Source organism: Gelidibacter salicanalis (assembly GCF_007997285.1).
Classification (GTDB): domain Bacteria; phylum Bacteroidota; class Bacteroidia; order Flavobacteriales; family Flavobacteriaceae; genus Gelidibacter; species Gelidibacter salicanalis.
Map to the genome: position 1 here is coordinate 1 of NZ_VORX01000004.1, position 57,671 is coordinate 57,671.

Sequence of the window (57,671 nt, forward strand, 5' to 3'; positions counted from 1 at the left end):
TAAAGCTTAAGGTGGTTATAGCGACGGGGCTCACCTCTTACCATTCCGAACAGAGAAGTTAAGCCCGTTTGCGCCGATGGTACTGCACCTCGTGGGAGAGTAGGACATCGCCTTTTTTAGAGAATCCCTAACATTTATTTGTTGGGGATTTTTTTGTTTATATAACTCAAAATATTCGATTTATATAGAAAAAATCTTCTAGATTCATTTTTCCTGAAATTGTTGAACTTTAATAGTATACACTCAACCAATATTAAAACCCTATTGGTCTGATGCATTTTTGTATGTTAGGGCGTTCTTTCATTAAGATACAAGAGCTAATAACGCTCATCTACTTATAATATACTATTCGATACAAGTCAGGTCAATCCAGATATAAGCCGAAATTCACATATGTCGTTTTATATGAATTAGTATTTCGCACCACACCTAGCAACTTAATTGATGGGAATCGAGGGAAGTGACGATATGTTACCTAGAGTAATCACGTATACTGCTACAGATAAGAATATCTAGAGCGTATTATAAAATATGACCATTATGAATGGGTCAGGGGAAGGGTTTTTCTCCTAATCATTAAATAAACTCTTCATGATGATGTAGATGCCTCTAAAGAGAAAGAAAATAGCGCCTAAAGAGAGCAGGATACCAATACTTAAGACTAAAATATATGTTGCTTTGTCTTGATTGCTGAAAGCCAGATAAAGTATGGTAGGGCCCACGAACATCAAAAACAGGCAAATGCCCATATTCTGAACACCTTTATACAATAAGTTTCTATTTGTTTTCTTAGGTTCCATCAGGAAGTGTTTAGTAATTACGTTTTCAAAAATAAGACAAGTTCTCACAAATCGTTACAGATATTAGACTTATTTGAGCGGCCGGATGACGCAAGATATAAATCATTATCAAAAGTTTATTATTTTGTTTTTTAGGTGAAGACGTCTGAACCTTCTTAAGAATCCATATGGAAGTAGCATCAGGTTCAAATCGATCGTTACATTACTTATTGCAGCATCATTATAATGATTAATTAGCCTATTGTACAGTATATACTACTTCTGAAACTTCAGAAAGTCTAAAATAGCCCAATGGAAAATTTTCAGGATTAGTTTCATTCACACAATTTCCTCTAACAATAGCTGGCTGGGTCTCAAAAGGGCCACCGCCAGAGTCGCTATTTTGTTGCAAAAGAATATACATATAATTATAGAACCGTTCTGAGATGCCGTAGTTTTTAATGATTACGATATCTCCAGAACTTAAATTTTCCTCGCTGTAAAATCCGAAATTTTCGTTGCCATTATTAAATTTGTCCTCATAAATTGATAAAGAAGGGATAGCAGGGATATGGCTTAAAAATTCGAAAAAATAGAAGTTTTTTTCATCAGCGAGATCGCTATAAAAAGCTTTTAACTCTATATCTTCTCCTGAGAAACCTCCTTCATTATTTTGATCCACACGATTGATAGAGGCCACTGATTGAAATATTTCCTGACCACGGTACTGTTCATCTTTATAGGTAATTAGCAATTCGTAATTTCTATTTATTACCGGTTTAAAAGTGTTGTTTTTGTAAATCCCCGTTGCACCGTCTTCAATAAACTGATATACCGTATTAGTTGCGCTGATAATTTGCACTTGAGCCCCAGTTGCAGGAGGAATTTCAGAATCGAAATAGGGTGCTGTTAAAGAAAGTTTCACCATTTGTTCATTTCCTGATGTTCCTTTTGTCCAATTAATGGAGGCTTCAATTACTAATTTTGGATCTACCGTATTTAAATCTACCTCTATGACATCTTCACATGAAAACTGAAAGAAGCAAATCCAGACTATAAATATAATTTTTTTCATGTTTAAAATTTGAAATTGTAGGAAATTGAGGGAATAATACCGAAGAGTGCCAATCTATTGGCTTCGTTAACTCCAGTGTCTCTATTTTCACTGAATCTGATAGACGCGGCATTCTTACGATTATATAGATTATATACACCAAATACCCATTCGCCTTGCCACTTTTTTGTCCCATCTGGATTCGGATTGTAAATTGCGGAGACATCCAAACGGTGATAATTGGTTAATCGACTCGAATTCCTAGCTTCGTAATTGGGAATGCTTATCCCATTGTATTCATATTGACCATTTGGGAATGTGGTGGGTTGCCCAGTCTGAAAAACCAACGTACCACTGAAACTCCAATTGTCGCTAGATTTATAATTGGATGTAATTGAAATGTCGTGGGTTTTGTCATAAGGGGTGTTGTACCATTTTCCATCATTTATTCCAGTTTCCGTTGGTGTTCTTCCTGGAGTTTTTTGTTCTGATTTTGAAAGTGTATAAGCTACCCATCCCGTTAATTTGCCTTCATTTTTTCGGAATAAAACTTCTAAACCATAGGCTCTCGCTTTCCCATTTAAGATAACTTGTTCAATGGCATCATTAGCAATTAAATTGGCACCATCAATATAATCGATGCGGTTTTTAATATCCTTGTAAAAGGTCTCGACTTCTAAAGCATAATGGTTGTTACTAAACGTCCTGAAATATCCCAATGCTACCTGGTCCAATACCTGAGGTTGGATGTAAGGACCGCTAGGTGCCCAAATATCTAGTGGGGTTGGAGAGCTGGTGTTTGAAAGTAAATGCAAATACTGACTCATTCTGTTATAACTCGCTTTGATGGACGAGTTGTCGTTTAATTGATAAGCTAGGGCCAATCGTGGTTCTAAATTCATAAACGATGCTATAACTGCTGATCGCTCATACGTGTTAACTCCAATAGGCTCAGCTTTCTCATAGATTTGAAGCGCTTCATTAAAACTTACCGCTTGGTCATTATCATAGCTGTTGAGTTCGGCTTGGCCTAAGCGATGGAATGAACTTAATCTTAAACCATAAGATACTGCCAACTTCGAGTTGAGTTGATGCTCAGCGTCCACATAAATAGCATTTTCTATAGCATATTTTTTTATAAGGTTATACGGATTGATACCTGATGTTTCAGAGGTAGGAGTGATTTCACCTGGATTAAAAGTCAGGTATAAACTATTCAACCCATAATCAAGTTTGAAATTGGAATTGATATAATGCTTAAAATCATATTTCAGATTAAAATTTCTAATTCCTGAAGACCAATCAAATTCCACGAAATTTAAAGCGAGTCCGTAATAGTAGTCCGAGTAAATTAAGGACAGATTAGAAAACAATTTAGCGGAGTAGAGATGGTCCCATCTAAAATTAATGACCGCATTTCCATATGTGTTTTCAAAGCTGTCAGAGATATTGAATACATCACGTCCAAAATATCCGGAAAGATATATATTGTTATTCTGATTAATTCTATAACTCAATTTTGTATTGATATCATAAAAATAAGCTTTACTATCCAAATCAAATAAGGGCAAAAACAGATGAGCGTAACTGGAGCGTCCTCCTAATAAAAAGGAGCCTTTTTCTTTCTTTAAAGGACCTTCAGCCAATAACCGACTTGCCACGATTCCTACACCACCGCTCATATGAAACGCATTGCTATTACCTTCTTTTTGATATATGTCTAAAACCGAAGATACGCGTCCACCGTATTTGGCAGGAATCCCACCTTTATACAGCTTAAGGTCTTTAATGGCATCTGGATTAAATACTGAAAACAACCCAAATAGATGGGAGGAGTTGAAAATTGTGGCCTCGTCCAAAAGAATCAAATTCTGATCTGCAGCACCTCCTCTAACATTGAAGCCGGAAGACCCTTCGCCAGCATTAGTTACTCCAGGCAATAAGGTGATGGATTTTATCACATCTACTTCTCCCAAAACGACGGGCATTTGTTTAATAGTATTTACGGAAAGTGAATTGACACTCATTTGAGGTTTCCGGATATTTAAGCGTTCTACATTTTCAGTAATGACGATTTCTTGTAAGCTTTCTGTGGATTCACTAAGTTGAAAATTTAATGTTTTGTTGTCATCAATTGCTATGCTTTCAGAAATACTATTAAAGCCTAGATAACTGATTTGAAATTTGTAGGTGCCTTTGGGCAAAGTGATACTATAGAATCCATACTCATTGGTGATGGTTCCCATTTGTAGTTCAGGAAAGATAATATTGACTCCAATTAAGGTTTCATTACTGCTTTGATCGGTTATTTTACCACTTATGGTAAATTTTTCTTGTGCATTAAGGTAGAGTGGCAAGCACAAGATAAGCCAAAGCGAAACCTTCAATTTAGAAATCATTGGTAATTTTTTATCAAAAATAGAAAAAGCCCCTTTATAAAAGGAGCTTTTTGAGTTAATTTTGTTTAATTATTTTAAAATATTACTAAACAAATTAGATGTTTGTAATTAATTATTTATTCTCTAAAATAGAGTTGAAGGTGTGACTTGGCCTCATTGCTTCAGTTACCAAATCTTCATTAGGTTCATAATATCCACCAATTGACACTGGTTTACCTTGTACGCTATTTAACTCCTCAACAATAACCTGTTCATTGATTTTTAAAACTTCATAAAGCACTTTGAACTCTTCTTGCAATTGTGCATCTAACTTTTGGTTCGCCAGAGCTTCAGCCCAATACAGCGCTAAATAAAAATGGCTACCTCTATTGTCCAATTCTCCGGCTTTACGGGAAGGTGACTTACCGTTATCTAAGAGTTTCCCAGTTGCTTCATCTAAAGTATCTGCTAAAATCTGCGCTTTAGGATTTTCATTCTTTTCTGCTAAATGTTCCAAAGAAACTGCAATTGCTAAAAATTCCCCTAGAGAATCCCAACGCAAATGGTTTTCTTCAACAAATTGCTCCACGTGTTTCGGGGCAGAACCCCCGGCACCCGTTTCAAACAATCCACCACCATTCATTAATGGAACAATAGAAAGCATTTTTGCACTTGTTCCCAATTCTAAAATAGGAAAGAGGTCAGTCAAATAATCACGTAAGACATTTCCTGTCACAGAGATGGTGTCTTTACCATCCTTAAGGCGCTCCAAAGTAAAGGTTGTGGCTTGCACTGAAGATAGAATTTGAATATCTAAGCCTTGCGTGTCGTGATCACCAAGGTATTGTTTTACTTTCTTGATCAATTCGGCATCATGTGCTCTATTTTCATCCAACCAAAAAACAGCTGGGGTAGCAGACGCTTTTGCTCTAGTTACGGCCAATTTTACCCAATCCTGAATTGGCGCATCTTTAACTTGGCACATTCTCCAAATATCACCTGTTTCAACATCATGTTCTACCAAAGTCTTGCCTTCCGAATTAACCACCACAACTTTACCGATGCTGGTAATTTCAAAAGTTTTATCATGAGATCCATATTCTTCTGCCTTTTGAGCCATCAAACCAACATTAGGTACTGTTCCCATAGTTGTTGGATCGAAAGCGCCGTGTTTTTTACAGAAATCGATGGTGGCTTCATATAATCCCGCATAGCTGCTATCAGGAATTACGGCCAGGGTATCTTGAGCTTTGCCTTGCACGTTCCACATTTTACCGGAAGTTCTAATCATTGCTGGCATAGAAGCATCAATAATTACATCACTAGGTACATGGAGATTGGTGATTCCTTTATCAGAATTTACCATGGCCAAATCCGGGCCGTTCGCAATCTCTTTTTCAATTGCGGCTTCAATTTCCTTACGCTTAGCATCAGGAAGTTCTTTTAATTCGTCATATAAATTCGCCAAACCATTACTTGGGCTGAAACCAATTTGTTTAAACTCTGCTTGATATTTTTGAAATACATCTTTAAAGAACACCTCTACAGCATGACCAAAAATAATTGGATCAGAGACTTTCATCATGGTGGCTTTTAGGTGTAATGAATAAAGTACACCTTTATCTTGAGCTTCCTTAACCGTATCTTTTAAAAATGATAAGAGTGCTCTTTTACTCATTATTGAGGCATCAATAATTTCGCCTTTAAGCAATTTTAAGTTGTCTTTTAGAACTTCTTCTTTACCATCGTTTCCAACAAATTTTATACTTACGGTATCTGCATTTTCAAGCGTCAAGGATTTTTCAGTGTGGAAGAAATCACCTTTGGTCATGGTGGCAACCTCCGTTTTGGATTCAGAAGACCATTCGCCCATAGAATGAGGATTTTTTCGAGCGTAGTTTTTTACGGCTTTAGGTGCACGTCTATCAGAATTTCCTTCACGGAGAACAGGATTAACAGCGCTACCTTTAACTTTATCATAACGTGAGCGGATGTCCTTATCCTCATCAGTTTTAACTTCATCAGGAAAATTTGGGATGTTAAACCCTTGCGATTTCAATTCGGCTATTACTTCCTTTAATTGTGGAACTGAAGCACTGATATTTGGCAATTTAATTATGTTTGCCTCAGGTTTTGTAGCAAGTTCACCTAATTCCGCCAATGCATTTGGAACTTTTTGATCTTCGTTTAAAAAATCAGGAAACATCGCTAAGATACGTGCAGCTAGAGAAATGTCTTTAGTTACAATAGAGATCCCTGATGATGCGGTGAAAGATTTTATGATTGGTAATAGGGAACGGGTTGCTAATGCTGGAGCTTCGTCCGTTTTTGTATAAATAATGGTGGAAGTTTTTGCCATAAGAATTATGAAATTTAAATGTTTAAGATTGGCCCCAAATTAGGCTGTGCAAATATACAAAATTGCGCTTAGCTTAGAAAACCGAACTTTGATGTATTATACAATTTTAATTTGATAGCGCTGCAACAGACCCAAGACATTTTCTTTTGAAAATTTTGCTTGTTTTATCCCGTTGTTTTCAGGATTGATGTTGAAGTTCTCAGAAGAACTCAAGTCGGCATTTTTTAAATTTGTTTGATCGAAAATAGCATGCTTAAAATCGCAGTTATCAAATAAAGCATTGCTAAAATCGGCTTCCACAAGATTTGCATCATTAAGGTTGCAGTTGTTGAAGGCAGTTCCGTTTAGTTTTAACTTGTAAAAAGATGAGAATTGCAACTGACAATTGGAAAAGCTAAAGGACAACAAAAACGGATTACAATCTTGAAACTGAAGTCCAGTAAGTTTACAATCTATAAATTCTCCATCTCTGATAATTGTATGTTTGATATTGGCATTACTAAAATTGCAAGTATCAAACACGCAATCAATGAAAGTGATGGAAGATAAATCTGAACCTGTAAAATTACAGTTTTGGAAATTGCAGTTATCATATTCCGCTTTTTCAAGTGGTTGTTCAGTATAATCTTTTGAATTATATTCTGCTGAATCAATAAAGGTTGGTGTCATTGAAATTAAAAAATTGGGTGAGGGATGCAAATTTAAGCCGAAAGTGTGTAAAAACAAAAGCCATATCATTGTAGCTAAACTACCTTGACATGGCTTTCTTTGAAATAGTAACGTGATCTAATTAACATTGCTGCTAAATCAGCCGACTAAAACTCTCGTTTTACAATCGTCTTTTTCAATTCAAGTTGAACTATTTCAATAAAATATGCTCTAACTTTCAAAATGTATTGACCTGTTAGGAACATATTTCAATGTGTTGTTTTTCTTGATGTATTGTATGTTGTTGATCGTTTACACAAACAACAATTTTAAATACATTGCTTCCTACCTTGGTGTACACTTTCGTTGCGACCACCTTTGGAAACTTTCAACTTTACGAGTTACACCCTACAGTTGTATGGTGCACTTACTAAAGCCTCATGATTTTGTTCGGATGCACTTGCGTGCAGAGCCTAAAAATCTCAAAAAACAAACGAGTAAAGAATAGACTTTACCAAATTCAATTTAAGATCAATTTTTTAAATTGATACCAGCACAAGGCTGTAATTGAACCGTTATACTAAGATACAAAAAACAACCACAGAAACCTATTAAATCAAGCGTTTAGTTTTCAACGAGTTATGAACTTCGGATATTAACAATTGTTCATAAAAAAAGCCTTGAAATAGTTCAAGGCTTTTATATGCTATACGCTTAAGGAGTCTATCCTCTTCTTTCTTTAATTCTAGCTTTCTTACCAGTAAGACCTCTAAAGTAGAAGATACGTGCGCGTCTCACTTTACCTTTCTTGTTCACTTCAATTTTTTGAAGTGCTGGAAGATTCACCGGGAAAATACGCTCTACACCTATAGTTCCAGACATTTTACGGATGGTAAACGTTTCTGAACTACCAGTACCTTTACGTTGTAATACAACACCTTTAAAGAACTGTGTACGTTTCTTTTCACCCTCTCTAATTTCGTAATACACTGTGATAGTATCACCAGCGCCGAATTTAGGATATTCTTTTTTTTCTACAAATTCGTCTTGTACAAATTTTACTAAAGAATTCATCTCTCTTAATTTTTAAATTTTAATCCATACCAACATTCACGGAGATCGCCAGAGGTTAATATGAAATTGGATGCAAAAGTAATCAATAAAAAATAATTGACAATAGTAATGCCTTAAAATTTTAGTAAATTTTATTGTCAGAAACACTATGGTGCTACTCGACTATAAACTCCGAAAATCTGAATCTCCAAATCATAATCTCATTGTTCCCTAAATTATAGCATCAATAAAAAACCAACTGCAAGCTGAACACTGCTTATTGAATACTGTCAACTGACTATCGCCAACCGAATACTGCCAACTGAATACTGATTACTGAATACTGATTACTGAATACTGCCAATTGAGTACTGAATACTGCCAACTGAATACTGATTACTGAATGCCTACTGATACCAAATCAATCCTCCAACAAATCAGGACGTCTTTCCTTGGTGTGCTCGTAGGCCATATCCTCGCGCCACTTTTCTATCTTTGCAAAATGGCCACTGAATAAAATTTCAGGAACTTTCATACCCTTATACTCCCTAGGTTTTGTGTAGATGGGCGGTGCCAATAAATTGTCTTGAAAGGAATCTGTCAGTGCCGAGGTTTCATTACCCAAAACACCCGGAATCAATCGTATTACCGCGTCACAAAGTACCGCCGCTCCAAGTTCGCCCCCAGAAAGCACATAGTCTCCTATGGAGATCTCCTTGGTAATGAGTAAGTCCCGTACCCGTTGATCAACGCCCTTATAGTGTCCGCAGAGTATGATAATATTCTTTTTTAGAGAAAGGGTATTAGCGATGCCTTGATTTAATGTTTTTCCGTCCGGGGTCATATAGATGACTTCATCATAGTCGCGCTCCTCTTTTAATTTAGAGATGCATTTGTCTATAGGCTCAATCATCATTACCATCCCCGCGCCACCACCAAATTGGGTGTCATCTATAGATTTGTAATTGTCCGTAGTGTACTCTCTTAAATTATGGAAATGGACCTCTACCAAACCTGCTGTAATGGCACGTTTCAAAATAGAAGCTTCAAAAGGGCTTTTTAGTAATTCGGGTAATACCGTTATAATATCTATGCGCATGGTAATATATCTTCGATGCAAATATGCGAAAAAACTAGGCAGTGTTCAGTGATAGGTGTAGAGAAAAAAATCTGCAAGTTGCCTTACAGATTTTCGTCATTTACTTGATGCTTTTTTGCTTATTGATTTCGTCTTGAAGTTGGCGTCTGACTTTTTGCTCACGCTCCAAAGCTGTGCGTCTGTGTTCTTCAAACTCTTCCTCAGTTTCCACTAAGGATTTTTGGGCTAATTTGGTAACAGAATTACTGTTTTTGTATTTATAAATGAACAATAGTAACAATGCGAGAAGACCTCCAATGATACTCCACATTAATACATTGTAATTACCCTTGCTCATTTGTAAACCGAACAATGCCATGTTATCCTTTTCTTCATTGGTCTCCGCTAAGGTGGTTTTGGTTTCAGAGAGGTTGCTTTTTAAGCTCGTAATTTCCTGAGCTAAACTGTCAACCGTATTTTGAGTTTTAGTTAAATTATTTTGAAACGCTTTTAAAGAGTCTAGCGTATGTGCTTTTAACTGGTACAACCAGGTTTTTTTGACATTCTTGTAGTCTTGCCAGTTATTCGATTTTTGAATCACATATTCAAATTGGTTGTCAATACTTCCTTCAGTTAAAGATAATTTGTCTTCTTCTTTAGTTGTCGGTTCTTGAGCATTGCCCACTACAAAAAATAGACTGGCGAGAAGTGTAAAAGTTAATGTTTTTAATGAATGCATTCGTTTAGATTTACTGATGATGTTAAAATTTGAACAAGATAAAAAATAAAATAGATGTCAACTCGTATTTAAAACAAATAGCCTCTCATTTAGGAGGCTATTGTTATATACGGTAATAATTATCTTTTAGATGTTGGGCCTACTAATAATATGTATAACGTCTTACTTTAGATATATATTTTGCCAAGCGCATCACTTGATGACTGTATCCATATTCATTGTCGTACCAAATGTATAGAACCACATTCTTTCCATCAGATCTCATAATGGTTGCCTTACTGTCATAAATTGCTGGAGCGGAACATCCTATGATGTCACTGGATACCAATTCATCACTCATTTCATATTTAATTTGCTCTACGAGATGTCCCTCTAAAGCATATTTTTTCATGGTAGTATTTATTCCTTCCAAAGAAGTTGGGGTATCCAATTCTAGATTTAAAATGGCTAAAGATCCATTAGGGACGGGAACACGGATGGCGTTTGAGGTTAATTTTCCTTCCAAAGATGGTAAGGCTTTGGCCACAGCGCTTCCTGCACCCGTTTCAGTGATGACCATATTTAAACCTGCAGCGCGACCACGACGGTATTTATCGTGAAAATTATCTACCAAATTTTGATCATTGGTATACGCGTGAATGGTTTCTAAGTGGCCATGTTTTACGCCAAAAGTATCTTCTATTGCTTTCAAAACTGGCGTGATGGCATTCGTTGTACAGGATGCCGCTGAAAAAATATCAACCGTATCTGGATTATGGTCTAAATGGTTAACCCCGTGTACAATGTTGGGAATTCCTTTTCCAGGAGCCGTTAATAAAACTTTACTCACTCCTTTAGACTGTAAATGTCTACTTAGCGCCTCTTTGTCTCTAAAGGCACCCGTATTATCAATCACCAAAGCGTCATTGATACCATATTTAGTGTAATCAATATCTTCAGGCGCATCGGCTGAAATGATATTTACGGTGGTACCATTGATTATTAGAGCACTGTTTTCCAAATCTGCGATCACCGTTCCTGAGAATTCACCGTGAACGGAATCATTGCGGAGTAAAGATGCTCTTTTTTCTAAAACTGTTTGATCGATTTTCCCTCTGGTGACGATGGCTCTCAAACGCATTTGACTACCTTTACCAGTTTTCGTCATCAGTTCACGAGCAAGCAATCTGCCGATGCGACCAAAACCATAGAGTACAACGTCTTTTGGTTTATTCATTTCATTTCTACTCGCGCCTTTCAGCCTGTCTGCGACAAAAGCTGTAGCGTTTGAGTACTTCTGATCTTCTAAATGGTATTCAAACGTCAGTTTTCCGATATCCAGTTTTGCTGGTGGAACATCCAAGGTTTTGATGGCTTGAGCAATTTCAACAGAATCGAAAATAGAAATTGGTTTCTGAACAAACGCACCTGCATATTCATGCAAATTTAAAATTTCACTGACATTTCTGTCAATCAATTGATTTCTAAATAGTACCAGTTCAATAGATCTATCATACCACAGATCACTGACTATTTTGATAAATTCAACCGTTGCTTTTCTTCGGTCTGCTTGAAAAGCTAATTCGTTCTCATAAATTCCATTCAAACCCATTGTTTCAAAGTTTAGAGTGTCTGCCTTTTAGGCAGAACATTGTTGTGTTTATGCCGACTATTCGGAAATGCAAAAGTAATATATTTCAAACGTTTTCGTAAGCTTTTATTCACTAAAAAACCCTTTGAAAACGAATTGTTTCAAAGGGTTAAAATTTGGTTTTAGTGCTTAACTTATCTAAAGATAAAACTCTCTTTTTGACCTGAACTTGTGATGACCGATAATTTTTTGATATTCTTTTCTAAATCATCACCATACTTAAGTTTGAGTTTCATGATGTCATCCACATTTTTAATGACTTCGCCGTTAATTTCAGTAATCACGTAACCAGTGTTGATGCCTAGGTTTTTATATAGTGCATAGTTTTCGTTTTTAATGACCGCAACGCCATAGGTAATGTTGCTGCTTTTTTTAACCTCATTAGGGATATTTCGCAATTGCATGTCCAAAAATTCAATGGTCATAATTTCACTCTTAGATAAAGTAACCGGAATTTTCTTTTCTGAACCATTTCTGATAATATACAAATCAACCACATCATTGGGGCGTTTAGTACTCAAATACCCACTCAAATCTGAAAATTTAGAAATGCTAATATTGTCGATCTTCTTAATAATGTCTCCTTTTTTAATGCCCGCTTTATCGGCACCAGAGCGCTCTTCAACATCACTCACGTAAAAGCCTTGGGTTGCACTGACCTCAAAAGATTCGGCAGATTTACTGTTAAGTTCGCCGCCTCTTACCCCTAAAATACCGTTTTGGACATTTCCAAATTCCATAATATCCTCCACAACTTTTCGGGCAATATTACTCGGTACGGCAAAAGAATAGCCAATATAGGAGCCGGTTTGGGAGGTGATGGCCGTGTTTATGCCAATGAGTTCTCCTCGGGTGTTGACTAATGCTCCACCAGAGTTTCCAGGATTGACAGCGGCATCTGTTTGCAAGAATGATTGTGAATTAATACCTGACAAATCTCTAGATTTAGCGCTAATAATTCCGGCCGTCACCGTAGAGGTCAAATTAAACGGGTTGCCCACCGCCAAAACCCATTCACCAACTTTTACCTGGTCTGAATTTCCAAAGGTTGCAAAAGGCAATGCTTCTCCCGCATCAATTTTTAAGAGGGCGATATCTGTTTTTTCATCAGTTCCAATCAACTCAGCCTCGTAAATTTTGTTGTCATTAAGGGTAATAGAAAGTTGTTGTGAGCCATTAATGACGTGATTATTGGTTATAATATAACCGTCCGGTGATATGATCACCCCACTACCTGTGCCTACTTGGGCACGTTCAGAACTTCTACCCATAAAAAGATCTTGCATGGTCATCGGCGCTCTGCTGATAGTGGTGTTCTTTACGTGAACCACAGCATGCACGGCGTTTTCTGCGGCTTCCGTAAAATCGGGCGCATATAATGTCCCGTAGGAGCTGACCGCTGTGTTACTCGTTGGGAAATAAGATAGACTAGAATCGGATTTGGCCAAAGTAGCGCCAATGTCATCCTCTTCTAAGAAATATTTATAGGCAGAAAGTGTCATGATTCCACCTAATGCTGATACTAAAATTAGGGTTAAAATCTTCTTCATTTTAATTAGAGTTTAATAATAATTAATAAGAGTAATATAATAAGAGTAATACTGTAAATAGATATGTGATTAACGTTTAAAATTAATTTTTTATTTGATGGTCGTAGCTTCATTTAACGATATTTAACGCAAAAGTTAGCCGCGTTAAAACCATCCATATTTCCTATATTTGCCAAACCTATGAAACAGACTTTTTATAAATATCAAGGAACAGGTAATGATTTTGTGATGATTGACAATCGTCTCTTAACCTTTGACAAAAATGATACCAAATACGTTAGAACCTTATGTAACAGACGTTTTGGCATTGGAGCTGACGGATTGATCCTTCTCGAACCTCATAACGAGTATGATTTTAAGATGGTATACTTCAATGCTGATGGCAATGAAAGTTCTATGTGTGGGAATGGCGGGCGTTGTATTGTTGCATTTGCGAAATTTCTCGGAATAATTGAAAATGCGACCACTTTTGAAGCGATAGATGGCCTGCACCGTGCCAAAATTGAATCGCATAGTGTTCAGTTGCAAATGCAGGATGTGCCTCGACTGGAACAGTTTGAATCTCATGTCTTTTTAAATACCGGATCGCCGCATCACGTTCAATTACAGGAAAACTTAGCGGAACTTCAGGTCAAGGAAACTGGAAGTAGAATTAGATACGGCGCTCCCTACCATGAAAGTGGTTCAAATGTGAATTTTGTCTCTAAAATCTCTGATGCCATTTTTTCAGTTAGGACCTATGAACGTGGTGTTGAGGATGAAACATTGTCTTGTGGTACAGGTGTCACCGCAGTTGCACTGGCTATGAATTTTATTGGAGAAACAACTAGAAATCACATTACTTTAAATACGCAAGGGGGAACATTGGAGGTTGCTTTTAAAAATAAAGATGAAGGCTACACTGATATATGGTTAATAGGTCCTGCCGTACAGGTTTTTAAAGGCGAATTTTAATGGAGACCTTAAAGGGAGAACATATTTATTTACGTGCTTTAGAGCCTGAAGATTTAAACTATATTCACGCCATTGAAAACGATGAGCATCTTTGGGAGCTGAGTAATACTCAAACCCCATACTCTCGATATATCCTTGAACAGTATCTTGAAAACTCCCACAGAGATATTTACGAAGTGAAACAATTGCGATTGGTGATTTCCACTTACCAGCATCAAGCTATCGGACTGATCGATTTATTCGATTTTGATTTTAAAAACAATCATGCTGGCGTGGGAATCTTAATCCAGGAAACCCAAAACAGACAGCAGGGTTATGGCAAGGAAGCACTGCAGTTATTAATCAACTATAGCTTTAATCAGCTTAATTTGCATCAATTGTATTGCAATATTACCGAAGACAATCAGGCCAGCCTCAACCTATTCAAAAATCAAGGTTTTGAGATAGTGGGGGTTAAAAAGGATTGGCTTTTTAGCAACAACAAGTATAAAAACGAATATTTTTTACAACTTATCAATAACTAAATGTATTTCAAAAAAATCTTTATCGCCATTGCGCTCATCGGTTTGGTAATAGCCGGCATCATCGCTTACAACATTTATCAAACCATGTTCATCTCCAATACCGCCTTTACTAATGAGGAGGCATACGTATATATTCCAACCAATGCAACCTATCAGGATGTGAGAGCTCAATTGCAACCACTTTTAAAGGATATGGACAAATTTGAGGCGCTTGCTGAACGTAAAAAATATCCAGCCAATATAAAAGCGGGAAAATTTGCCATCAAAAAAGGGATGAATAATAATGACATTGTCAATTCCATACGCAGCAATAATATTCCTGTCAAACTTTCATTTAATAATCAGGAATCATTAGAACGATTAGCGGGACGCATCTCTACCCAAATTGAAGCGGATAGTTTAGAATTATACACCGTGATGTCATCTCCCGAGTTTTTAAAAGCCAATGATTTTTCAGAACAAACGGCCTTGGGCATGTATATTCCCAACAGCTACGAGTTTTTTTGGAACACATCCGCAGAACAGTTTAGAGAACGGATGCTGAAAGAGTACCACCGGTTCTGGAACGAGACCCGTATGGCGAAGGCTAAAACGATTGGACTTACCCCAGAAAAGGTAATGACCATGGCCTCGATTGTGCAAAAGGAAACCGCAAAAGTTGATGAACGAAAGCGTGTGGCCGGGGTGTACATGAATCGCTTAAAGATTGGTATGCCGCTTCAGGCTGACCCAACGGTGATTTATGCCATAAAGCACACTTCGGGCGATTTTGATCAGGTTATCAAACGTGTACTTTACAAGGATTTAGTTTTGGACTCGCCTTATAATACCTATAAATATGCAGGATTGCCTCCAGGTTTAATTACCATGCCTGACATTACTTCCATTGATGCGGTTTTGAATTTCGAAAAGCACGATTACTTATACTTTGTAGCTGATGTGACTAATTTTGGATATCATAAATTTGCTAAAACACTAGCACAACACAATGTGAACAGACAAGAATACGTACGCTGGATTAATCAGCAGGGTGTAAATAGGTAAGCTATGGTGCGGTATATCTTTTGTCTATTTGTTTTTATAATAGCTACCGCAAATTCTTTTTCACAATCTCAAATTGAACGTTTTCTTAAACCGAGTGATACCTTAAATCCGTCGCGACGGACAGCAGTGTATATCTCTGAGGCGGCTATTGGTGGACTCACCTTAATAGGACTGCACCAGTTATGGTATGCGGACTATGAGCAATCGCGATTCCATACCATAAATGATAACAATGAGTGGTTGCAAATGGATAAAGTGGGCCATGTGTATGCATCCTATCAGTTAGGACGACTTGGTGCTAGCGCACTGCAATGGAGTGGGGCGAGCAGAAATGAGCAACTGCTTTATGGTGCCAAACTGGGCTTTACATTTTTAACCGCCGTTGAGGTTTTAGATGGTTTTAGTAAGGAATGGGGGTTTTCTTGGGGAGATATGGCTGCCAATGTTGCAGGTAGTGGAATCTATATTGGTCAAGAGTTACTATGGGAAGAACAACGCATCACCCTTAAATACTCGTTTCATCAAACCAGATATGCGCAATTACAGCCTACAAAGTTAGGAAATGGTCTAACCGAAGAGTTTTTAAAGGATTACAACGGCCAAACCTATTGGTTAAGTTTTAACCTGCAATCGTTTTTTAAAACTGAACACATCCCAAAATGGTTGAATGTCGCTTTAGGATATGGTGCCGACGGTATGTTATTTGATAATCCTGAGTCTCATAGTAGTTTGGATGCGAGTAAGAATAGGATGCGGCAATACTATTTAAGTTTAGATGTTGATTTAACGCGGATTGAAACCAAATCACCTCTTTTAAGATCTGTTTTTGAGGTTTTGAACCTAATTAAAGTGCCTTTGCCAACTGTGGAGTTTAACGGTAAAAAGGGTCTAAAGCTCCATGGTGTCTATTTTTAGAGAGCTTAATCGATTAATTTTGAGGCTTTAATAAAAAGGCGTATCTTTGCACGCTGAAATTTAAGTCTGCTTAAAATCATAAAGGCTTTACGAATATTAGGAAAAATGTTAAAAAAAATCACTAATTATTTTGTTATCCCTTTTGCAATCTGTGTCATATTAATGACGGCACTTTTTCCAAAAACGACTGTGGATATGACTAATTTTTCTACGGAAGGACTAGAATTAAATTACACAGTTTCTGAAGACATCGCTATGTTGTCTCCAGCAGAAGGAACGCACCCCACAATGACCTACGATAAGTACTTTCCTTATTTAGGGAAATCGTATTTAGGATTTAAGGAAGCTTTGGCATTTAAAGAATCTCGCGGTAATTATTTTACGGTAAATGATTTTGGGTATTTAGGAAAGTATCAATTTGGTGCTGAAACTTTAAAACTTTTGGGGGTTTACAATCCTCAATTCTTTTTGTACACTCCTGAGTTACAAGAAAAGGCGTTTTTGGCCAATTCTGAGCGTAACAAATGGATTTTAAGACAGGATATTGCACGATTTGTAGGTAAAGAAATTCACGGCGTTACCATCACGGAGTCTGGCATTCTCGCTGCCGCGCATTTGGCGGGACCGGGGAGTGTAAAGAAATTTCTCAGAAGTTTTGGAGGTTATAATTTCTCAGATGCTTACGGATCTTCCATTTCCCACTATATGAAACGCTTTTCCGGCTACGATACTTCTTTTATCAAACCAAACCGAAAGGCTAAAGCGATTTTATAATCAGTCTTTGTGAATGATAAAAATGGCCGGGCGTTTGTGCAAGTCTACTTTGGTATGTTTCCAATCTTGCGCAGGGAACGTTTTAATATATTCTGTAGGTAGCGTGAGGTCGCAGGCCACACAAACTCTAGTTTGAGGATGCAATGTGCTCCATAAATCTTCCAACATTTTGTTGTTGCGATATGGGGTTTCAATAAACAATTGACTTTGGTTTTGCTCTTGCGATACGCGTTCTAAGCGTTTGAGTTCTGCTTTGCGTTCTTGCTTGTCAATAGGTAAGTAGCCATTAAATGCAAAACTTTGTCCATTCATTCCAGATCCCATCAGTGCCATAATGATGGAAGATGGTCCTACCAAGGGAACCACTTGAATGTTGTTTTCGTGGGCCAATTTTACAATATCTGATCCAGGATCAGCTACCGCAGGACATCCTGCTTCAGAAAGTAAACCCATAGGTTTTCCTGCTTTACAGGCTTCTAAAAATGTTGATTTTTCAGCCTCTTCCGTGTATTTATTTAATACATGGAAGTTTAAGGACGGTTGCAATTTTTCAGGAAGGGTCTCTTTTATGAATCTACGTGCTGTTTTTTCATTTTCAACAATATAATCGTCCGTAAATGCTAGGATTTTTTGTATGGATTGGGGTAAAACATCCCAAACTGGTTGATCACCTAAACCTGTAGGAATTAAGTATAGTTTGCCAAAGTGTTCTGCCATGTGTTAGTGTTTCAAAATGTGAGAGCGCTAATGTAGTGGATTTGAAAGTTCTAAATTCCACTAAAGTTCAATTGGAATTAAGATCTGATAAAATTTACTCCAATAATTTCGCCGCAATTTTATCGCAAGCATTGTCCAAAAGTGTGTAGACTTTATCAAAATCTTTCGCATCTCCCCAATACGGGTCCGGAACTTCTAAATTTTCATCAAAACCAGCATCTTCCAATATTAATTTTACCTTGGCACTATCGTCAGCATCTCTAGCCAACGTAATCACATTCTCGTAGTTGGAATGATCCATGACGTAAATAATGTCATAAGTGTCAAAATCAGATACTGAAAATTGTCTACAACGTTGGTTAGAAATATCAATATCATTCTGTTTTGCAGTGGCAATAGAACGGTGGTCTGGTAATTTACCGATGTGATAATCGCCTGTTCCGGCAGAATCTATTTCAAAACGATCACCCGGAAGTTTAGCTTCCAATATGCCATGCGCTAATGGCGATCGGCAAATGTTACCTAAGCAAACCATCAGAATTTTTGTCATGATAAGGTATTGTGTTTATAGAAGCAACGTTTTAAAGCGCTAACTTTTTAGAAATATCTTCAACGTACTTTCTAAATTGTTTATCCGTAGAGGAGAGGTTGTCAACCGTTTTGCAGGCATGTAATACTGTCGCATGATCACGTTTCCCAATTTGAGACCCAATACTCGCCAAAGATGCTTTGGTGAATTTCTTAGCGAAAAACATGGCCAACTGTCGTGCTTGTACAATATGCCTCTTACGGGTTTTAGATTGTAAGGTACTCACATCCATTTGGAAATAATCTGAAACTACTTTTTGGATGTAGTCAATAGATACTTCGCGTTTGGTGTTTTTGACAAACTTTTCAACAATTTCTTTTGCCAGGCTAATGGTAATCTCCTTTTTGTTAAAAGACGACTGTGCAATTAAAGAGATGATTGCACCTTCCAATTCCCTAACATTTATTTTGATATGTTTCGCAACATACTCAATAATATCATCCGGCATTTCAACACCATCACGATACAGTTTGTTTTTCAGAATGGACACGCGAGTTTCAAAATCCGGACTCTGCAATTCTGCAGATAATCCCCATTTGAAACGCGATAAGAGACGTTGTTCTATATCCTGCATGTCAACAGGAGCCTTATCACTAGTTAAGATGACTTGTTTTCCGTTTTGATGTAAGTGGTTAAAGATGTGAAAGAATACATCTTGAGTTCCTGATTTCCCAGATAAGAATTGAACGTCGTCAATGATTAAGACATCAATAATTTGGTAGAAATGGATGAAATCATTACGGTTATTTTTCTTTACCGAATCGATATATTGTTGGGTGAATTTTTCCGCCGAAATATAAAGTACAGTTTTTTCTGGATATTTATCCTTAATGTCGATGCCAATTGCGTGCGCTAAATGCGTTTTGCCCAATCCGACACCTCCAAATATTAATAGTGGATTAAAGGACGTCCCGCCTGGCTTGTTTGCCACCGCTAATCCTGCATTTCTAGCCAATCGGTTTGAGTCGCCTTCCAAGAAGTTGTCAAAACTATAATTAGGATTAAGTTGTGATTCAATCTTAACATTTCTAATTCCTGGAATAACGAACGGATTCTTTAATTCAGGATTTTTATTTTTTAGTGGGATGTCAACATTTTGAGATTTTACCGCCCCTCTGTTTGAACTTGGTATTCTTTCAGTAAACGGTTGTTTATTGCCATAAGTGTTTTCCATCTTAATGACATAAACCAATTTTGCGCGTTCTCCAAGCTCCTTATTAAGGGCCACTTTAAGAATTTTGACATAGTGCTCTTCAAGCCATTCGTAAAAAAATTTACTGGGTACCTGGATACTCAAAGCATTGTCAGTAAGTTTGACTGCTGTAATAGGTTCAAACCAAGTTTTATATGCTTGGGGTTGGATATTGTCCTTTATAAAAGACAGACAATTATTCCAAACCGATTGCGCAGTTACCTCCATTTTAAAAGTTAATTTTTTGTTTGTTAGTCAGATTAGCAAAATGAAGAGAAATTCGTGTTTTCTCTAGAATATTTTGTGAGACAAATATGTGAACAAAATTCTGAAAAAAAAAATCAATTGCTATTGAATTTGCAGTATTTTTTCCCCATGTTTAAATCCTGATCAAATTACAAAAAATAAACCAAAGAAACATGTCAAATCCTTTATTTAATGATGAAATTGAACTAAGAGTGCGTTATGGCGAAACAGATCAGATGGGGATTGTCTATTACGGAAATTATGCCCAATATTTTGAGGTTGGACGTGTCGAATGGCTAAGAAAATTAGGGGTTTCTTATAAAAAAATGGAGCAAGATGGGTTGATGCTTCCTGTGCGAAAATTGACGGTAGAATTCAAAAGGCCAGCGCTTTATGACGACTTAATTAAAGTGAAAACCCAATTGGTAAAATTGCCTTCCGCAAGCATTGAATTTGACTATGAAATTACCAATCAGAAGGGTGAAATTTTGACCTCGGGAAACACTGTATTGGTGTTTATGGATGTTCAAAAAAATCGACCTACAAGATGTCCAAAATACCTTTTGGACAAATTACAGAATTAGTTTTTCAACACGTTCACTTTGACGTTGAAAATGGTTTTAAAAGCATCCAAAACCGCTTTTGATTTTTTAAGTCGTACTGAAATGATGATGGTACAATCGAGCTCTAAAGTTTGGGATTTTATTTTTAAATTCTTTTCCTTGATGACCCGCATCACTTTATTCATATCTTTATACTCAAATTTGAGCTGAATGTCTTGATTAATGGTTCGGGTCACAATCTTAGATGCTTCCAAAGCCATTTGTGCGGCAGTTTTATAAGCTGATATGAGTCCGCCCACACCCAATTTAACTCCCCCAAAGTACCGGACGACGACAATCAATACGTTGGTAACATCAAAAGATTGTAGTTGTCCGTAGATGGGCATGCCCGCGCTGTTGTTGGGTTCGCCATCATCATTGGCTCTAAATTGGTATTCATTTTCTGTTTTGCCAATTTGGTAAGCATAACACCAATGTCTGGCCGAATGGTGTTGTTTCTTTAAATCTTCAAGGTGGACTTTCACCAACTCCTCTGTGGTTACTGGAAATGCATAGCCAAAGAACTTGCTGTTTTTATCCTTAAATAGCACCTCATCAGAAGCTTTGGTAATGGTTTTATAAGTGTCTTTTTCTGTCATTTCAAGCAAAAGTTACTAAATATATGGCAATAAGTGCCAATCCTATGCCCATCCAATTTTTCTTGGTGAGATGTTCTTTAAATGCCCAAAGCCCTATAAGTGTTGAAAGCATCACAATGGCGACATTGTTAATCGTGAAAAATGTAGAGCTCTCCATTTGGGGCACTTGGAGCGATTTGATGATAAAATATAAGGAAGCGTAATTGGCCAAGCCCAAAACCAGTCCGCCAATCAAGCTTTTCGGATCTAATTGGATGTCGTTTCTAAGTTTGCTAATCGATAAAATTATAATCCCGATAACCCCGGCAAAACCGAAGACACAAGATGAAAACAGAATCACGTTTTCTTCGGAAATTGAGGTGCTTTGGAGGTGGTTAATATAGGTGTCACTGATGCCTGATCCGAAGAACAATAATAGCGGCCAAGCTAGATTTTTCTTAAAATTAACACTCGTCTTTGATTTGACAGAAACGAGATATACTGATAGTAAGGCAAGTACAATGCCGATGAGCTTTTGATAACCTGCGCTCTCCTGATAGAGAAAGATCCCGGCAATAATAGGAATGACGACACTCATTTTTGAGGCGACCGATACAACCGAAAGGCCGTTTTTTTGGGTCGTCCAGGCCATCAGGGTAAATAACCCTATAAACATGGCGCCTACAATGACACTTCCCCAAAACCATTCAGACGCCACAACGTCCGCAACCCCCATGCTGTTTTGATTGGCAATAATTCCAAAACCAAAGGCGACCATATAATTGACCACAATAGTTTGAAAAGTGTTGACCCCAAATTTTTGTAGCAATTTAAAAATGATGACAATCAATAAGGAGGCTACAATGCTGAGGACTACATACATCAAAACAACTCGCTTTTAGTAGAGAAAAGCGTGGTAATGTCGTCAGTTTCTGGATTAATATGCCAAGTGTGTATGCCTAATTTGGCAGCAGAAATAATGTTTTCTTCTGTATCATCAATAAACAGGGATTCCTCGGCCTTGATATTATTTTCAGTTAATACAAATTCGTAAATGTTGGGGTTTGGTTTGCGTAATTGAATTTCATGAGACAAATAAAACGCATCAAATTGGTCTTTAAACTCTTCAAAAAAGCCTACATTTTCCTTTATCCAATTGATGTGCAATTCGTTGGTATTGCTCAATAAAATAAGTTTGTATTTGTTTTCGGCAGCCAATTGCTGTACATATTCCAAGCGGTGGTTTGGGAAATCCCTTAAAATGTAATTCCAAGTGCCTTTAATCTCATCTTCGTCTAGATGAGGAAAATTGTCACCATAAAATTCCACGAATTCTTCAGTACTCATTAAGCCTTGTTCGTAGAGGATGTTGATCGCGTTTATTTCCTCAGAGAGCGTGTCCATTCCAAACAAATTAAGAGCTCTTTCCATCGCCCCTTTTTTATCCAGGTTGATAAAGACATCGCCAAAATCAAATATTAAATTTTTAATCATTTACAATTATTTTTAAAGTATCGTCAAATAGGTTCTGTTTTAATACTAATTTGCCTGAACATTGTGGCGCTTTTGTGCCTGCGCCAAAAGTTGTTGGTCCCGTAAATACTCGGGCTTCATCCCAAAGATTTTCATTTATAAAGGTTTGTAAGGTCTGTCGTCCACCTTCTATAATGACGGAATTAATATTATTGTTATACAAGATTGTACAGATTTGCTTTGCAATTGTATTTTCCAAGCTCCAATCTATTTCTATATAAATGGCATCAAAACCTCTACCTAATGGAGGATGTAATGACCAACTTTTTTGATTAGCCTCAGGTTTGGGAAGAATAGCATTATCGCCATGAATAATTAAATTTTTCGCATCATTATTGAGCAAAATGTATTCAGAATTTAACTTCAATTCTCTATCTAAAATCACTCTAATGGGATTTTTTCCTGTCCAATCTCTCACTGTCAGACTCGGGTTGTCGGCAATAACAGTATTTGTACCTACTAGGATTGATTGTTCTTCCGCGCGCCATTTATGCACCAATTGCCTAGATAGTTGATTGGTGATCCAAACAGGTTGTTGTGCATCTCTTGTTTGTGGTGCTATAAAGCCATCTGAGGTTTCTGCCCATTTTAAAATGACATACGGACGTTGTTTATTGTGAAAAGTAAAGAAACGCTTGTGATGCGCTTTGACATCATCTTCTAAAATCCCAACAATAACCTCACAACCTGCAGCTTCCAGTTTAGCGACTCCTTTCCCCGCTACCTTGCTGTGGGTGTCAATCGTGCCAATAACGATTTTTGGGATGTTATGGGCAATAATGGCATCAGCACATGGCGGAGTTTTTCCGTAGTGGGAGCAAGGCTCCAGCGTGACATATAGCGTTGATTTTGAGAGTAAAGACTGGTCTTTAACGCTATTTATGGCGTTAACCTCGGCATGAGCGCCTCCAAACGGACTCGTAAAGCCTTCGCCGATAATCTTGTTTGCATGCACAATGACACATCCCACCATTGGGTTGGGGGCTGTGGTTCCCAATCCGTTTTTGCCGATGTCTATGCAGCGTTTTATATATTTTTCATGTATATTCACTCCCAATAATTAGCGCTGCAAAAATAACATAATATCGTGAGCAAAGCCCCCATCCTGATCAGAGAAATAAAAACGGAAGATGATGCACAAGTAGCAGCAGTCATTCGTGACGTATTGGTTGAAATGGGAGCGCCAAAAGTGGGGACTGCATATGCTGATGAGGCATTAGATATCATGACCGCTACCTATGCCCAAAATGATCGCGCCTATTTTGTGGTCGATGATGGCGGCAAAATTATTGGAGGTGCCGGCATAGCGCCTCTCGAAAATTTTGAAGATGCTATTTGCGAACTTCAGAAAATGTATTTTTTACCGGAGGCGAGAGGGAAAGGTCTAGGCGCAAAGATGATGGCTATCTGTCTGGAAAAAGCAAAATCTCTAGGCTACGACAAATGCTATTTAGAAACGTTACCCTATATGACAGACGCTACAAAACTTTACGCTACATCTGGCTTCCAAAATTTAGACGGTCCATTAGGTAATACAGGACATTATGCGTGTAATGTTTGGATGATAAAAACTCTATAATGCTATTAAAAACCTTACGAGAACATTTTTATACGTCTTTAGAACAAGACTATCCGGAAACCGAAATTCAAACGTTTTTCAATATCTTAGCGGATTGTTTTTTAAAATTAAAAGGTTTTGAAATTCCTTTACATCTCTACGCTTCCATTTCAGGCAAGAAGGTTGAGAAGTTTGATCAGGCGATTAAACGGCTTAAAAAACAAGAACCCATTCAATATATCACTGGTGCAACCGAATTTTATGGGCTTCCGTTTAAAGTGAATGAACACACTTTAATACCAAGACCAGAAACTGAAGAATTGGTACAAAGGGTCATAGAAGCAACGGCAGATACAGACGTTATTTCCATACTCGATATCGGAACTGGGACGGGCTGCATTGCCATCTCCTTAGCGAAAAACAAACCTGATGCATCAGTGTACGCCATTGATGTAAGTAAAAAAGCATTGGCTGTTGCCAAAATTAATGCTAAGCTGAACGAGGTGAACCCGGCGTTTAGGGAATTGGATATCCTCAATTGGCAAGACGCTGCGGAAACATTAGATTTTGAGCCCAAGACCTTTGATGTGATAGTTTCCAACCCTCCTTACGTCAGGGAATTGGAAAAAGCTCACATGAGTGCCAATGTTTTAAAACATGAACCCGCACTAGCTTTGTATGTAGAAGACGCTGACCCGCTTATTTTTTATAGTGCAATCACTAATTTTGCTACGACCTATCTCAAAGAGAATGGATGTCTGTTTTTTGAAATTAACCAATATTTAGGCGCAGAAATGATGGAATTGCTTGAAAATTCTGGATTTGAAAGTGTATCGTTACAAAAGGATATCTTCGGCAATGATCGCATGGTGTCTGGGGTGAAAAAACGTCTAGTTACAAATGGTAGTCAGGATCAATAAAATCATTGAGGGCTTTAATCTTTACATCGTTTAACGAGGTCGCTTCCGTGGTGAAATCAATCCGAAGAGTTTGGTTGGGGAGCAAATCGAAAAAATTATCACTGAAATGTCCTTGTGATGCGCTGTGTAAAAACAACCCTTTCTGAAGCGTGTTTGATGACACTTCAATTGTAAAGCCAGTAGCGGTTTTAATAATTTGTTTCTTAATTTCTCCCTTCTGAAGTTTTAAATTTTTTGGTCTGTCTAAATAATAATAGACAACTTCATCATTAAAAGTTGTCACTACTACCACGCTGTTTTTATCAAAATTTAAATTCTTCCAATCGAGCACATGCTTAACCTCACTACTGTTTTTTGCTACGGTTATGTTTTTGTCAACAGACCACAATTGGTTGCCGTTAAAGTCTATGATTCTTATCTGAAGTGTCCCATGTTGCGCATGCAATTTATCGTTAATAATGTAGGTTTTTAAAGTGTCATTCTTGGCATAAGACGAGATTAATACATTTTTAAACGCTTTTTTTGTGAAATAATGAAGGGCTTTCCAATTTCCCAAATAATCCAAACTCGCCCAAGAAACTGACGGCCAGACATCATTAAGTTGCCAGTACAAGGTGCCCATGGTGTACGGTCGTGCACGGCGGTGGGCTTCAAATCCCTTAGTCATTCCGTAAGCCTGCAGTAACTGACTCATATAAACATAATCTTCAGGCTGGTCAGGAACAGGAAAATCGCGTTTCATATAGTCTTTAATCAACTGAAAACCTCGGGGATGTTTTTGATGCGATAAAAACCCGGTTGAAGCCATTGTAATGTCTTCGGATTGATTGACAAATCGCATCACTTCAAAACTTGGAAAGCCTTGAAATCCGAATTCGCTCATAAACCTTGGCACATTTTCCTCTAAATACTCAAACGGGTAGGCGCTATGCCAGAGCCACCAATCGTGAGCATCTCCTTCGGTTTTGTACAAGGGGTCTAAACGCCCGTGCTTTGGTGAGCTTTCCCAATAGTCAGTGTTAGTATGCGATTTGACGATGTTGGGCAGCATTGTATCAAAGACCTTTAGATAGTTGTCCCAGATTTCTGTTTTTTCGGCTTCTGAACGTCCGCGTTGCCAACCCCAGTTATGCCAGGCTTCATTATTTTCGTTATTGCCGCACCATAAGGCTATTGAAGCATGGTTGCGCAACCGCTTCACGTTGTCTAGAGCTTCCCGTTTCACGTTTTCTAAAAATTCAGCATCTCCCGGATACATTGCACAAGCAAACATAAAATCTTGCCAGACTAAGATACCTTTTTCATCGCATAAATCGTAAAACAAATCCTCTTCATAAATGCCGCCACCCCACACCCGGAGCATATTCATATTGGCATCCACCACGTTTTGGGTGAGTTGTTCGTAATGGGCAGGAGTGACCTGATCTTGTAAACTGTGTTGCGGAATGTAATTGGAACCTTTCATAAACACATCTACGCCGTTCACTTTAAAATAAAAGGATTGGCCAATCCTGTCTTTTTCTGCAACAAGTGCAATGGTCCTGATTCCTTTTTTTACTGAAATGGTGTCTAAGGTTTTTTTGTTTTGTTTAGCGATGATTTTAATGTCGTATAAATAGGGCGTACCTAAATTATGTGGCCACCATAATTCTGGGTTTTCAATTTCAAATTTTAGGTCAGTAGGGTTAGTTGTAATAACTTCAGAATTCAAGTTATCATTCACATAGATTTCATAGGTTATAGGATCTTTTACTGAACTAGTTACCTCCAAGTCGACTCTAAATTTGGCCAGATCTTTTGAGAGTTCTGTTTGTTCAATATAAATATCTCGAATTTTATAATCGTTCCAAGCGGTGATGGTAATGGGTCTCCAAATCCCTGAGGTATTTAGTACCGGACCCCAATCCCAACCGTACTGAAATTGTGCTTTTCTGGTAAAAATGCGGTCGCCTTCTGGTAATTCATAAGGCAATTTCGCTTTTGCCAACGTTTCATAAGTGGAGGTTTTCTCAAAAATGATGTGCAGATAGTTGTTTTTCTTCAACAGTTTCGACACTTCAACATTAAACCTGCGAAAAGCGTTATTAGATTTCAGAATAATGCTATCGTTTAAATACACTGTGGCATACGTATCCAGGCCTTCAAAGTTGATCTCAATATGTTTTTTGTTGAGCACTGTATTGTCTAATTGAAATTCTGTACGGTATTCCCAATCAGTGTCTGAAATCCATTGCAATTCCAAGGCATTGCTGCCAATAAAAGGATCTTTTATGAAACTGTTTCTAAAGAGATCAGAATGTACACTCCCGGGGACAATGGCTTTAGACCAGGTCGAATCAGTATGATTTTTAAATTGCCAATCGCTCATTAGTACAATGGTTTCTGGTACAGAATCCTGCTGACAACCATAACTCAAAAGTAGGATGAAGAAAAATAGAAAACGGTTAATCATGGATAAGCTGGAGCATTGACCGAATCATTTCGGGATTGGACGCCATTTCTTGCCCATCGTTCAGAAATTTAGGAGTATTCATAGCGACCGGAGCAATTGTTTGGACTTCTGGCAAAAGTACGGCAGAGCAATGCACCTCTGTAAATCCGGCGCCTTTAAAAATGAGAATATTTTGTGTATTGATTCCAGATCCGGGAAGGATGATCAGTGGCTCCTCCGCCATTTTCTGTAATTGATTTAAGATTAAAATCCCCTTTTCAGCTGAACTGCACTGGCCCGAGGTTAATATCCGGTCAACTTTAAGCGCCATTAAGGTCTCTAAAGCTTCAAACGGATTTGGAGTCCAATCAAATGCGCGATGAAAGGTAAATGCCATAGGTTTCGCTAGGGTAATAAGTTCTTGAGTGCGTTCTACATCTATCGTTTGGTCAAGATTTAAAACTCCAGACACAATCCCTGAACACCCTAATTCTTTACACAATTGTATATCCTGCTTCATGATTTCAAAATCGGCGTCAGAATAAGTGAAATTACCACTTCGGGGTCTGATCAGTACAAATACCGGAATTGAGAGTTCTTGCATCACTTGCTTAAGCAGTCCGTACGACGGGGTCACGCCGCCAACAGCCAGTTCTGAACACAGTTCAATACGATGTGCACCGGCGTTTTGTGCAGATAAAGCTGATTGGAAATTGGAAGCGCAGATTTCGAGTTGCATAAGATGTAAAATTAAAAGTGTTATCCGTTGAATTTGGATAGACTACCAAAGTTCGGGAATTTTAGAGAGATACAGAATAGTTTTCGCTCAATTTAATTTTTTAAAGAGATTTTTTTTGTAACCATCCATTTTAAGATCACCTAACAATGAATTCTATAGTGGATAAGCCGTGAAATATGTGTAAAACTGCTTATAAAAACTAGACTGCTTTTTGTGCTTCTGAAAGTCATTTTAGTATCTTAGAGGTCTCGAAAATTGAGACCAAAGCACAACCTATTTTTCAATGGACTTCATGGATATTCAACAACAAATTTTACAACTTCGCGATGCGCTGAATCAGCATAACTACAATTATTATGTCTTAGACAAACCTGTGATTAGCGATTATGATTTTGACCAAAAATTAAAGGAGTTGCAAGCGTTAGAGGATGCTCATCCTGAGTTTGCTGATGCCTATTCCCCAACCAAACGAGTGGGAGGAGAAATCACCAAGAACTTCAATACGGTTGTGCATGAATATAGGATGTATTCTTTGGATAACTCCTATTCCAAAGAGGATTTGTTAGATTGGGAAACCCGTGTGAAAAAGGCGATCGATGGCGATTTACAATTTGTCTGCGAGCTAAAGTATGATGGCGCCTCCATCAGTTTGACCTATGAAGATGGTGTGTTAAGCAAAGCGGTAACCCGCGGCGATGGGGTTCAGGGTGATGATGTAACCGCAAATATTAAAACGATTCGTTCAGTTCCCTTGCGTTTAAAAGGTGATTATCCTCCAAAATTTGATATCAGAGGAGAAATTGTGTTGCCATTTGATGGTTTTCATAAAATGAATGAAGAACGCATTGAAATAGGTGAGGAACCCTACCGGAATCCGAGAAACACTGCTTCTGGAAGCTTAAAACTTCAGGATAGTGCGGAGGTGGCCAAACGTCCATTGGAATGTTTGCTCTACAACATCACAGGTACTAATTTAAATATTTCTACCCAATTTGAAGGTTTGGAAAAGGCGAGAGAATGGGGATTTAAAGTGCCACAGGCCACAATTTTAACCAATTCGATTGCTGAGGTTTTAAAATTTATAGAGTATTGGAATGTACACCGACATGAACTGCCATATGAAACCGATGGGGTGGTGGTTAAAATTAATGATTTATACCAACAGGACGAATTGGGATACACGGCAAAAGCGCCACGTTGGGCTATTGCTTATAAATTTAAAGCCGAACAAGTCTCCACACGACTTAACGATATTACCTATCAAGTAGGACGGACAGGGGCTATTACGCCTGTGGCTAATTTAGAGCCAGTGGAATTGGCGGGAACCACAGTAAAACGCGCGTCGCTTCATAATGCTGATCAAATTGAAAAATTGGACATAAGGGAAGGGGATGAGGTTTTTGTAGAAAAAGGTGGAGAAATCATTCCTAAAATCATTGCGGTCGATTTTTCGAAGCGTCCAGAATACTCTCAACCTACACAGTATATAGAAAATTGTCCAGAATGCGGCACATCACTCGTAAGATCCCCTGGTGAAGCACAGCATTATTGTCCAAATTATAACGGATGTCAACCTCAAATTGTCGGACGTATCCAGCATTTTATTTCCAGAAAAGCGATGGATATTGAAGGACTGGGTGGCGAAACGGTAGCCTTGCTGGTAAAGGAGAATCTGATTAATGATTATTCTGACTTGTACACCTTAACAAAGGCGCAAGTGATTCCTTTGGAACGTATGGCAGAAAAAAGTGCAGACAATCTAATCAATGGCATTGCCGCATCAAAAAATATTCCTTTTGAACGGGTGTTGTATGCTTTAGGCATTAGATATGTTGGAGAAACCGTGGCGAAAAAACTCGCTAAACATTATAAAAACATTGAAAAACTTAGTCTGGCGACGATATTAGAGTTGGTGACTGTTGATGAAATAGGAATCCGAATCGCGGAAAGTGTGGTAGATTTCTTTAGTGCAGAAAGAAATATAAGCATTATACAGCGCTTAAAAGATTTTGGGGTGCAATTGGAAATTTCATCGGAACAATTGGCTAATCAGACAAATAAATTAGGAGCCAAGGCTTTTGTAGTGTCAGGTGTTTTTGAGTCGGTTTCCAGGGATGAATTAAAAAAATTAATAGAAGATAATGGGGGGAAAGTGGCGAGTTCCATTTCATCCAAAACCAGTTATATCATAGCAGGAGACAATATGGGACCGAGTAAAAGAACGAAGGCGGAGCAACTGAAAATCCCAATCATTACGGAGTATGATTTTTTAAATCTTATAGAGTAAAACTCCTACATTTACTGTATTACTATCGGTGAAGTGTTTATTTTTTTCGGCCAATTGTCAATTTGATCAATTATTTTTTATATTTGTTCGAATTATAAGAACTAAAAGATGCTAGTAAATAAAATTTTAAAAAGTGCTTTAATCGCGCTTTCACTGGTTTTTCTTGTACTTCAAATTTGCCAATATGAATTGGAGGCGACAGGATTACGCGTATTGCTGCTCCTTCTTCTCACCACTTTATATTGTCATAATGTTAAACATTCGCACATTTTATTTTTTTTATTTTTGGTAGCTTTTGGCATTGCAGAAATTTTGAATTTTATTACTTGGGTCATTCCATCTTTATCAAGAAATCACATTGGTTACATTTACTTTACTGCAAATTCCATCTACATCATATCCTATGCACTGTTGATCATGCATATGTTACGTTCAATGCCATTAAAGGAAATTATTAAAAAATTCCCGTTTCATGTCCTTATCATGCTTCTTCTGGATGTTCTGTGTGTCACTGTTATTACCGGTACAACGCCCAGCAGTTTATCTTTTGCCGAGTATTCTATGGAATTAATTTATAATGCGGTGATCATGCTGTTATTGACCGTGGCGTTCATTAACTACATTCATAAAGAAGATAAGAAATCGATCAATTTATTTATGGGTTCTATACTAATCGTGTTCTCTGAAGTGATTCAATTAGCCTATTTTTACATTACTCAAATTAATTTGCTGAATATTTTTTATTCCTTGTTTTTAGTACTGGCATTTATGTTTTTTTACCTGCAATCTATGCTGTCCTACGACTCATATGAAGACCGTCGTTTGCATGAAGACATATTATAGTAATTAGTTAAACAAGCTATCACGCTACTCCATTTCTAGATAGATAAGTCTTAACAATTCCCCTACCTACATCGTTAAAAATCCTTAGGTCACAATCTAAAAGGTAACGGCCCCATTTATTAATCAAGATGAATTAATTTTAAGATATTTTTAACAAAAAACTCGATGAAATGTTATAAATATGCGTTGAAATTCAAATTATTTGTTATATTTGTCAGACCTACTTAACCTAATTTATAATGGACAGATGGCACGCATTATTGCCCAATTGGGCAATCTTCACACTGTTGGCTCTAATTGTGGTGTTCAACCTCATTTCTTATCATTTTCAGAATGAGATATTTTCTAATATCATAAGTTTGGCATTAATACCTGTATTGTTTGGTATTTATTTCTTTAAGCAGCGGATAATGGCCAATGTATTTCTTACCGCGTTCCTGCTTTATTTTTTGGGAATTGTATTCACTTTAGATGATACCCATATTTTGTCCGCTAAATTTTCTGAATCTTGCTTTTTAGGTGCTTATGCCTTACTAATTTTTGTGATGATTGGACGGCTCAAGCACGTGAAATTTGAAGGCTTAATCTCATGGTACTTGATTGTAGTAGTGTTTATTAATGCTTACTTAATGTACACTATGTTTGCGAACGTTCAAGGCAATTTAATTGATAGTGTGCTCTTAACTTTGGGCATTGCTAAAGGTGTGGTTTTGTTAGTGATGGCATTTTTGGCCTTTGCCATCTACCTAAGTAAAGAAAGCACACAATCTATCATCTTTTTAAGCATGGTGTGCTGCTTTGTTTTTGTGGATGTTTTAAGTTTTACTACAGACCTGTATATTCAGTATTGGCTGTTTGAAGTATTTGCGAAAACTTTGCAAGGTATTGGTTTACTTCTTTTGTGTGTTTACGTATATAACCACCAAAGCTATATGAATCAATGTCATATCAAAGAAGACCCTAGACCAATTGAGAAATCCAATCAATTAACTGCTTAAAATTAGACTAAAATAGACACGCCTTCAGCCGATTTATTTTTTGCATCGTCAAAATAAAAATCGATTTTCCCCAGGTTAATTCCAAAACATCCCACCTGATTTACCAAAACATTCTTGTCCACACTGTTTTTAACGATAGTGGGTTTTGGAAGAAAAGTATGCGTATGGCCTCCAACAAATAGATCGATGTCTTTGGTGCGCTTTGCCAAAGAAAGATCACTCGGTTTTTGATCGTTATTTTTATAGTTGTATCCTAAATGCGACAAGCAAATAACCAAATCGCATTTTTCATTTTCTTTTAGGGTGCGAGCCATGTCTTGTGCAATTTCAACCGGATCGAGATATACTGTTTCTTTATACATTTGTTTGTCCACCAATCCCGCAAGTTCAATTCCTAACCCAAAAACGCCAATCTTAATTCCGTTTTTCACAAAAATCTTATAAGGTTTTGCATGGGTATCCATGATAGTGTTCGAAAAGTCGTAGTTGGCACTAACAAAATCAAATTTGGCGTGAGGCAATTGCGCATATAAACCTTCCAAGCCATTGTCAAAGTCATGATTACCAATTGTCGCTGCATCGTACTTTAGCATGCTCATGAGTTTGAATTCGAGCTCTCCCCCGTAATAATTGAAATACGGGGTGCCTTGAAAAATATCACCAGCATCCAATAAAAGCGTATGCGGATTTTCTGCCCTTATCGATTCGATTAAAGTAGCTCGTCGCGCAACCCCACCTTGGTTAGGGTTTCTACCATTCTCCGGTCCGAAAGCGTCAATATGGCTATGCACATCATTGGTATGTAGAATGGTGATTTTTTTAGGAGCACTTGAAAATGACTGTAAACCTAATCCTCCCAGACCTATAACGGCTGATGCTGCTGTTGTTTGTTGAATGAATTCTCTTCTTTTCATAACTTCAAAAAAATATAAATTATAGAATGGGGGAATTAGTCTTGTAATTGAAGAAAGCGATCATCTGCCACTGGGTTGATGGTATCCGTTTTCATGAAGTAATCCGTTAAAGCATTTCTGATTTTATAATCCAATATGATCACCGCTTCGCTGCCTTTAAAAAAGTCCATCCCATCACCACCGTTAATTAGATAATCGTTGGTCGCGATATTATAGGTTTTAGTGAAATCAATGGGTTGGTCGTTAATGGCACTTTCAATAACCTTACCATCTTTATCTAGGAGTATTTTCAATTTTGAAATAGGATGCGCACGTTTAGCTCTGGAGAGATACTCCAGAAGCTCCTGAACCTGTGCGCCAGGTAATTTCGCAACTACGATAGAATTTTCAAACGGCATAATTTCGTAAGCAGTTCTTTTGGATATAGGGCCTTTGGAGATGATGGATCGAATCCCGCCATGGTTTAAAAGCACAAAATCAATATGCTCTCCGATTCTCTTAAAAAATACCGGATCTGATTCTTCATACACGATGTCTGCCATCAAGTTGCCAATAGCGGTATTAAGATGGCCATCACTTTTAGAATAGGTATCCACCGCGTAGCCTAAAACACTGTCCAAATCTTTATTAATGCGTTCTCTGTAAGGTTTTACAAACCTCTCAATAGCAGCATCGGCTTGCAAGCTGTCGGTAATGTTAACATTTCTACCTTCAATTTTGTAAACATCAGTTGGTGTCTTACAGGAGAAGCTTAAAAGCAGTCCCAAAACAAAAAAAAGATTTCTAAATTTCATTGAATAACTTGTAAAATGATAATTGATAAATGTGACGTGTTTAGTACCTTTGTGAAAACAAAAGTAAATGATTTTAAAGGCATTTAGAGAAAAATCAATTCAAAAATACACGAACGGATTGTTAAACTCTAAAACTGTTGCCGTTAGGGACAACAAACTAGAATCCGTTGGAGTAATTGTTGATGGAAGTGAATTTTCTAATGTTGAAGCTTTTAAAACTTATTTCAATGATTTGGGCGTGCCCTTATCCAACATCAAAATCATAATTTTTGCTGGGGGTAATAAAAAAACCGATAAATTATCGGACAATTACTTCAGTAAAAAAGATTTTGGTTGGAACGGTTGTGTTAAGCGCGTGGAGTTACAATTGTTTATAGATACGCCTTTTGATGCCCTCATCTGCTTTTATAAAAATGAAGCTTTAGAGTTGAAATTGGCCACCGCCGCATCTAAGGCAAATTTTAAAATTGGCTTATCTAAAGTTGATGACCGTTTGTACGATTTCATATTGGACGTCAATACGGATCAATTTGAGGTGTTTAAATCAGAATTAAAAAAGTACTTAATTATTTTAAATAAAATATAATGACAAAATTTTTTGGAACGGGTGTCGCCCTAATCACACCGTTTAAACCGGATTTGAGTATTGATCATCAAGCGCTGGCAACTATTGTTAATTACAATATTGATAATGGCACTGACTATTTGGTTATATGTGGGACCACTGCAGAAAGTGCGACCCTTTCAAAACAGGAAAAGAAAGATGTCATTGCCACCATTAAGAAGGCTGCAAATGGGAGAGTGCCATTGGTGCTGGGGATTGGTGGAAACCATACCATGGCAATCATCGAAGAAATTAAAACGACAAACTTTGATGGTATTGATGCAATTCTGTCGGTGTCACCTTATTATACCAAACCAACCCAAGAAGGTATTTATCAGCATTTTAAGGCAATTGCTGAGGTTGCACCAAAACCAATAATTCTTTATAATGTGCCGGGGCGTACCGCATCCAACATGTTGCCACAAACTACCTTGCGTTTGGCTAATGATTTTGAGAACATCATCGGGATAAAGGAGGCTGGAAATAATGTAGGTCAGTATTTACAATTATTAAAAGACAAGCCGGACGATTTTTTGATTATTTCAGGAGATGATGATTTGGCATTGGGAGTCATTTTAGCTGGTGGGGCGGGAGTGATTTCTGTTTTGGGACAGGCGTTTCCTCATTACTTTACCAGAATGATCCGTTTAGGATTGGAAGGTAAAGCTAAAGAAGGTTATGAGATCCACTACCAATTGATGGAAGTGACATCTCATATTTTTGAAGAAAACAATCCTGCTGGTATTAAAGCGGTGTTAGAAGCACTCGGATTATGTGGTGCTACCGTTAGATTGCCGTTGGTGGTAGCGTCAGACGCGTTGAAGTCCAAAATTAAAAAAAGCGTAGTACAACTTAAATAGACTATAAACGTTAAATATAACTTAAACGTCTATCTTGCTTGATTCCAACACGTATTTTAGCTTTAAATTTTTTGTTTTATAATACGTTATAAATGTGTACTTTTGCATTCTGTTTAAAAATGTCAAAGTTCCATTACAACATAACTTTCATTTATGACCATATTAAATCAGGTATTCCATTTTAAAAACACAAAGAAGAACATTTATTGGATGAAAAACATTGTTTATACTTTATTGATCACAGTAGTACTCTCCTCTTGTAGCGAATATCAAAAGGCTCTAAAATCTGAAGATATTTCCACAAAATTTAAGATGGGAACAGAATTGTATGACGCGGGTAAATATGGTAAAGCCAATCGATTGTTTGCACAGATAGTACCGCAGTACCGAGGCAAGCCTCAAGCTGAGAAGTTGATGTATATGTATTCCAATTCATTTTATAAGATGAAGGATTACTATTTGGCCGGTTACCAATTTGAGCGTTTTGCTGATCAATATCCTAAAAGTGAAAAAGCTGAGGAAGCTTTGTTTTTAGGAGCCAAGAGCTTTTATCAATTGTCTCCGGTGTACAGTAAGGAACAAAAGGAAACTAAAACAGCAATTGAAAAGCTTCAAATGTTTATCAATACCTATCCGGATTCAGAATATTTGCCAGAAGCTAATATCCTAATTAAAGAATTGGATTATAAATTGGAAAGGAAAGCATTTGAAATAGCCAAACTTTACAATCAAATTGCGAATTTCGAATCTGAAGATTATGAGGCGTCCATAAAGGCGTTTGATAATTTTCTTGTGGAATATCCAGGTACAACGTTCAGGGAAGATGCTTTGTATTACAGATTTGATTCTGCGTACAAACTCGGCATCAACAGTATTGAATACAAACGTAAAGGACGTATAGAAACGGCCATTAAATATTACGATGCTTTTTATAAAGCATTTCCAGAATCTCAGTATAATACTGAAGCTGAAAAAATGAAGAAAGAATTGCAAACTGCCATTCAAACCTATAGTACACAAAGTTAATTTTATATACACGATGGATTTAAAAAAGACCAATGCTCCAGTAAGTTCAATTACGTACAACCGTAATGAAATTGATGCGCCAACAGGAAATATCTATGAGGCCATCTCTGTTATTGCAAGAAGAGCGGAACAAATAAATACAGACATCCGTAGAGAACTTGTTGATAAGTTGGAAGAATTTGCAACTTACAATGATAGTCTTGAAGAAATCTTTGAAAACAAAGAGCAGATTGAAGTGTCTAAATTTTATGAAAAATTACCAAAACCTCACGCGTTAGCAGTTCAGGAATGGTTGGATGATAAAATTTATTTCAGAAACACTGAAGACGATATTACAGAAGCATAATTAAGATGTCAATTTTAAGCGGCAAACATATACTCCTTGGCATTACTGCCGGTATTGCTGCTTATAAGACAGCAAACCTAGTCAGGTTATTTATAAAAGCAGGCGCACACGTAAAGGTCGTGATGACGCCTGCTTCTAAAGACTTCATTACACCTTTAACACTTTCCACTTTATCTAAAAACCCAGTATATTCTTCATTTGTCAATGACGATGATGAAAACGCTATATGGAACAACCATGTGGAGTTGGGATTGTGGGCAGATCTATTTATCATTGCTCCAGCCACCGCAAATACCTTGGCAAAAATGGCCAACGGTGTTTGTGATAATTTATTAATGGCTACTTATCTCTCAGCCAAATGTCCGGTATATTTTGCACCTGCGATGGATTTGGACATGTACAAACATCAGAGTACCAAAGCGTCTTTTAAAATTCTAAAAAGTTTTGGTAACACTATGATTCCAGCCACTAGCGGTGAACTTGCAAGTGGGTTAGTGGGAGAAGGCCGAATGGCTGAACCTGAAGATATCGTGTCATTTATTGAACAAGATGTATTAGACCAATTGCCTCTTAAAGGTAAAAAAGTATTACTTACAGCTGGTCCCACTTATGAAGCTATTGACCCCGTTCGATTCATCGGGAATCATTCCAGTGGCAAGATGGGATTTGAAATTGCCAAGGCTGCCGCTAATTTGGGTGCTGAGGTTATTCTAGTTTCGGGACCTACGCACGAAACCATATCGCACAGTCTTATAAAAGTTATTAAAGTGACCAGTGCAGCACAAATGTACGCTGCAGCTCATGAACATTTTGAATCTGTAGACATTGCTATTCTTTCTGCAGCCGTGGCGGACTATAGACCAAAACATGTGTCGGAAACTAAGATCAAAAAGAAAGATCCCTCCTTCAGTATTGAATTAGAAAAAACCCAAGACATTCTCAAGTCTTTAGGACAGCTCAAGTCACATCAATTTTTGGTAGGATTTGCTCTAGAAACGAATAATGAATTGGAGAACGCAAAAGGAAAATTAAAAGCCAAGAATTTAAATTTAATTGTATTAAATTCGTTAAATGATGACGGTGCAGGCTTTGGAGGTGCCACTAATAAAGTGACCTTTATTACCGATACTCAAGACATCATTGCTCACGACTTAAAGTCAAAAGAAGACGTGGCCACAGATTTAATGAAGCAAATTATAAAGCAAATCCATGCGTAAATTTATTCTTATACTTTTTTTAGGATTAACGTCAATGACGTTTTCTCAGGAGTTAAATTGTAATTTGGTCGTAAATGCGCAGCAAACCGGGAACGAGAATGTGCAGGTTTTTAAAACTCTAGAACGTCAGTTAAATGAGTTTATCAACAATACCCAATGGACCAATAAAATATACGGACCACAGGAACGCATTGAATGTAATATGGTCATTAATGTGATGGATTATAATAGTGATACCTTTCAGGCCACCATTCAAGTACAATCTTCAAGACCTGTTTTTAATTCTAGTTATAGTACGCCTGTTTATAATTTTAACGACCGGAATTTTACTTTCCAATATTTAGAATTTCAAAATTTGGTGTATAATCCCACTCAGTTTGAGTCGAATCTCGTATCCGTATTGGCATATCATGTTTTTATGATTTTGGGTTTGGATGCTGATACTTTTGCATTGAACGGCGGAGACCCTTATTACCAACAAGCGCAGACCATTACTAACTATTCCCAACAAGGAAATTTTAAGGGATGGAAATTAGAGGACGGACAGCAATCGCGATTCGCCCTTATTGATAATATTCTGTCGCCTACGTTTAAAGAGTTCAGAACTGTTATGTATGATTACCACCGCAACGGATTGGACCTCATGGCTGAGAATGACAAAAAGGCAAAAGAAACTATTGCCGATGTTTTTGATGATTTGTCAACAATGAACAATAGACGTCCCAATTCCTTTTTAATGCGGGTTTTTTTTGATGCTAAAGCCAATGAAATTATGGATATCTTTAGCGGCGGACCTAAAGTGAATGTGACAGGGATCAAGGATGTTCTCAATAAAGTAGCACCTACACATGCTGTCAAATGGCGTGCAATTAAGTTCTAACCATCCTTTTTTGATTTGCCCAGGTTGGCGTTGTAAAAATTTTATATTAACTCACTCAAACCTCAAACCTCAAACCTCAAACCTCAAACCTCAAACCTCACAATGCTTAAAGCTCTTTCCATAAAAAATTATGCGTTAATTGATAGTCTTCAGGTGCAGTTCACTAACGGATTGACTATTATAACTGGAGAAACTGGTGCAGGAAAGTCGATTCTTTTAGGAGGCCTATCCCTTATTTTAGGAAAACGCGCAGATTTGAGCAGTGTTAAAAATCCGTCAGAAAAATGCGTGATTGAGGCCACTTTTGATCTTGCGAACTACAATTTAAAATCGCTATTCGAAACCGAGGATTTAGATTACGAACCCCAAACCATTATCAGACGGGAAATTCTTCCTTCAGGAAAATCGAGAGCTTTTGTAAATGATACGCCCGTAAACTTAGACAGTCTTCAAGTATTAGGGGCGCATTTGTTGGATATCCATTCTCAACACCAAACGCTGCAGTTGACCAATGACGATTTTCAATTTCAGGTCATAGATGCCTTGGCTAGCAACAGCAGTTTACTCCAAGATTATGCCAAACAATTACAACGTTTTAAACGTGTAAAGACCGAATTAAAAAAACTACAAAACCAGAAAATTGAAGCCGCCAAAGCGCTGGATTATAACTTGTTTTTACTTAAAGAATTGGAAGAAGCCAATTTGGTAGACGGTGAGTTGGAAGCTCTAGAAGAAGAATACGAAACACTCAATAACATTGAAGAAATAGGGCAGCGTTTAACCACTACTCATGAATTATTGGGCAATGTTGAAATAGGAGTCGTCACCCAGCTGACGGAAATTAAAAATCAATTGTCTAAATTGGCGCCTTATGCTGCCGATTATAAGTCAGTGGCCGATCGTGTTGGCAGCAGTTTAATAGAATTGGACGATATATTTGCCGAAATCGAAGCCCTTCAAGAGGCCTTAGAAGCAGATCCTAACCGATTGCAAACCGTCAATTCAAAACTTCAGGTTATTAATAACTTGTTGCAGAAACACGGGGTAGCGGAAGTTGCTGAATTGATTCAAATTAAGAATGACCTCACTGAAAATGTAGCGGTAACTGAAAATTTGGACAGCGTTATTGCCGACACAGAAAGTGAATTGTTGACGGTAGAAAACCTGCTCAATTCTTACGCATCCAAACTACAAAAGAATCGGGCAAAGGCTATTCCAGGTTTAATTAAGCAATTGGAAGTGCTTTTGGATACTTTAGGGATGCCAAACGCGCGCTTTAATGTGGAATTGACCTTGTCTGAAACTTTTTTAAGCAACGGAAAGGATGATCTGAAGTTCCTCTTTTCTGCCAATAAGGGCGGACAGTTTAATGAACTCAAAAAAGCAGCCTCGGGGGGTGAGCTGTCGCGAATAATGCTCGCTATAAAATCCATTTTAACCAATTACACCCACCTTCCGACGATTATGTTCGATGAGATTGACACGGGGGTTTCTGGAGAAATCTCCAATAAAATGGCGGCCATCATGCAACAAATGAGTACAACGATGCAGGTATTTACCATTACTCACTTGCCTCAAATTGCGGCTAAAGGCGACACCCATTTTAAAGTCTTTAAGGAAGATGTCAATGAGGTGACCCAAACCCAATTGAAACGCTTAAATCCTGAAGAACGTGTGGTTGAAATTGCACAAATGCTTGGCGGGCTCGATATGTCAAGTTCGGCCATAGAACATGCAAAGCAGTTGTTGAATTAAAAAATGCGGTAAAATCTACTGTTTTAAAACGATCAGAAGGGGTAGAAGCATTCATATAATTGAAGATTTTCAAATCAAAAACGAGCAATACGTTCAAAGTTTTATTAACTTTGATTCATCAATTGCATAGCATTAAATAAAAAACAATCAGAAACATGGCATACAACTTATTAAAAGGAAAACGAGGAATAATTTTTGGAGCTTTAGATGAGAATTCAATTGCTTGGAAAACTGCAGAACGCGTGCATGAAGAAGGCGGAACTTTTGTTTTGACCAACGCACCAATTGCAATGCGTATGGGACAAATTGACCAATTGGCAAAAAAGACCGGCTCTGAAATCATTCCTGCGGATGCTACATCTATAGAAGATTTAGAAAATTTAGTTGCTAAATCGACAGAAATTCTAGGCGGTAAAATCGATTTTGTATTACATTCCATAGGCATGTCTGTCAACGTCAGAAAAGGAAAACATTATACAGATCAAAATTACGACTGGACACAAAAAGGAACTGATGTTTCTGCAATGTCTTTTCATAAAGTAATGCAAACACTTTACAAAGCTGATGCGATGAACGAGTGGGGTAGTATTGTAGCCTTAACCTATATGGCTGCACAACGCGTGTTTCCTGATTACAATGATATGGCAGATAATAAAGCATATTTAGAAAGTATTGCACGTAGTTTCGGCTATTTCTTCGGGAAAGAGAAAAAAGTAAGAGTCAACACCATTTCACAATCGCCAACCCCTACAACTGCAGGCCAAGGTGTAAAAGGATTTGACGGATTTATAGCCTATGCCGATAAAATGTCGCCTTTAGGAAATGCCACGGCTCTAGACTGCGCCAATTACACCGTCACCTTATTTAGTGATCTTACAAAACGCGTCACCCTGCAAAACCTCTTTAATGATGGTGGTTTTAGTAATATGGGCGTGAGTAACGAAGTGATGGAAGCCTTTGTAAGAGAATAAATGCTTTATACCTTATAGAATACCTAAAAACCCTTTCCTACTTTGAAAGGGTTTTTTATTTATAGCCTGATGCATCTAAATTCTTAAATTTACCTAGCGAAAGTGCGCTCACATTTGTGATCGGATTCGTTACCTTTGTGTGTTATGGAGACCTTGCATTTTTCATTTATCATCCCTGTTTATAACAGACCTGATGAAATTACCGAACTTTTGGAAAGTTTTACAAGACTGAAAGGTAATGTGGCCTATAGCATTTACATTATTGAAGATGGCTCTACACGAACCTCAGAAGAGCGTATCAAACACTTTGATAAATTGCCTGTTTACTACTTTTACAAAGAAAATTCAGGTCCTGGAGATTCAAGAAACTACGGCATGTCTCGAGCTCAAGGTAATTATTTTATCATTCTAGATTCTGATGTTTTACTTCCTGAAGACTATCTTCTAGTGGTCTATGAAAGACTTATGGCAAATTATACGGATTGTTATGGTGGTCCTGATGCAGCCCATGCCTCATTTTCAAAGCTTCAAAAGGCCATTAATTTCACTATGACTTCAATACTAACGACAGGAGGTATCCGAGGCGGCAAGGCATCAGAGAAGTTTCAGCCCCGAAGTTTTAATATGGGGCTTTCCTTAAAAGCCTTTAAAGCTACCGGAGGGTTTGGAACCATTCACCCTGGTGAAGATCCTGATTTGTCATTAAGGCTCACTATTTTAGGGTTTAAGACACAACTCATTAAAGAAGCCTATGTGTATCATAAAAGACGCATCTCTTGGTCCAAATTTTACCAACAAGTTCATAGATTCGGACTGGTAAGACCGATATTAAATTTGTGGCATCCAACATCTGAACGGTTAATTTTTTGGATGCCAACCCTGTTCTCTCTCGGATTCTTACTTAGTTTGGTGTCGTATATCTTTGGTGTAGAATGGTTGTTGTACATTTATATGCTTTATAGTGCGATCGCCTTTATCATGGCGCTATTCAGTACAAAAAGCATAAGCATTGCAATCCTGGCCGTAATGGCAATATTTGTGCAATTTTTTGGTTATGGTTATGGCTTTCTTAAATCGACTATAGCACTTAAAGTATTAAAAGAAAATCCCCAACAAAGGTTCCCAAAATTGTTTTTTAAACATGTTCGATAAACTTAAAACACAGCTCTCCAGATCTCTAAAAAGCAGAAAATTAAATGTTTTCGGAGCTTTTTTCGTATTGTCTTTCTGTTTTTGGGCCTTAACTAAGCTTTCCAAAAGTTATACAGAAACCATTGTGTTTGAGATTGTCTATAAAAATGTTCCCGAGCAGCATCATGTTGAAATTGACAGTTCGAAGAAAGTAAAAGTGGGAGTGAAGGCCTACGGGTTTAACCTATTGAGATATTCGTTTTTCAAACCCACTTTGCAAATAGATTTTAAAACAGATGTTTCACTTAAAAATAAAACCTACATCTGGAATGCCAAGCAGAATGTCGCTAAGATCAATGCAAAGTTTAAAAATTCGGTAGATGTTTTGTCCATTCAACCTGACACCTTGCGCTTTCCTTACCAATCCTTAGCGGTTAAGAAGGTGCCTGTAAAAACCAATGTGTCCATTGGGTATGCTTCCGGATATGATATGTCTACAAAACTTCAAGTATTTCCTGACTCTGTGAAGATAATTGGATCAAAAAAAATGATTGCAAAAATCAACGAAGTCACCACCAAATCCTTGGAGTTGAAAAACGTTAACACTAATATTGACAAATCGTTGCAAATTGAACTCACGGATGCATTAAAGCAGTTGAAGGTCTCTAACAAAAGTGTAACGGTAAAAGGCCTTGTTGAAAAGTTTACCGAGGGGACGTTTAACGTGCCGGTCACGATTATCAATTTGCCAGCGGATACCAATATCAATTATTTCCCTAAGACCATTCCCGTGGCCTACAATGTGAGCTTGAACAATTATAAATTGGTTAAAGCGTCAGACTTTAGAGTGGAATGCAATTTTAAAGATATCAATAATACTGAAAAATCATTTCTAATTCCCAAATTGGTAAAATTGCCAGAAACTGTTAAAAGTGCACGTTTAAAACAGCATAAAGTCGAATTTATTCTAATGCAATAGGCTATGAAAATCATCGGAATTACGGGAGGAATTGGAAGTGGTAAAACCACTGTTGCCAAAATGTTTCAAGATTTGGGTGTCCCTTTATATATTGCTGACGATAGAGCCAAGCATTTGATGAACACTTCTGAATGTATAAAAAAAGAACTTACAGCATTATTTGGCAAAAATGCGTATAATGATGCCCAATTGAACCGTGCTTATTTAGCTTCTAAAATTTTTGAAAATGCAGAGCTCTTAAAGCAGATGAACGCTATTGTGCACCCCAGAGTAGGTGAGGATTTTAAACATTGGCAGGCCGCTCAGAGCGCGCCTTATGTTTTAAAAGAAGCTGCCGTGATTTTTGAAAATGATCTTGCTGGACAATTCGATTTTATCATTACCGTAATTGCTGATTTGGATATACGAATTGAAAGAATCATCCAAAGAGATCAAACTACGGAAGATAAAATCATGGCGATTGTCAAAAATCAGCTATCTGATGATGAAAAAGCGAAAAACTCAGATTTTGTGATTACTAATCACGATTTGGATCAGACTAAGGAACAAGTGCATATAATTCATCAATATCTTCTAAAAACCTTTGCCAAAAATTAAATCTTTATAATGTGTTAAGGTAAGGTTAAACCAAGTTAGTCCTAAATGTTAAAATCTTAAATTTGACTGATGGGCAGAAAGCTATTCATTTTGTTAGTGATTCTGATGAGTTTGTCGCTCATTGGAATAATTTTCGTACAGATTTATTTTATAGATAACACCCTTACCAACGAGAAACGACAGTTTACGTTAAACGTAAAACGTTCCTTAAGTAATGTTTCTAAACTTGTTGAAGATAGGGAGTTTAAGTTGTTTAGCGATAAGTACCAGGAAATGTTAAACAGCGGCAAGAGTCCGGACACTACCAATATCAGAGGTATTCTTTTATACAGTTATGATGATGTTTCCAACGAAACAACCATCTATCAAAATGGAATTCTTGAAGAAAGTTTTAAAGTGCCCTCTCTGTTCTTTGACATTGGAGGTTTAGACAGTTTAAACATCAGTCGCATTACCAACCAAAAAGAAATGAAAGTGTTTAAAAAGAACACTTTTGAAAACGCCATCAATATTGCGCCTGAAAAAACCATCTCAGAGTACCGCAGAATGGATGAGCTCGATAAAAAGATGTTTGAGATCAGCTATCGGGATTTGTTTAATAATTACCCGATCTATAAACGGATTTCTACCGCTGACGTAAAAACCTTTTTATCCAGACAGTTTAATGAAAACGGGATTGAGATTGATTTTGAATTTGCTATTTATGATAAGGATCTAGCAACCAAGGTGCAATCGAGTAATTTTGATTTAGATCCGGCAACAACTTATGGTGTACCGATGTTCTTGAACAATAACAATGAAAGTAATTTCAATTTGTATGTTAATTTTCCGGAGCGTCAAAAGTTTTTATGGTCATCAATTTTGACGATGACCGCGTTGTCGATCATTTTCACCTTAATCATTATTTTGGCATACACGAATGCCATTTATCAAATTATCAAGCAACGTCAGATTTCCCAAATTAAAACGGATTTCATTAATAATATGACGCATGAGTTCAAAACACCTATCGCCACCATTAATTTGGCTTTAGATGCGATGAAAAACCCTAAGATGATTAACGACAAGGAGAAAACCGCACGTTATTTGCAAATGATCAAAGATGAGAACAAGCGGATGCATGCGCAAGTTGAAAATGTATTGCGGATTTCTAAACTTGAACGCAATGAACTTAATATTAGTAAGGATAGGGTAAAGCTTCACGACTTAATTGAAGATGCCATTAGCCATGTCGAATTGATTGTTGAAGATCGAAAAGGGTATGTTAAGTGCGATTTAAAGGCTGAAAAGTCGTCTGTATTAGCCAATGAAACACACTTTACAAATGTGTTGGTCAATATTTTGGACAATGCGATTAAGTATTCTGACGATGCTCCAAAAATAGATGTCACTACAGAAAATGTAGGAAATAATATTATTTTAAAAATTGCCGATCACGGCAATGGTATGTCAAAACAAGTTCAGAAACGCGTTTTTGAAAAGTTTTATAGAGAACATACCGGAAACGTACACAACGTTAAAGGTCATGGATTAGGATTAGCCTACGTGAAACGTATGGTTGATGACCACCAAGGTCATGTAAGCGTCGAAAGTGAAAAAGGAAAAGGTAGCACTTTTATAATTAAACTACCATTAATATCATAGATTATGGAAGAACAAAACAAAAAGATTTTATTAGTAGAAGATGATCCAAATTTTGGAACCGTCCTAAAAGATTACCTGAATATGAACGATTATGATGTTGTTCATGCGAAGAACGGAATGGAAGGCTTTGAGAAATTTAAGAAGGATGATTATGATCTCTGCATCTTGGATGTAATGATGCCTTACAAAGATGGATTTACTTTAGCTAAAGAAATTAGGGAGAAAAACAGTGATGTTCCCATTATTTTCTTGACTGCGAAAGCGATGAAGGAAGATGTATTAAAAGGATATAAGGTAGGTGCGGATGATTATTTAAACAAACCGTTTGACAGTGAGGTGCTCTTAATGAAAATTAAAGCCATCATGCAACGCAAAGCTACGGATACAGTGGCAGACAGCAAGCAATTTGAATTTAAGATTGGTAATTTTGATTTGAACTCAAAATTGCGTTTCCTTAAATTTAAAGATGAAACTCCAGTTAAGTTGTCTCCAAAAGAAAACGAACTGTTACGCTTATTGGCCTTACATGAAAATGATTTGATGCCACGAGAACTGGCTTTAACGAAGATATGGAGAGATGACAATTACTTTACATCGAGAAGTATGGACGTTTATATTGCCAAATTAAGAAAATATTTGAAACCGGATGAGACTGTTGAAATTTTGAACATTCACGGTGAAGGCTTCAGATTGGTCGTTAATCGTAATGATTAAGTTGGAACTATAGCCATAAAAAAAGCCTATCATTACGATAGGCTTTTTTGTTTTAAAAAATTGAAGCGATTATATAACTCTTACGTTTACTGCGTTCAAACCTTTTTTTCCTTCTGTTAAGTCAAATTCTACAGCATCACCTTCACGAACTTCGTCGATCAAACCTGAAATGTGTACAAAATGCTCATTGTTGTTTCCTTCTTCAGTAATAAAACCAAAACCTTTAGCGTCATTGAAGAATTTTACGGTACCTTTATTCATAATAATATTAATGTTAATTAAGCGACAAAGGTAGAATTAATTAATTGAAAAACAGGTGTTTTCATTTTTTATTTAAATTATTAATTAATATACCGCTGAAGTTGACCGATTTAGTCCATGTTTTCTGTGATCGTTTCTATTATGGTTTCAGGAGAAGTGTGGTAATTGAACCAATGCGCTTCTTCATTCTTTTTAAACCAAGTTAATTGCCGCTTTGCGTATCGTCTGGAGTTTTTCTTAATTTCTGACACCGCAAAATCTAAAGGCCATTCGCTCTTTAAAAATTTGAACAGTTCACTGTATCCAACAGTACGAAGGGCATTTAAATGTTGCAAATCTTGTAGTTTTCTTACTTCTTCCAAAAGACCATCGTCCATCATGAGATCTACACGGGTATTGATCCTATTATAAATGGTCGCGCGCTCTGCCGTTAAGCCTATAGTGATGGTTTTAAAATCGCGGTTCGGTTTTTCTTTATTTAAAAATGTAGAATAGGGTTGGCCAGTGCCTATCGAAATTTCTAAAGCTCTGATCACCCGATGAGGATTGTCGATTGCGATGCTGTCAAAAGAAAGGGGGTCAAAGATTTTGAGTTGGTTTTGTAGATGCTCTAGGCCATGAGTTTGCAATGCCGTGTTCAGTGTCTCTCGAATTTGGGGATCAACCATTGGAAAATGATCCAAACCCTTGGTAACTGCATCTACATACAAACCTGAACCACCCACCATAACCACGATATCATGCGTATTATAAAGTTTTTTTAGGCTTTGTAGGGCATCCTTTTCAAATTCCCCCACGTTATAATCTTCTAAAATAGATTTATGATGGATAAAGTTGTGGCGCGCAGCTTTCAGTTCTTCAGCAGTGGGTGCAGCCGTACCAATTTGCATTTCTTTGTAAAACTGCCGCGAATCCGCCGAAATGATTTCAGTTTTAAAATGGTTGGCAAGAGCAATGCTGAGACTGGTTTTGCCAATAGCGGTAGGGCCAATAATACTGATGAGATACTTCTGATTCACAATTATAATTTAGTGGCTTAAGCGCGACCGTTTAAAATATGGCCACAATTGTAACAAAACTTGGCGTTGTCTTTATGCCGTTCCGCAGAACAATTGGGACACGCCTCCGTGTTCATATCCACTTGCGGTGGCTGAGGTATATGAGGAAAATGGCCTCTATGTTGCGACGCATATTCCGCAGATACAATTCCGGTAGGTACAGCGATAATTCCATACCCTAATATCATAATGATAGAGGCGATAAACTGCCCTATCGGCGTTACGGGAGCGATATCCCCAAACCCAACCGTGGTGAGCGTTACGATGCTCCAATAGACACTTACGGGAATGCTGGTAAATCCGCTTTGATCACCTTCAACAAAATACATGATGGTGCCAAAAATGACCGATACGATTAAAACCGTGAATAGGAACACCAAAATTTTAGCGCGACTCGCTTTTAGTGCATTGGCCAACATGTTTGAGGCTCCAACATACCTAGCCAATTTCAAAATTCTAAACACCCGTAGTAAACGTAGTGCACGTAGCGCAATAAGCACTTGGGTCCCCATAAAGATTAGAGACAGATATTTTGGAATGGTGGAAAGTAAATCTATAATCCCGTAAAAACTGAAAATATACTTTAAGGGCTTTTTAACCGAGATGATTCTCAGGATGTATTCTAAGGTAAAAACGATGGTCACTACCCATTCTGCAATGTTTAAAAAGTAATGGTACTTAGCATCAAACTCTTTGACACTTTCCAACATCACAAACAGAATACTGGCTATAATCGTAATGAGGAGAATAACATCAAATAGTTTGCCTGATGGTGTATCTGCTTCATAGATGATTTCATGAAGTCTGAACTTCCAATCCCTCTTATCCTTTTTATCCCGCATAAGTTCAAAAATACTAAAAGATTGCTTATTTCTTCTTTAATACAACCAATGAATTTTGCTGTACTTCCAATACCTTATCTATATAAACCTTAAATATATCATAGTATTCTGGGTCATATAAGCTTTCCTTTAAATTAAATTTAAAAAACAGCATGAGCTTTTGCTCGTTTACAGCAGCATTAAGAATGAGTTCACCACCATTATTAGGAAGTTTAGCCACAAATGCTTTTGGCGCTTCTATAAGTTCATAGGCATCACCAAAATCAATCTGAACACTGTAAAGATAAGACTTCTTATAACCAAAATCTATAGGGTAGGTGCGCTGTTGGAGTTGAAAAGGATTTTTCTTAAAAAATGAATAAATGAAAGGATTTAGATACACCATTGTGCTGTTGGTGTTGCTATTGGTCAGTTCAATCTGATAGGTTTCCTTAAAAGCTTCAGAATTTTTGTCCGATACCAAAACTTCATGGTCCGAAATTGTTATTTCAGACTGGCGGTCTGCACTATGGTTGATGTAGGCTTGGGGATTGGCAAAATAATCTTTCTTTTTTTGAAGTGCTTCATAACCCAAATGAGTCGCCTTTACAGTGCCGTTAACGCTATTCTCATCAACTTTCAAATCGACTTGATACTGAATTTGGGTCGCTACATTTGCTTCAATTGGTACCCACGTGCTGCCCTTGTCAAAATCTAATAAACGACCATACTGATTTAAACATTTAAATGGCAATTCTCCAAAACTTAAATAAGGATCCGTTGCATCCAATACATACGTATGACCATCTATTTGCGCCTGAACAATTAAATAGTTAAATTCAGAAATGACCGGGAAGAGTTGGGTGGGCAACCCATTTTCTCTGGTCGACATTAATACGGGCTTGACATTAATGCCTTGTTCTTCTAAAAGGTTGTGGAGTAAAATATTTATTTCAGAGGCGTTTCCAGATTTTTCCTTAACAAGGTTCTTGACCGATACATCTGTAAACACTTTAAGTTCACCATTCCAGGTATATTGATTCTGGACATAGGAATACACCTCTTTGGCGACGGTTTTTGCATTGCCTTTATCAGATATGATCGCGGCTACCACGTCTTTCAATGACGTGCTTTTCCCAATCTGTCGGCCTAAATTGGCATCGGATCGGAGTTCGCTATCTGCATCTTTCCATGTTTTAGTGATATTGTCAATACTTCCGTCAAAACCTCTAAACACCTTAAGTTCGTATTCCAGCCTTGAGAGGTAATTCGTTTTAGCAGTCATATAATCTTCCGCTATGAAAGCAGGAACAGTCGTCATGACGTAGACGGTGTTTGCACAATCAGCAGATGCGCCATTGAAAGCGTTTAAACAGTTTTTTACAATGACAGATTCTGTTTTATCTAATTTTTGTGTGCCTACCAATTTAATATGATAATCGTAATTACCTGGAATGCTGGTATTGTATTCACTGTATAACTTTGGAATTTCGTCCTGAAATTCCCAAGGATGGTATTTGTAGATAAAAGGCGTCTCTATAACATAACTGTAGGTAATTACAGACCCTATCTTAATATTGGGTAAGGTAAACTTTATAAGGGTGTACTGATCATTATAGGGTTCTTCAAAAATAGCATTTTGTTTAAGTTCAGATGTTGTGATGGCCCCATTTTCTAAATTATAGGTGGTGGCGAAAATTTTAGATACTTTTTCCTTACCCTTATTATTGTTGAACAGATAAATGGTTTCCGTAGCCCAATGAAAGCCTTCTCTATTTAAAATCTTTATTTTTTTCTTGATCTCCGTTTTAAGCGTATAGGTATCCTTATCTATATAACTATTTCCGTATTCATAGATTACCAAGGCCGCCGCAGTGGAATCATTGGCGTAAGAATTAGTAGTGATGTCGTTTCTGCTTACAGCATAAGTCTCTGCATTAAATGAGGATTGGCCGAAGGTAAGTGTAGTAAGTAGGAGAAGTAGGATAAGGTAGCGGTGATTCATAAAGTAAGTTCCATACGTTTAATATGTTTATTTTTTCTTAGGTAACTCTGAATAATATGTAAGGTGTCTCTCGTGTGATCCATAGGTGTAATAATGGATTCCAATACTTTTTTGTTGGTAATTTGATAGTTGAGATTAAAGTAACCAAGTCCTTGAAATACACCATTTTCTATAAGAAGCACACTGTGTTCATCTAAAGATCTGCCTTTATCAATTAATATAAAATCCTGTTGATCAAAACTATTGTTTATAATAATGTTTTGCACTCTACCATTATAATCTGCTGAAGGCTCTTCTTGAAAACAAGCGCCCTCGCACTCCTTAACGGCGTATTTGTAACACGCTTTCTTTGTAGTGTCCAGTCCAACTAATTTAGGGCAGAGATTGAATTTATCAATGACGTTGAGTAAAAACTGCTTGCCACTTTGGTAATTTGAAAAGGTCGTAATTGCTTTTTTTCGACCATCGGCCGCATCAACCTTTAAATTTATATACCCATTTTCATCCATAAAACTATATAAAGCATGGGTAAATAGATTTCTTCTCATGGAACGGTTAAAAGACGGTTTATTTCTTTTAATTTCTGCACTTTCTTTGAGCAAGGCTACTAATTCGCTTCCGGTGGCCTCATGAGTTACGGCAGCAATTTGGCTTTGCATCTTTTTTGATTTCGGAGTAGTACTCGTAAAATGCTGGTTGACTCTATTTTTGATGTTTTTACTTTTACCAATAAAGATGATTTTACCGTAACTATCGTGAAGATAATAAACGCCGGTAATGGAGGGCAAATCGTCGATAATATGCTTATGATTGGAAGAAAGCTTATATTTTGGTTCTGCTTTAACCGCATCTTGGATGATTTGTTTATCCAGATCCTTAGCTAATAGTATTTTAAATAATTTTACGGTAGCCAAGGCATCTCCAGAGGCACGGTGTCTATCACTGACCGGAATGCCTAAAGCTCGGGTAAGTTTGCCCAGGCTATAGGAATCCTGTTCGGGCATCAGTTGTTTAGACAACTCAACCGTGCAGAGTGTTTTGCGTTCAAATTCAAAGCCCAATCGGCTAAATTCTGTGCGCAAAATCCGATAATCAAATTCAGAATTATGCGCTACGATGATGCAGTCTTCCGTAATTTCTACAATCCGCTTGGCCACCTCATAAAATTTGGGTGCCGTGCGCAGCATATTACTGTTGATGCCTGTAAGGTTAACTACAAAAGGTTGTATTTCCCGTTCCGGATTGACCAAGCTGATAAATTGATCGACTACCGTGTGCCCATCAAATTTGTAAATAGCGATTTCAGTGATGCCTTCTTCATTGAATTTTCCGCCAGTGGTTTCTATGTCTAATATTGCGTAAATGAGCTTGTATTTTAAAGAACCTTCTTATGAACTTTTATAAAAATAAGAGAAAGTGTGAAGATTTAATTAACGATTATAATTCTTTCAGCGTCCTTGATGGACATCTATTATTGGTGATGCATGCTACAATTATCCGTAGTTGCGTTCGCCAAAAATACTGCTTCCCACCCTAATCATGGTGCTGCCGCAGTCTATTGCCGTGTGATAGTCGCCACTCATGCCCATACTTATAATTTCCAGTTTAGAACCTTCCAATTCTAATTTGTTAAGGTCATCAAAAATGGTTTTAAGTCGCTTGAATTCCTGTTCAATTTGGGCAGTATCTTCCGTAAATGTTGCCATTCCCATCACCCCAGCAATGGCCACATTGTTTAGGGCTGCAAATGCTTCGGAGCGTAGAATGTCTTGTGCCTCTTGAAATGTCATTCCGAATTTGGAATCCTCATCAGCAATTTTTATCTGTAACAAACAATTGATGGTTCGGTCATGTTTTTTTGCTTGTTTATCAATCTCCTTCAAAAGTTTAAAATTATCAATACTATGAATGAGGCTTACAAATTCCGCCATGTATTTCACCTTGTTGCGCTGCACATGCCCAATCATATGCCATTGGATATCTTTTGGCATTTCGGCTTCTTTGTCTACCATTTCCTGGATTTTATTTTCTCCAAAAATGCGTTGCCCAGCATTGTAGGCTTCCATGATTTTACTAACCGATTTCGTTTTTGAAACCGCCACTAAAGTCACCTGTTCAGGTACTGATGCTTTGATATGTTGAAGGTTCTCTGCTATGCTCATACTTATAGATTGTAATTTGAATGTCGTGGATTTTACCACTAAAACAAACAAGTGTTTATTTTAAAATTCGTAAATGGTGACCCCACATCTCAATTTTGGTTCAATAAAAGTACTCTTAGGCGGCATTTTAAAACCGTCGTCGGCTATGGTTTTCATTTCTTCAATAGAAACGGGAACCATGCCAAAGCCCACTCTGTAATTCCCATTATCAATAGCGCTTTTCATTGAAACGATGTCTTTCTTGCCGTTGATATAGCCAATTCTACTTTCATTTCTTAAATCCTGTATTCCTAAAATAGGACCTAGAATAGTTTTAAAAAGAATTTGTGCATCCAAGCCGTCTAACGAGTTTTCAATGGGATAACTCGCTTTTCGCAGGTATATAGAATAGAAATCGCCGTCTAAATACATGCTAAAATGATGCTTTTTATTGGGATGATAGGGGACTTGGCCGCGGTTTTCAATACGATACATCATGTCCAAATGAATCAGGAATTCTTCCTTGGTCAAACCGTTTAAATCTGTGATGACGCGATTAAATTCATGGATTCTTAAATCTGATTCCGGAATGAGGTAACTCATAAAAAAGTTATAGGGTTCCTGACCGGTATGTGTAGGATTAGTCTCTTTCAAATCTTTATAAAGTAAATAGGAAGAGGAGGATCTGTGGTGGCCATCAGCAATATAGACCGTTTCCATCTGTTGAAATTCTTGAGAAATCTTTTTAATTTGATCGGCATCATCTACCTTCCATAACAAATGCGTGTCTCTGTAGGTCGTGGTAAATTCGTACTCTGAACGTGCTTTTTGCACTTCCTTGATAATCTCAGCAATTACAGCATTATCAGGATAGGTCAGGAGTACAGGTTCCGCGTTAAAGCCCACTGTTTTTAGATAGTCCTTAAAAATAACCTCACGAAATTCGATGGTGTCTTCATGCTTTTTGATGACGTCATTCTCGTAATCTTCAGCACTGGTAGCGGCAACAATACCGTTAAAAACTTGTTGATCTCTATCTTTAATTTGATAGATGTAGTAACACGGCTGCTGATCTTGAACAAAAATGGCATCTTCCTTAAACTCCAAATACCGGTTTCTAACTAAATTATACCGTGCTTCGCCAGAAATTTGCTTGTCAAATTTATAGCCAGGGTTAACAATGTGTAAAAACGAAAATGGATTATCCCTTAGTCGCGATTCCCGCTGCTCCAATGTGTAACTTTGATAGGAACGCGCGGCCACAAGACTTACTTTGTCTCGTGTGGGTCTAACTGCTTTAAAAGGAATAATATGCGCCATTATAAACTATTCAGACTATAAAAATTGTTGCGATACGTTTTCTGCTTTTCTACTTTGCGAGTAGTCATAAAAACCTTCGCCAGATTTTACGCCGAGTTTTCCAGCGCGCACCATATTGACCAATAGTGGGCAAGGGGCGAATTTAGGATTTTTAAAGCCGTCATACATGACATTTAAAATTGAAAGACAAACATCTAAACCAATAAAATCCGCTAGTTGCAAAGGTCCCATTGGGTGTGCCATGCCTAACTTCATCACCGTATCAATTTCAGTAACGCCAGCCACACCATTGTAGAGTGTTTCAATAGACTCATTCAGCATTGGCATTAAGATTCTATTGGCCACAAAACCAGGATAGTCATTCACTTCTACAGGATCTTTCCCTAAAGTTTTGGAAAGGTCCATAATGGTCTTGGTGACTTCATCACTCGTGTTATAACCGCGAATAATTTCTACCAATTTCATAATAGGCACAGGATTCATAAAGTGCATCCCAATAACTTGTTTAGGCCTAGCCGTAACGGCTGCAATTTGGGTAATTGAAATGGAAGAGGTATTCGTTGCCAAGATCGTGTCTTTAGCACATTGCTCATCCAATTGTTTAAAGATCTTAAGTTTTAGCTCGCTATTTTCTGTAGCTGCTTCTACTACTAAACTTGCATTTTTCACGCCTTCGGCAATATCTGTAAACGTGGTGATGTTATTTAAAGTTTCATTTTTTTGAGCTTCATCAATCTTTTCTTTGGCAACCATACGATCTAAATTTTTCGTGATGGTATCCATTCCTTTTTGAAGTGAAGCTTCGCTAATATCAATGAGTTGCACTTTAAATCCGCTTTGTGCAAAGGTATGTGCAATGCCATTACCCATGGTTCCGGCGCCAATTACTGCTATATTTTTCATTAAATTTTTATTTTGATGCCCTATAAAAGAGGGTGGAATGTACTAGTTTAATATAAAATTGATTAGGTGTGTCTTTCAGAATTTAAAACTGTTCAATGATCATCGTGGCTACACGTAGCGCCTCGGTGCCGTCATTAAGGGTTACAATTGGTGTTGTGTTGTTATTGATGGCATCTGCAAAAGTCTCTAATTCATCCAAAATGGCATTATTATCAGAAACTTCAGGGTTATCAAAATAGATTTGCTTTTTTACGCCTTCAGCATTTTGAAGGATCATATCAAAATCACCCGGACTTTCCGGAGCATCTTTCATTTTGACCACTTCACATTTCTTCTCCAAAAAGTCTACTGAAATGTACGCATCCTTTTGAAAAAATCGTGTTTTACGCATGTTTTTTAAGGAGATACGACTCGCCGTCAGATTAGCCACACAGCCATTTTCAAATTCGATGCGAGCGTTGGCAATATCTGGGGTATCGCTGATAACGGATACGCCACTGGCGGAAATTGTCTTGACTTTTGATTGAACCACACTTAAGATGATATCAATATCATGAATCATAAGATCGAGAACTACTGGGACATCAGTTCCGCGTGGATTGAATTCTGCCAATCTATGGGTTTCGATAAACATCGGATTGTCAATTTGATGCTTTACCGCTTTAAATGCAGGATTGAAACGTTCAACATGACCAACTTGACCTTTTACATGGTTTTCGGCAACCATCGATCTGATGATTTCTGCCTCTTCAACAGTATTGGTGATTGGTTTTTCAATAAAAATGTGCTTGCCTTTAGAAATGGCCAATTTAGCACACTCAAAATGGGATAAGGTTGGGGTAACGATGTCTACAACATCTACAGCGTCAATGAGACCTTCAATGGTATTAAAATATTTATAGCCCAATTCAGCCTCAATTTTTTTGCCGTTGGTCTCATCGGCATCATAAAAACCCACCAAATTATATTTTTTTGACTGATGTAGTAGGCGTAAGTGAATTTTTCCAAGATGACCAGCACCAAGAACTCCTGCTTTTAACATAGATTATACGTTTTATACAAAAATAGCCTTTTTTTAAGGCAGAAAAAAGAAATAATATACGGAAGTCATTCGCAAGAAATGGAATCTTTGAGCGCCAAACATCTCCTGAAATTCCTTGTTACTTCCTTTTGTTTGGGTTAATTTAGCCCGCAAACACTACCGCTTTGAAAGATACGTTTAAACATAAAGGCTTGCGTCAGCAACTTGTTGGCATTGTAAAGGATAAAGGAATTACTGATGAAAAAGTACTTAAGGCCATTGGTAAAATTCCGAGACATCTCTTTATGGATTCGAGCTTTTTAGATCATGCGTATCAAGATAAAGCGTTTCCTATTGCTGCTGATCAAACCATTTCCCAACCCTATACTGTGGCATTTCAAACCGAACTCATGCAGGTTAAACCTGGAGACAACGTGCTTGAAATTGGTACCGGAAGTGGATACCAAACCGCAGTATTGTGTGAGTTGGGAGCGAAAGTGTTCAGTATTGAGCGCCAATTGGAACTGTTTAAAATTACCAGTAAATTTCTTCCCAAACTTGGCTACCGCCCTAAGAAACTGATTTTTGGAGATGGCTATAAAGGTTTAGTAACGGAAGCGCCTTATGACAGCATTATTGTAACGGCCGGTGCCCCTTTTGTGCCGAAACCTCTGATGAGCCAACTGAAAGTTGGTGGCCGGTTGGTCATTCCGGTTGGCGATAAGGTGCAAACAATGACGTTATTTATCAGGAAAGGCCCTAAAGATTTTGAAAAACATGAATTTGGAGAATTCCGATTTGTGCCACTTTTAGAGGATAAAAATTAATCACGCCTTTGTCAGTTCGAGTGTTTTGATCAGCGTCTGAAAGAACGCTGGTCAAAATGTATCGAGAACGGTTGTTAGATTTTGGCTGTTATACGCTTCTCGATACTTTTTTCAATCACTGCCGTGCTTGAAAAACACTCGAAGTGACAGCGAGATCATTTTGTCAGTTC

General features: G+C 37.5%; 55 protein-coding genes and 1 rRNA gene. 26 read left to right on the top strand and 30 right to left on the bottom strand.

Features of this window, described 5'->3' with window-relative positions; all coding sequences use genetic code 11:
* Positions 1 to 7 precede the first annotated feature (7 nt).
* A 5S ribosomal RNA gene (gene rrf, locus ES711_RS09300) occupies positions 8 to 116 on the top strand.
* Positions 117 to 569: 453 nt separating this feature from the next.
* Here rrf and ES711_RS09305 read toward each other — a convergent pair.
* The 10 genes from ES711_RS09305 to ES711_RS09350 form a co-directional block, all read right to left on the bottom strand.
* A complete protein-coding gene (locus tag ES711_RS09305; RefSeq protein ID WP_146892906.1) occupies positions 570 to 800 on the bottom strand; it encodes a DUF6095 family protein in 231 nt (76 codons plus the stop codon).
* A gap of 238 nt (positions 801 to 1,038) precedes the next feature.
* The gene (locus ES711_RS09310) at positions 1,039 to 1,854 is read right to left on the bottom strand and encodes a DUF4249 domain-containing protein (protein WP_146892908.1); all 816 of its coding nucleotides are present in this window, start codon (positions 1,852 to 1,854) and stop codon (positions 1,039 to 1,041) included.
* 2 nt (positions 1,855 to 1,856) lie between these two features.
* Entirely contained in the window at positions 1,857 to 4,232 is a 2,376-nt protein-coding gene (locus ES711_RS09315; RefSeq protein ID WP_146892910.1) for a TonB-dependent receptor, read from the bottom strand.
* A gap of 112 nt (positions 4,233 to 4,344) precedes the next feature.
* A complete protein-coding gene (locus ES711_RS09320; RefSeq protein ID WP_146892912.1) occupies positions 4,345 to 6,570 on the bottom strand; it encodes an NADP-dependent isocitrate dehydrogenase in 2,226 nt (741 codons plus the stop codon).
* A 96-nt stretch (positions 6,571 to 6,666) separates the two neighbouring features.
* Positions 6,667 to 7,239, bottom strand: coding sequence for a pentapeptide repeat-containing protein (locus ES711_RS09325; RefSeq protein ID WP_146892914.1), 573 nt, complete (start codon positions 7,237 to 7,239; stop codon positions 6,667 to 6,669).
* A gap of 702 nt (positions 7,240 to 7,941) precedes the next feature.
* Positions 7,942 to 8,292, bottom strand: a complete 351-nt coding sequence (gene rplS, locus ES711_RS09330; protein ID WP_146892916.1) for a 50S ribosomal protein L19 — start codon at positions 8,290 to 8,292, stop codon at positions 7,942 to 7,944.
* Positions 8,293 to 8,692: 400 nt separating this feature from the next.
* Positions 8,693 to 9,370, bottom strand: coding sequence for a tRNA (guanosine(37)-N1)-methyltransferase TrmD (gene trmD / locus ES711_RS09335; RefSeq protein WP_146892918.1), 678 nt, complete (start codon positions 9,368 to 9,370; stop codon positions 8,693 to 8,695).
* Between the two features lie 100 nt (positions 9,371 to 9,470).
* Positions 9,471 to 10,088: a tRNA (guanine-N1)-methyltransferase gene (locus tag ES711_RS09340; RefSeq protein ID WP_146892920.1), complete on the bottom strand. Its 618-nt coding sequence runs from the start codon at positions 10,086 to 10,088 to the stop codon at positions 9,471 to 9,473.
* A gap of 142 nt (positions 10,089 to 10,230) precedes the next feature.
* Complete coding sequence (locus tag ES711_RS09345) at positions 10,231 to 11,679, bottom strand: glyceraldehyde-3-phosphate dehydrogenase (RefSeq protein WP_146892921.1); 1,449 nt, start codon at positions 11,677 to 11,679, stop codon at positions 10,231 to 10,233.
* Between the two features lie 173 nt (positions 11,680 to 11,852).
* Positions 11,853 to 13,268: a trypsin-like peptidase domain-containing protein gene (locus ES711_RS09350; protein WP_146892923.1), complete on the bottom strand. Its 1,416-nt coding sequence runs from the start codon at positions 13,266 to 13,268 to the stop codon at positions 11,853 to 11,855.
* Between the two features lie 180 nt (positions 13,269 to 13,448).
* On the opposite strand from ES711_RS09350, the gene dapF reads away from it, so the two are divergent.
* From dapF to ES711_RS09375, 5 genes are all read left to right on the top strand, one after another.
* On the top strand, positions 13,449 to 14,222 hold the full coding sequence (gene dapF / locus ES711_RS09355; protein ID WP_146892925.1) for a diaminopimelate epimerase: 774 nt from the start codon (positions 13,449 to 13,451) through the stop codon (positions 14,220 to 14,222).
* Positions 14,222 to 14,746 (top strand): GNAT family N-acetyltransferase, encoded by a 525-nt coding sequence (locus tag ES711_RS09360; RefSeq protein ID WP_146892927.1) that lies wholly within the window; start codon positions 14,222 to 14,224, stop codon positions 14,744 to 14,746. Before dapF ends, ES711_RS09360 begins: the two co-directional genes overlap by 1 nt.
* Entirely contained in the window at positions 14,747 to 15,790 is a 1,044-nt protein-coding gene (mltG, locus tag ES711_RS09365) for an endolytic transglycosylase MltG (protein ID WP_146892929.1), read from the top strand.
* Between the two features lie 3 nt (positions 15,791 to 15,793).
* A complete protein-coding gene (locus tag ES711_RS09370) occupies positions 15,794 to 16,705 on the top strand; it encodes a DUF2279 domain-containing protein (protein WP_146892930.1) in 912 nt (303 codons plus the stop codon).
* Positions 16,706 to 16,810: 105 nt separating this feature from the next.
* Positions 16,811 to 17,479 carry a peptidoglycan-binding protein LysM gene (locus ES711_RS09375; RefSeq protein WP_146892932.1) on the top strand — a complete coding sequence of 223 codons (669 nt, stop codon included), beginning with the start codon at positions 16,811 to 16,813 and terminating at the stop codon, positions 17,477 to 17,479.
* Here ES711_RS09375 and ES711_RS09380 read toward each other — a convergent pair whose 3' ends face one another.
* The 3 genes from ES711_RS09380 to dnaA form a co-directional block, all read right to left on the bottom strand.
* Positions 17,480 to 18,196 carry an SAM-dependent methyltransferase gene (locus ES711_RS09380; protein ID WP_146892934.1) on the bottom strand — a complete coding sequence of 239 codons (717 nt, stop codon included), beginning with the start codon at positions 18,194 to 18,196 and terminating at the stop codon, positions 17,480 to 17,482. It abuts the gene before it with no gap.
* 94 nt (positions 18,197 to 18,290) lie between these two features.
* Entirely contained in the window at positions 18,291 to 18,746 is a 456-nt protein-coding gene (locus ES711_RS09385; RefSeq protein WP_146892936.1) for a low molecular weight protein-tyrosine-phosphatase, read from the bottom strand.
* 31 nt (positions 18,747 to 18,777) lie between these two features.
* The gene (gene dnaA / locus ES711_RS09390) at positions 18,778 to 20,205 is read right to left on the bottom strand and encodes a chromosomal replication initiator protein DnaA (protein WP_146892937.1); all 1,428 of its coding nucleotides are present in this window, start codon (positions 20,203 to 20,205) and stop codon (positions 18,778 to 18,780) included.
* A 191-nt stretch (positions 20,206 to 20,396) separates the two neighbouring features.
* On the opposite strand from dnaA, the gene ES711_RS09395 reads away from it, so the two are divergent.
* Positions 20,397 to 20,807: an acyl-CoA thioesterase gene (locus ES711_RS09395; protein WP_146892939.1), complete on the top strand. Its 411-nt coding sequence runs from the start codon at positions 20,397 to 20,399 to the stop codon at positions 20,805 to 20,807.
* Here the strand turns inward: ES711_RS09395 and ES711_RS09400 are convergent.
* Genes ES711_RS09400 through ribD form a run of 4 tightly spaced genes read right to left on the bottom strand, consistent with a single transcriptional unit; the run spans position 20,804 to position 23,987 of the window.
* Complete coding sequence (locus ES711_RS09400; protein ID WP_146892941.1) at positions 20,804 to 21,424, bottom strand: IMPACT family protein; 621 nt, start codon at positions 21,422 to 21,424, stop codon at positions 20,804 to 20,806. The genes ES711_RS09395 and ES711_RS09400 overlap by 4 nt on opposite strands.
* 1 nt (position 21,425) lies before the next feature.
* Entirely contained in the window at positions 21,426 to 22,286 is an 861-nt protein-coding gene (locus ES711_RS09405; RefSeq protein WP_246139186.1) for an EamA family transporter, read from the bottom strand.
* A complete protein-coding gene (locus ES711_RS09410; RefSeq protein ID WP_146892944.1) occupies positions 22,286 to 22,897 on the bottom strand; it encodes an HAD family hydrolase in 612 nt (203 codons plus the stop codon). Before ES711_RS09410 ends, ES711_RS09405 begins: the two co-directional genes overlap by 1 nt.
* Positions 22,890 to 23,987 (bottom strand): bifunctional diaminohydroxyphosphoribosylaminopyrimidine deaminase/5-amino-6-(5-phosphoribosylamino)uracil reductase RibD, encoded by a 1,098-nt coding sequence (gene ribD, locus ES711_RS09415; RefSeq protein WP_146892946.1) that lies wholly within the window; start codon positions 23,985 to 23,987, stop codon positions 22,890 to 22,892. The genes ES711_RS09410 and ribD overlap by 8 nt, the downstream gene beginning before the upstream one ends.
* Positions 23,988 to 24,023: 36 nt before the next feature.
* On the opposite strand from ribD, the gene ES711_RS09420 reads away from it, so the two are divergent.
* Together ES711_RS09420 and prmC are read left to right on the top strand one after the other, a co-directional pair.
* Positions 24,024 to 24,515, top strand: coding sequence for a GNAT family N-acetyltransferase (locus ES711_RS09420; RefSeq protein WP_146892948.1), 492 nt, complete (start codon positions 24,024 to 24,026; stop codon positions 24,513 to 24,515).
* Complete coding sequence (prmC, locus tag ES711_RS09425) at positions 24,515 to 25,414, top strand: peptide chain release factor N(5)-glutamine methyltransferase (protein ID WP_146892950.1); 900 nt, start codon at positions 24,515 to 24,517, stop codon at positions 25,412 to 25,414. The genes ES711_RS09420 and prmC overlap by 1 nt, the downstream gene beginning before the upstream one ends.
* Here prmC and ES711_RS09430 read toward each other — a convergent pair.
* Together ES711_RS09430 and ES711_RS09435 are read right to left on the bottom strand one after the other, a co-directional pair.
* The gene (locus ES711_RS09430; protein WP_146892952.1) at positions 25,389 to 27,866 is read right to left on the bottom strand and encodes a beta-mannosidase; all 2,478 of its coding nucleotides are present in this window, start codon (positions 27,864 to 27,866) and stop codon (positions 25,389 to 25,391) included. The two genes, prmC and ES711_RS09430, sit on opposite strands and share 26 nt — an antisense overlap.
* A complete protein-coding gene (locus ES711_RS09435; protein WP_146892954.1) occupies positions 27,859 to 28,584 on the bottom strand; it encodes a copper homeostasis protein CutC in 726 nt (241 codons plus the stop codon). Before ES711_RS09435 ends, ES711_RS09430 begins: the two co-directional genes overlap by 8 nt.
* A gap of 292 nt (positions 28,585 to 28,876) precedes the next feature.
* Here ES711_RS09435 and ligA point away from each other — a divergent pair, with 292 nt between their 5' ends.
* The 3 genes from ligA (at position 28,877) to ES711_RS09450 (ending at position 32,712) form a co-directional block, all read left to right on the top strand.
* A complete protein-coding gene (gene ligA / locus ES711_RS09440) occupies positions 28,877 to 30,871 on the top strand; it encodes an NAD-dependent DNA ligase LigA (protein WP_146892956.1) in 1,995 nt (664 codons plus the stop codon).
* A gap of 108 nt (positions 30,872 to 30,979) precedes the next feature.
* Positions 30,980 to 31,714, top strand: coding sequence for a hypothetical protein (locus tag ES711_RS09445; RefSeq protein WP_146892958.1), 735 nt, complete (start codon positions 30,980 to 30,982; stop codon positions 31,712 to 31,714).
* A gap of 239 nt (positions 31,715 to 31,953) precedes the next feature.
* Complete coding sequence (locus tag ES711_RS09450) at positions 31,954 to 32,712, top strand: hypothetical protein (protein ID WP_146892960.1); 759 nt, start codon at positions 31,954 to 31,956, stop codon at positions 32,710 to 32,712.
* A 2-nt stretch (positions 32,713 to 32,714) separates the two neighbouring features.
* On the opposite strand, the gene ES711_RS09455 is transcribed toward ES711_RS09450, so the two are convergent.
* Both ES711_RS09455 and ES711_RS09460 read right to left on the bottom strand, forming a co-directional pair.
* Entirely contained in the window at positions 32,715 to 33,626 is a 912-nt protein-coding gene (locus tag ES711_RS09455; RefSeq protein ID WP_146892961.1) for a bifunctional metallophosphatase/5'-nucleotidase, read from the bottom strand.
* A gap of 35 nt (positions 33,627 to 33,661) precedes the next feature.
* Complete coding sequence (locus ES711_RS09460) at positions 33,662 to 34,420, bottom strand: 5'-nucleotidase C-terminal domain-containing protein (protein WP_146892963.1); 759 nt, start codon at positions 34,418 to 34,420, stop codon at positions 33,662 to 33,664.
* 67 nt (positions 34,421 to 34,487) lie between these two features.
* Here ES711_RS09460 and ES711_RS09465 point away from each other — a divergent pair, with 67 nt between their 5' ends.
* From ES711_RS09465 to ES711_RS09525, 13 genes are all read left to right on the top strand, one after another.
* Entirely contained in the window at positions 34,488 to 35,006 is a 519-nt protein-coding gene (locus tag ES711_RS09465; RefSeq protein WP_146892965.1) for a DUF6913 domain-containing protein, read from the top strand.
* Positions 35,006 to 35,884 carry a 4-hydroxy-tetrahydrodipicolinate synthase gene (gene dapA / locus ES711_RS09470; protein WP_146892967.1) on the top strand — a complete coding sequence of 293 codons (879 nt, stop codon included), beginning with the start codon at positions 35,006 to 35,008 and terminating at the stop codon, positions 35,882 to 35,884. Before ES711_RS09465 ends, dapA begins: the two co-directional genes overlap by 1 nt.
* 210 nt (positions 35,885 to 36,094) lie before the next feature.
* Positions 36,095 to 36,910 (top strand): outer membrane protein assembly factor BamD, encoded by an 816-nt coding sequence (locus ES711_RS09475; protein ID WP_146893344.1) that lies wholly within the window; start codon positions 36,095 to 36,097, stop codon positions 36,908 to 36,910.
* 13 nt (positions 36,911 to 36,923) lie between these two features.
* Positions 36,924 to 37,256, top strand: a complete 333-nt coding sequence (locus tag ES711_RS09480; RefSeq protein ID WP_146892968.1) for a DNA-directed RNA polymerase subunit omega — start codon at positions 36,924 to 36,926, stop codon at positions 37,254 to 37,256.
* Between the two features lie 5 nt (positions 37,257 to 37,261).
* Positions 37,262 to 38,473 (top strand): bifunctional phosphopantothenoylcysteine decarboxylase/phosphopantothenate--cysteine ligase CoaBC, encoded by a 1,212-nt coding sequence (gene coaBC / locus ES711_RS09485; protein ID WP_146892970.1) that lies wholly within the window; start codon positions 37,262 to 37,264, stop codon positions 38,471 to 38,473.
* Entirely contained in the window at positions 38,466 to 39,353 is an 888-nt protein-coding gene (gene porD / locus ES711_RS09490; protein ID WP_146892972.1) for a type IX secretion system protein PorD, read from the top strand. Before coaBC ends, porD begins: the two co-directional genes overlap by 8 nt.
* 102 nt (positions 39,354 to 39,455) lie before the next feature.
* Positions 39,456 to 41,108, top strand: a complete 1,653-nt coding sequence (recN, locus tag ES711_RS09495; protein ID WP_146892974.1) for a DNA repair protein RecN — start codon at positions 39,456 to 39,458, stop codon at positions 41,106 to 41,108.
* A 155-nt stretch (positions 41,109 to 41,263) separates the two neighbouring features.
* Entirely contained in the window at positions 41,264 to 42,079 is an 816-nt protein-coding gene (locus tag ES711_RS09500) for an enoyl-ACP reductase FabI (RefSeq protein ID WP_146892975.1), read from the top strand.
* A gap of 144 nt (positions 42,080 to 42,223) precedes the next feature.
* A complete protein-coding gene (locus ES711_RS09505) occupies positions 42,224 to 43,231 on the top strand; it encodes a glycosyltransferase (protein WP_146892977.1) in 1,008 nt (335 codons plus the stop codon).
* A complete protein-coding gene (locus ES711_RS09510) occupies positions 43,221 to 44,189 on the top strand; it encodes a CdaR family protein (protein WP_146892979.1) in 969 nt (322 codons plus the stop codon). The genes ES711_RS09505 and ES711_RS09510 overlap by 11 nt, the downstream gene beginning before the upstream one ends.
* A gap of 3 nt (positions 44,190 to 44,192) precedes the next feature.
* Complete coding sequence (gene coaE, locus ES711_RS09515) at positions 44,193 to 44,786, top strand: dephospho-CoA kinase (protein ID WP_146892981.1); 594 nt, start codon at positions 44,193 to 44,195, stop codon at positions 44,784 to 44,786.
* A gap of 69 nt (positions 44,787 to 44,855) precedes the next feature.
* The gene (locus ES711_RS09520) at positions 44,856 to 46,430 is read left to right on the top strand and encodes a sensor histidine kinase (protein ID WP_170245259.1); all 1,575 of its coding nucleotides are present in this window, start codon (positions 44,856 to 44,858) and stop codon (positions 46,428 to 46,430) included.
* Between the two features lie 3 nt (positions 46,431 to 46,433).
* Positions 46,434 to 47,144: a response regulator transcription factor gene (locus ES711_RS09525; RefSeq protein WP_146892982.1), complete on the top strand. Its 711-nt coding sequence runs from the start codon at positions 46,434 to 46,436 to the stop codon at positions 47,142 to 47,144.
* Between the two features lie 69 nt (positions 47,145 to 47,213).
* Here the strand turns inward: ES711_RS09525 and ES711_RS09530 are convergent, their stop codons facing one another.
* The 9 genes from ES711_RS09530 to ES711_RS09570 all read right to left on the bottom strand — a co-directional run bounded on the left by ES711_RS09530 (position 47,214) and on the right by ES711_RS09570 (position 56,695).
* Entirely contained in the window at positions 47,214 to 47,405 is a 192-nt protein-coding gene (locus ES711_RS09530; protein ID WP_133758549.1) for a cold-shock protein, read from the bottom strand.
* A 110-nt stretch (positions 47,406 to 47,515) separates the two neighbouring features.
* Positions 47,516 to 48,424, bottom strand: coding sequence for a tRNA (adenosine(37)-N6)-dimethylallyltransferase MiaA (gene miaA, locus ES711_RS09535; protein ID WP_146892984.1), 909 nt, complete (start codon positions 48,422 to 48,424; stop codon positions 47,516 to 47,518).
* Positions 48,425 to 48,441: 17 nt separating this feature from the next.
* Positions 48,442 to 49,305 carry an ion transporter gene (locus ES711_RS09540; RefSeq protein ID WP_146892986.1) on the bottom strand — a complete coding sequence of 288 codons (864 nt, stop codon included), beginning with the start codon at positions 49,303 to 49,305 and terminating at the stop codon, positions 48,442 to 48,444.
* Positions 49,306 to 49,330: 25 nt separating this feature from the next.
* Positions 49,331 to 51,289: a DUF3857 domain-containing protein gene (locus ES711_RS09545; protein ID WP_146892988.1), complete on the bottom strand. Its 1,959-nt coding sequence runs from the start codon at positions 51,287 to 51,289 to the stop codon at positions 49,331 to 49,333.
* On the bottom strand, positions 51,286 to 52,653 hold the full coding sequence (locus ES711_RS09550; RefSeq protein ID WP_146892990.1) for an exonuclease domain-containing protein: 1,368 nt from the start codon (positions 52,651 to 52,653) through the stop codon (positions 51,286 to 51,288). The genes ES711_RS09545 and ES711_RS09550 overlap by 4 nt, the downstream gene beginning before the upstream one ends.
* 129 nt (positions 52,654 to 52,782) lie before the next feature.
* Entirely contained in the window at positions 52,783 to 53,451 is a 669-nt protein-coding gene (locus ES711_RS09555; protein WP_146892992.1) for a YggS family pyridoxal phosphate-dependent enzyme, read from the bottom strand.
* 60 nt (positions 53,452 to 53,511) lie between these two features.
* Entirely contained in the window at positions 53,512 to 54,750 is a 1,239-nt protein-coding gene (locus ES711_RS09560) for a DUF1015 domain-containing protein (RefSeq protein WP_146892993.1), read from the bottom strand.
* A gap of 15 nt (positions 54,751 to 54,765) precedes the next feature.
* Positions 54,766 to 55,653, bottom strand: coding sequence for a 3-hydroxyacyl-CoA dehydrogenase family protein (locus ES711_RS09565; protein ID WP_146892995.1), 888 nt, complete (start codon positions 55,651 to 55,653; stop codon positions 54,766 to 54,768).
* 82 nt (positions 55,654 to 55,735) lie between these two features.
* Entirely contained in the window at positions 55,736 to 56,695 is a 960-nt protein-coding gene (locus tag ES711_RS09570; RefSeq protein WP_146892997.1) for a Gfo/Idh/MocA family protein, read from the bottom strand.
* Positions 56,696 to 56,859: 164 nt separating this feature from the next.
* Between ES711_RS09570 and ES711_RS09575 the strand changes: the two genes are divergently transcribed.
* The gene (locus tag ES711_RS09575) at positions 56,860 to 57,501 is read left to right on the top strand and encodes a protein-L-isoaspartate(D-aspartate) O-methyltransferase (RefSeq protein ID WP_146892998.1); all 642 of its coding nucleotides are present in this window, start codon (positions 56,860 to 56,862) and stop codon (positions 57,499 to 57,501) included.
* Positions 57,502 to 57,671: the final 170 nt, after the last annotated feature.

Excerpts from the sequence above, each read along its gene's own strand:
- ES711_RS09540 (WP_146892986.1), bottom strand. The coding sequence starts at position 49,305 with ATGCGGGATAAAAAGGATAAGAGGGATTGGAAGTTCAGACTTCATGAA.
- ES711_RS09325 (WP_146892914.1), bottom strand. The coding sequence starts at position 7,239 with ATGACACCAACCTTTATTGATTCAGCAGAATATAATTCAAAAGATTAT.
- ES711_RS09395 (WP_146892939.1), top strand. The coding sequence starts at position 20,397 with ATGTCAAATCCTTTATTTAATGATGAAATTGAACTAAGAGTGCGTTAT.
- ES711_RS09520 (WP_170245259.1), top strand. The coding sequence starts at position 44,856 with ATGGGCAGAAAGCTATTCATTTTGTTAGTGATTCTGATGAGTTTGTCG.
- ES711_RS09465 (WP_146892965.1), top strand. The coding sequence starts at position 34,488 with ATGATTTTAAAGGCATTTAGAGAAAAATCAATTCAAAAATACACGAAC.
- ES711_RS09500 (WP_146892975.1), top strand. The coding sequence starts at position 41,264 with ATGGCATACAACTTATTAAAAGGAAAACGAGGAATAATTTTTGGAGCT.
- ES711_RS09510 (WP_146892979.1), top strand. The coding sequence starts at position 43,221 with ATGTTCGATAAACTTAAAACACAGCTCTCCAGATCTCTAAAAAGCAGA.
- trmD (WP_146892918.1), bottom strand. The coding sequence starts at position 9,370 with ATGCGCATAGATATTATAACGGTATTACCCGAATTACTAAAAAGCCCT.
- ES711_RS09375 (WP_146892932.1), top strand. The coding sequence starts at position 16,811 with ATGTTAAAAAAAATCACTAATTATTTTGTTATCCCTTTTGCAATCTGT.
- dnaA (WP_146892937.1), bottom strand. The coding sequence starts at position 20,205 with ATGGAGGTAACTGCGCAATCGGTTTGGAATAATTGTCTGTCTTTTATA.
- ES711_RS09405 (WP_246139186.1), bottom strand. The coding sequence starts at position 22,286 with ATGTATGTAGTCCTCAGCATTGTAGCCTCCTTATTGATTGTCATCATT.
- ES711_RS09560 (WP_146892993.1), bottom strand. The coding sequence starts at position 54,750 with ATGGCGCATATTATTCCTTTTAAAGCAGTTAGACCCACACGAGACAAA.
- ES711_RS09345 (WP_146892921.1), bottom strand. The coding sequence starts at position 11,679 with ATGGGTTTGAATGGAATTTATGAGAACGAATTAGCTTTTCAAGCAGAC.
- ES711_RS09315 (WP_146892910.1), bottom strand. The coding sequence starts at position 4,232 with ATGATTTCTAAATTGAAGGTTTCGCTTTGGCTTATCTTGTGCTTGCCA.
- porD (WP_146892972.1), top strand. The coding sequence starts at position 38,466 with ATGCGTAAATTTATTCTTATACTTTTTTTAGGATTAACGTCAATGACG.
- ES711_RS09320 (WP_146892912.1), bottom strand. The coding sequence starts at position 6,570 with ATGGCAAAAACTTCCACCATTATTTATACAAAAACGGACGAAGCTCCA.
- ES711_RS09505 (WP_146892977.1), top strand. The coding sequence starts at position 42,224 with ATGGAGACCTTGCATTTTTCATTTATCATCCCTGTTTATAACAGACCT.
- dapF (WP_146892925.1), top strand. The coding sequence starts at position 13,449 with ATGAAACAGACTTTTTATAAATATCAAGGAACAGGTAATGATTTTGTG.
- ES711_RS09525 (WP_146892982.1), top strand. The coding sequence starts at position 46,434 with ATGGAAGAACAAAACAAAAAGATTTTATTAGTAGAAGATGATCCAAAT.
- ES711_RS09400 (WP_146892941.1), bottom strand. The coding sequence starts at position 21,424 with ATGACAGAAAAAGACACTTATAAAACCATTACCAAAGCTTCTGATGAG.
- ES711_RS09385 (WP_146892936.1), bottom strand. The coding sequence starts at position 18,746 with ATGACAAAAATTCTGATGGTTTGCTTAGGTAACATTTGCCGATCGCCA.
- ES711_RS09480 (WP_146892968.1), top strand. The coding sequence starts at position 36,924 with ATGGATTTAAAAAAGACCAATGCTCCAGTAAGTTCAATTACGTACAAC.
- dapA (WP_146892967.1), top strand. The coding sequence starts at position 35,006 with ATGACAAAATTTTTTGGAACGGGTGTCGCCCTAATCACACCGTTTAAA.
- rplS (WP_146892916.1), bottom strand. The coding sequence starts at position 8,292 with ATGAATTCTTTAGTAAAATTTGTACAAGACGAATTTGTAGAAAAAAAA.
- ES711_RS09410 (WP_146892944.1), bottom strand. The coding sequence starts at position 22,897 with ATGATTAAAAATTTAATATTTGATTTTGGCGATGTCTTTATCAACCTG.
- ES711_RS09435 (WP_146892954.1), bottom strand. The coding sequence starts at position 28,584 with ATGCAACTCGAAATCTGCGCTTCCAATTTCCAATCAGCTTTATCTGCA.
- ES711_RS09360 (WP_146892927.1), top strand. The coding sequence starts at position 14,222 with ATGGAGACCTTAAAGGGAGAACATATTTATTTACGTGCTTTAGAGCCT.
- ES711_RS09565 (WP_146892995.1), bottom strand. The coding sequence starts at position 55,653 with ATGAAAAATATAGCAGTAATTGGCGCCGGAACCATGGGTAATGGCATT.
- prmC (WP_146892950.1), top strand. The coding sequence starts at position 24,515 with ATGCTATTAAAAACCTTACGAGAACATTTTTATACGTCTTTAGAACAA.
- ES711_RS09570 (WP_146892997.1), bottom strand. The coding sequence starts at position 56,695 with ATGTTAAAAGCAGGAGTTCTTGGTGCTGGTCATCTTGGAAAAATTCAC.
- ligA (WP_146892956.1), top strand. The coding sequence starts at position 28,877 with ATGGATATTCAACAACAAATTTTACAACTTCGCGATGCGCTGAATCAG.
- ES711_RS09380 (WP_146892934.1), bottom strand. The coding sequence starts at position 18,196 with ATGGCAGAACACTTTGGCAAACTATACTTAATTCCTACAGGTTTAGGT.
- recN (WP_146892974.1), top strand. The coding sequence starts at position 39,456 with ATGCTTAAAGCTCTTTCCATAAAAAATTATGCGTTAATTGATAGTCTT.
- coaE (WP_146892981.1), top strand. The coding sequence starts at position 44,193 with ATGAAAATCATCGGAATTACGGGAGGAATTGGAAGTGGTAAAACCACT.
- mltG (WP_146892929.1), top strand. The coding sequence starts at position 14,747 with ATGTATTTCAAAAAAATCTTTATCGCCATTGCGCTCATCGGTTTGGTA.
- ES711_RS09545 (WP_146892988.1), bottom strand. The coding sequence starts at position 51,289 with ATGAATCACCGCTACCTTATCCTACTTCTCCTACTTACTACACTTACC.
- ES711_RS09370 (WP_146892930.1), top strand. The coding sequence starts at position 15,794 with ATGGTGCGGTATATCTTTTGTCTATTTGTTTTTATAATAGCTACCGCA.
- ES711_RS09460 (WP_146892963.1), bottom strand. The coding sequence starts at position 34,420 with ATGAAATTTAGAAATCTTTTTTTTGTTTTGGGACTGCTTTTAAGCTTC.
- ES711_RS09455 (WP_146892961.1), bottom strand. The coding sequence starts at position 33,626 with ATGAAAAGAAGAGAATTCATTCAACAAACAACAGCAGCATCAGCCGTT.
- ES711_RS09340 (WP_146892920.1), bottom strand. The coding sequence starts at position 10,088 with ATGCATTCATTAAAAACATTAACTTTTACACTTCTCGCCAGTCTATTT.
- ES711_RS09530 (WP_133758549.1), bottom strand. The coding sequence starts at position 47,405 with ATGAATAAAGGTACCGTAAAATTCTTCAATGACGCTAAAGGTTTTGGT.
- ES711_RS09445 (WP_146892958.1), top strand. The coding sequence starts at position 30,980 with ATGCTAGTAAATAAAATTTTAAAAAGTGCTTTAATCGCGCTTTCACTG.
- ES711_RS09475 (WP_146893344.1), top strand. The coding sequence starts at position 36,095 with ATGAAAAACATTGTTTATACTTTATTGATCACAGTAGTACTCTCCTCT.
- ES711_RS09310 (WP_146892908.1), bottom strand. The coding sequence starts at position 1,854 with ATGAAAAAAATTATATTTATAGTCTGGATTTGCTTCTTTCAGTTTTCA.
- ES711_RS09350 (WP_146892923.1), bottom strand. The coding sequence starts at position 13,268 with ATGAAGAAGATTTTAACCCTAATTTTAGTATCAGCATTAGGTGGAATC.
- ES711_RS09555 (WP_146892992.1), bottom strand. The coding sequence starts at position 53,451 with ATGAGCATAGCAGAGAACCTTCAACATATCAAAGCATCAGTACCTGAA.
- ES711_RS09430 (WP_146892952.1), bottom strand. The coding sequence starts at position 27,866 with ATGATTAACCGTTTTCTATTTTTCTTCATCCTACTTTTGAGTTATGGT.
- ES711_RS09305 (WP_146892906.1), bottom strand. The coding sequence starts at position 800 with ATGGAACCTAAGAAAACAAATAGAAACTTATTGTATAAAGGTGTTCAG.
- coaBC (WP_146892970.1), top strand. The coding sequence starts at position 37,262 with ATGTCAATTTTAAGCGGCAAACATATACTCCTTGGCATTACTGCCGGT.
- ES711_RS09450 (WP_146892960.1), top strand. The coding sequence starts at position 31,954 with ATGGACAGATGGCACGCATTATTGCCCAATTGGGCAATCTTCACACTG.